This window comes from Mesorhizobium sp. M0060, from assembly GCF_040323155.1.
Taxonomy (GTDB): Bacteria; Pseudomonadota; Alphaproteobacteria; order Rhizobiales; family Rhizobiaceae; genus Mesorhizobium.
The window spans coordinates 169451-224568 of the sequence record NZ_JAMYUP010000004.1 but is presented as its reverse complement, the minus strand read 5'-3'; the positions used below and the strand labels follow the sequence as shown (position 1 = coordinate 224568).

57 protein-coding genes, 1 tRNA gene and 3 pseudogenes (2 of these 61 running past the window's edge) are annotated in these 55118 nt (G+C 62.0%); 37 read left to right on the top strand and 24 right to left on the bottom strand.

The genetic code is table 11. The annotated features are described in order from the left end of the window. From NKJ94_RS06620 to NKJ94_RS06600, 5 genes are all read right to left on the bottom strand, one after another. On the bottom strand, positions 1-868 hold the 5' portion of the coding sequence (locus tag NKJ94_RS06620) for an ABC transporter ATP-binding protein (protein ID WP_502904171.1). Its footprint begins 725 nt before the window's first position; only the first 868 of its 1593 coding nucleotides appear in the window; its start codon is at positions 866-868; its stop codon lies beyond the left edge, outside the window. Between the two features lie 154 nt (positions 869-1022). Continuing rightward, entirely contained in the window at positions 1023-2000 is a 978-nt protein-coding gene (locus tag NKJ94_RS06615) for a quinone oxidoreductase family protein (protein WP_352523750.1), read from the bottom strand. An 18-nt stretch (positions 2001-2018) separates the two neighbouring features. After that, positions 2019-2837 (bottom strand): phosphatidylcholine synthase, encoded by an 819-nt coding sequence (gene pcsA, locus NKJ94_RS06610; RefSeq protein ID WP_352523748.1) that lies wholly within the window; start codon positions 2835-2837, stop codon positions 2019-2021. Continuing rightward, a complete protein-coding gene (locus NKJ94_RS06605; protein WP_352523746.1) occupies positions 2834-3448 on the bottom strand; it encodes a DUF1326 domain-containing protein in 615 nt (204 codons plus the stop codon). Before NKJ94_RS06605 ends, pcsA begins: the two co-directional genes overlap by 4 nt. Before the next feature lie 15 nt (positions 3449-3463). Next, positions 3464-4402, bottom strand: coding sequence for a DUF2182 domain-containing protein (locus NKJ94_RS06600; protein ID WP_352523744.1), 939 nt, complete (start codon positions 4400-4402; stop codon positions 3464-3466). Between the two features lie 61 nt (positions 4403-4463). On the opposite strand from NKJ94_RS06600, the gene NKJ94_RS06595 reads away from it, so the two are divergent. Continuing rightward, complete coding sequence (locus NKJ94_RS06595; protein WP_352523743.1) at positions 4464-5675, top strand: UbiH/UbiF family hydroxylase; 1212 nt, start codon at positions 4464-4466, stop codon at positions 5673-5675. 220 nt (positions 5676-5895) lie between these two features. Then, positions 5896-6219 carry a heat shock protein HspQ gene (gene hspQ, locus NKJ94_RS06590; RefSeq protein ID WP_352523741.1) on the top strand — a complete coding sequence of 108 codons (324 nt, stop codon included), beginning with the start codon at positions 5896-5898 and terminating at the stop codon, positions 6217-6219. 122 nt (positions 6220-6341) lie between these two features. Here hspQ and NKJ94_RS06585 read toward each other — a convergent pair whose 3' ends face one another. Beyond that, entirely contained in the window at positions 6342-6971 is a 630-nt protein-coding gene (locus NKJ94_RS06585; protein WP_352523739.1) for an invasion associated locus B family protein, read from the bottom strand. A 229-nt stretch (positions 6972-7200) separates the two neighbouring features. On the opposite strand from NKJ94_RS06585, the gene NKJ94_RS06580 reads away from it, so the two are divergent. Both NKJ94_RS06580 and NKJ94_RS06575 read left to right on the top strand, forming a co-directional pair. Continuing rightward, positions 7201-9021, top strand: coding sequence for an extracellular solute-binding protein (locus NKJ94_RS06580; RefSeq protein ID WP_352523737.1), 1821 nt, complete (start codon positions 7201-7203; stop codon positions 9019-9021). Positions 9022-9044: 23 nt separating this feature from the next. Beyond that, positions 9045-9722 carry a DsbA family oxidoreductase gene (locus NKJ94_RS06575; protein WP_352523735.1) on the top strand — a complete coding sequence of 226 codons (678 nt, stop codon included), beginning with the start codon at positions 9045-9047 and terminating at the stop codon, positions 9720-9722. A gap of 6 nt (positions 9723-9728) precedes the next feature. Here the strand turns inward: NKJ94_RS06575 and NKJ94_RS06570 are convergent, their stop codons facing one another. Beyond that, the gene (locus NKJ94_RS06570) at positions 9729-10163 is read right to left on the bottom strand and encodes a hypothetical protein (protein WP_352523733.1); all 435 of its coding nucleotides are present in this window, start codon (positions 10161-10163) and stop codon (positions 9729-9731) included. A gap of 650 nt (positions 10164-10813) precedes the next feature. Between NKJ94_RS06570 and NKJ94_RS06565 the strand changes: the two genes are divergently transcribed. Continuing rightward, positions 10814-12703, top strand: coding sequence for an ABC transporter ATP-binding protein/permease (locus NKJ94_RS06565; RefSeq protein WP_352523731.1), 1890 nt, complete (start codon positions 10814-10816; stop codon positions 12701-12703). A 279-nt stretch (positions 12704-12982) separates the two neighbouring features. Next, entirely contained in the window at positions 12983-14347 is a 1365-nt protein-coding gene (mgtE, locus tag NKJ94_RS06560; RefSeq protein ID WP_352523729.1) for a magnesium transporter, read from the top strand. Between the two features lie 57 nt (positions 14348-14404). Here mgtE and gor read toward each other — a convergent pair whose 3' ends face one another. The 3 genes from gor to rpiA form a co-directional block, all read right to left on the bottom strand. After that, a complete protein-coding gene (gene gor / locus NKJ94_RS06555) occupies positions 14405-15793 on the bottom strand; it encodes a glutathione-disulfide reductase (RefSeq protein WP_352523728.1) in 1389 nt (462 codons plus the stop codon). 117 nt (positions 15794-15910) lie between these two features. Beyond that, positions 15911-16489 carry a DUF2059 domain-containing protein gene (locus NKJ94_RS06550; RefSeq protein WP_352523726.1) on the bottom strand — a complete coding sequence of 193 codons (579 nt, stop codon included), beginning with the start codon at positions 16487-16489 and terminating at the stop codon, positions 15911-15913. Further along, positions 16476-17207 (bottom strand): ribose-5-phosphate isomerase RpiA, encoded by a 732-nt coding sequence (gene rpiA / locus NKJ94_RS06545; protein ID WP_352523724.1) that lies wholly within the window; start codon positions 17205-17207, stop codon positions 16476-16478. Before rpiA ends, NKJ94_RS06550 begins: the two co-directional genes overlap by 14 nt. A 144-nt stretch (positions 17208-17351) precedes the next feature. Between rpiA and NKJ94_RS06540 the strand changes: the two genes are divergently transcribed. The 4 genes from NKJ94_RS06540 (at position 17352) to NKJ94_RS06525 (ending at position 19184) form a co-directional block, all read left to right on the top strand. Next, a complete protein-coding gene (locus NKJ94_RS06540) occupies positions 17352-18035 on the top strand; it encodes a phosphoglycolate phosphatase (RefSeq protein WP_352523722.1) in 684 nt (227 codons plus the stop codon). 102 nt (positions 18036-18137) lie between these two features. After that, positions 18138-18212, top strand: a tRNA-Val gene (locus NKJ94_RS06535). 128 nt (positions 18213-18340) lie between these two features. After that, a complete protein-coding gene (locus NKJ94_RS06530; protein WP_352523721.1) occupies positions 18341-18592 on the top strand; it encodes a PepSY domain-containing protein in 252 nt (83 codons plus the stop codon). A 115-nt stretch (positions 18593-18707) separates the two neighbouring features. Continuing rightward, the gene (locus NKJ94_RS06525; RefSeq protein WP_352523719.1) at positions 18708-19184 is read left to right on the top strand and encodes a hypothetical protein; all 477 of its coding nucleotides are present in this window, start codon (positions 18708-18710) and stop codon (positions 19182-19184) included. A gap of 9 nt (positions 19185-19193) precedes the next feature. On the opposite strand, the gene NKJ94_RS06520 is transcribed toward NKJ94_RS06525, so the two are convergent. Both NKJ94_RS06520 and NKJ94_RS06515 read right to left on the bottom strand, forming a co-directional pair. Further along, a complete protein-coding gene (locus NKJ94_RS06520; RefSeq protein ID WP_352523718.1) occupies positions 19194-21086 on the bottom strand; it encodes a L,D-transpeptidase family protein in 1893 nt (630 codons plus the stop codon). Between the two features lie 226 nt (positions 21087-21312). Next, positions 21313-22059, bottom strand: coding sequence for a 3-oxoacyl-ACP reductase family protein (locus NKJ94_RS06515; protein WP_352523716.1), 747 nt, complete (start codon positions 22057-22059; stop codon positions 21313-21315). A 98-nt stretch (positions 22060-22157) separates the two neighbouring features. On the opposite strand from NKJ94_RS06515, the gene NKJ94_RS06510 reads away from it, so the two are divergent. Continuing rightward, positions 22158-22772 carry a TetR/AcrR family transcriptional regulator gene (locus NKJ94_RS06510; RefSeq protein WP_352523714.1) on the top strand — a complete coding sequence of 205 codons (615 nt, stop codon included), beginning with the start codon at positions 22158-22160 and terminating at the stop codon, positions 22770-22772. A gap of 35 nt (positions 22773-22807) precedes the next feature. On the opposite strand, the gene NKJ94_RS06505 is transcribed toward NKJ94_RS06510, so the two are convergent. Further along, entirely contained in the window at positions 22808-23716 is a 909-nt protein-coding gene (locus NKJ94_RS06505; protein WP_352523712.1) for an alpha/beta hydrolase, read from the bottom strand. Positions 23717-23763: 47 nt separating this feature from the next. Between NKJ94_RS06505 and NKJ94_RS06500 the strand changes: the two genes are divergently transcribed. Next, complete coding sequence (locus tag NKJ94_RS06500; RefSeq protein WP_352523710.1) at positions 23764-24216, top strand: MarR family winged helix-turn-helix transcriptional regulator; 453 nt, start codon at positions 23764-23766, stop codon at positions 24214-24216. Between the two features lie 44 nt (positions 24217-24260). On the opposite strand, the gene NKJ94_RS06495 is transcribed toward NKJ94_RS06500, so the two are convergent. Beyond that, positions 24261-24872 carry a pyridoxamine 5'-phosphate oxidase family protein gene (locus tag NKJ94_RS06495; protein WP_352523708.1) on the bottom strand — a complete coding sequence of 204 codons (612 nt, stop codon included), beginning with the start codon at positions 24870-24872 and terminating at the stop codon, positions 24261-24263. 87 nt (positions 24873-24959) lie between these two features. Between NKJ94_RS06495 and NKJ94_RS06490 the strand changes: the two genes are divergently transcribed. After that, on the top strand, positions 24960-25460 hold the full coding sequence (locus NKJ94_RS06490; protein ID WP_352523706.1) for a nuclear transport factor 2 family protein: 501 nt from the start codon (positions 24960-24962) through the stop codon (positions 25458-25460). A 23-nt stretch (positions 25461-25483) separates the two neighbouring features. On the opposite strand, the gene NKJ94_RS06485 is transcribed toward NKJ94_RS06490, so the two are convergent. Further along, entirely contained in the window at positions 25484-25837 is a 354-nt protein-coding gene (locus NKJ94_RS06485; RefSeq protein WP_352523705.1) for a gamma-butyrobetaine hydroxylase family protein, read from the bottom strand. A gap of 199 nt (positions 25838-26036) precedes the next feature. Here NKJ94_RS06485 and moaA point away from each other — a divergent pair, with 199 nt between their 5' ends. After that, on the top strand, positions 26037-27032 hold the full coding sequence (gene moaA, locus NKJ94_RS06480; protein WP_352523704.1) for a GTP 3',8-cyclase MoaA: 996 nt from the start codon (positions 26037-26039) through the stop codon (positions 27030-27032). A 55-nt stretch (positions 27033-27087) separates the two neighbouring features. Continuing rightward, positions 27088-27564, top strand: a complete 477-nt coding sequence (locus NKJ94_RS06475; protein WP_352523702.1) for a hypothetical protein — start codon at positions 27088-27090, stop codon at positions 27562-27564. Between the two features lie 51 nt (positions 27565-27615). Here the strand turns inward: NKJ94_RS06475 and NKJ94_RS06470 are convergent, their stop codons facing one another. Next, positions 27616-28341, bottom strand: coding sequence for a hypothetical protein (locus NKJ94_RS06470; protein ID WP_352523700.1), 726 nt, complete (start codon positions 28339-28341; stop codon positions 27616-27618). Positions 28342-28538: 197 nt separating this feature from the next. On the opposite strand from NKJ94_RS06470, the gene NKJ94_RS06465 reads away from it, so the two are divergent. The 11 genes and pseudogenes from NKJ94_RS06465 to NKJ94_RS06415 all read left to right on the top strand — a co-directional run bounded on the left by NKJ94_RS06465 (position 28539) and on the right by NKJ94_RS06415 (position 36617). Further along, positions 28539-28895, top strand: coding sequence for a hypothetical protein (locus NKJ94_RS06465; protein ID WP_352523698.1), 357 nt, complete (start codon positions 28539-28541; stop codon positions 28893-28895). Positions 28896-29017: 122 nt separating this feature from the next. Further along, a complete protein-coding gene (locus NKJ94_RS06460) occupies positions 29018-29938 on the top strand; it encodes a DMT family transporter (RefSeq protein ID WP_352523697.1) in 921 nt (306 codons plus the stop codon). Positions 29939-30002: 64 nt separating this feature from the next. Further along, a complete protein-coding gene (mobA, locus tag NKJ94_RS06455) occupies positions 30003-30632 on the top strand; it encodes a molybdenum cofactor guanylyltransferase MobA (protein ID WP_352523695.1) in 630 nt (209 codons plus the stop codon). Continuing rightward, complete coding sequence (gene mobB, locus NKJ94_RS06450; protein WP_352523693.1) at positions 30629-31138, top strand: molybdopterin-guanine dinucleotide biosynthesis protein B; 510 nt, start codon at positions 30629-30631, stop codon at positions 31136-31138. Before mobA ends, mobB begins: the two co-directional genes overlap by 4 nt. A gap of 214 nt (positions 31139-31352) precedes the next feature. After that, the gene (locus tag NKJ94_RS06445; protein WP_352523691.1) at positions 31353-32135 is read left to right on the top strand and encodes an ABC transporter substrate-binding protein; all 783 of its coding nucleotides are present in this window, start codon (positions 31353-31355) and stop codon (positions 32133-32135) included. Between the two features lie 112 nt (positions 32136-32247). Further along, the gene (locus tag NKJ94_RS06440) at positions 32248-32961 is read left to right on the top strand and encodes an ABC transporter permease (protein ID WP_352523689.1); all 714 of its coding nucleotides are present in this window, start codon (positions 32248-32250) and stop codon (positions 32959-32961) included. Beyond that, positions 32958-33785, top strand: a complete 828-nt coding sequence (locus tag NKJ94_RS06435; protein ID WP_352523687.1) for an ABC transporter permease — start codon at positions 32958-32960, stop codon at positions 33783-33785. The genes NKJ94_RS06440 and NKJ94_RS06435 overlap by 4 nt, the downstream gene beginning before the upstream one ends. Positions 33786-33843: 58 nt before the next feature. Further along, a pseudogene (locus tag NKJ94_RS06430) lies at positions 33844-34719 on the top strand (NAD(P)-dependent oxidoreductase); the annotation flags it as partial. A 9-nt stretch (positions 34720-34728) separates the two neighbouring features. Then, positions 34729-35434, top strand: a pseudogene (locus NKJ94_RS06425) (DNA alkylation repair protein). Continuing rightward, positions 35394-35975, top strand: coding sequence for a GNAT family N-acetyltransferase (locus tag NKJ94_RS06420; RefSeq protein ID WP_352523685.1), 582 nt, complete (start codon positions 35394-35396; stop codon positions 35973-35975). The pseudogene NKJ94_RS06425 and the gene NKJ94_RS06420 overlap by 41 nt, the downstream one beginning before the upstream one ends. Before the next feature lie 69 nt (positions 35976-36044). Next, positions 36045-36617, top strand: a complete 573-nt coding sequence (locus NKJ94_RS06415) for a DUF3299 domain-containing protein (RefSeq protein ID WP_352523683.1) — start codon at positions 36045-36047, stop codon at positions 36615-36617. An 11-nt stretch (positions 36618-36628) separates the two neighbouring features. On the opposite strand, the gene NKJ94_RS06410 is transcribed toward NKJ94_RS06415, so the two are convergent. The 4 genes and pseudogenes from NKJ94_RS06410 to NKJ94_RS06395 form a co-directional block, all read right to left on the bottom strand. Then, positions 36629-37120 (bottom strand): Lrp/AsnC family transcriptional regulator, encoded by a 492-nt coding sequence (locus NKJ94_RS06410; protein ID WP_023675006.1) that lies wholly within the window; start codon positions 37118-37120, stop codon positions 36629-36631. Between the two features lie 202 nt (positions 37121-37322). Next, positions 37323-37940: pseudogene (locus tag NKJ94_RS06405) on the bottom strand (uracil-DNA glycosylase family protein); the annotation flags it as partial. 13 nt (positions 37941-37953) lie between these two features. Further along, positions 37954-38565 (bottom strand): glutathione S-transferase, encoded by a 612-nt coding sequence (locus tag NKJ94_RS06400; protein ID WP_352523681.1) that lies wholly within the window; start codon positions 38563-38565, stop codon positions 37954-37956. A 42-nt stretch (positions 38566-38607) separates the two neighbouring features. Then, positions 38608-39231, bottom strand: coding sequence for a thermonuclease family protein (locus tag NKJ94_RS06395; RefSeq protein WP_352523679.1), 624 nt, complete (start codon positions 39229-39231; stop codon positions 38608-38610). Positions 39232-39306: 75 nt separating this feature from the next. On the opposite strand from NKJ94_RS06395, the gene NKJ94_RS06390 reads away from it, so the two are divergent. After that, complete coding sequence (locus tag NKJ94_RS06390; RefSeq protein ID WP_352523677.1) at positions 39307-40821, top strand: sensor histidine kinase; 1515 nt, start codon at positions 39307-39309, stop codon at positions 40819-40821. A gap of 4 nt (positions 40822-40825) precedes the next feature. Here NKJ94_RS06390 and NKJ94_RS06385 read toward each other — a convergent pair whose 3' ends face one another. Next, positions 40826-41824 (bottom strand): nicotinate-nucleotide--dimethylbenzimidazole phosphoribosyltransferase, encoded by a 999-nt coding sequence (locus tag NKJ94_RS06385; protein WP_352523859.1) that lies wholly within the window; start codon positions 41822-41824, stop codon positions 40826-40828. A 197-nt stretch (positions 41825-42021) separates the two neighbouring features. Between NKJ94_RS06385 and NKJ94_RS06380 the strand changes: the two genes are divergently transcribed. Together NKJ94_RS06380 and NKJ94_RS06375 are read left to right on the top strand one after the other, a co-directional pair. Further along, positions 42022-42255: a DUF1289 domain-containing protein gene (locus NKJ94_RS06380; RefSeq protein WP_352523676.1), complete on the top strand. Its 234-nt coding sequence runs from the start codon at positions 42022-42024 to the stop codon at positions 42253-42255. A gap of 13 nt (positions 42256-42268) precedes the next feature. Continuing rightward, positions 42269-42973 carry a TIGR02281 family clan AA aspartic protease gene (locus NKJ94_RS06375; RefSeq protein ID WP_352523674.1) on the top strand — a complete coding sequence of 235 codons (705 nt, stop codon included), beginning with the start codon at positions 42269-42271 and terminating at the stop codon, positions 42971-42973. Positions 42974-42982: 9 nt separating this feature from the next. Here the strand turns inward: NKJ94_RS06375 and dusA are convergent, their stop codons facing one another. Continuing rightward, positions 42983-43975: a tRNA dihydrouridine(20/20a) synthase DusA gene (dusA, locus tag NKJ94_RS06370; protein WP_352523672.1), complete on the bottom strand. Its 993-nt coding sequence runs from the start codon at positions 43973-43975 to the stop codon at positions 42983-42985. 198 nt (positions 43976-44173) lie between these two features. Beyond that, positions 44174-44845 (bottom strand): GntR family transcriptional regulator, encoded by a 672-nt coding sequence (locus tag NKJ94_RS06365; protein WP_352523670.1) that lies wholly within the window; start codon positions 44843-44845, stop codon positions 44174-44176. A gap of 141 nt (positions 44846-44986) precedes the next feature. Between NKJ94_RS06365 and NKJ94_RS06360 the strand changes: the two genes are divergently transcribed. The 8 genes from NKJ94_RS06360 (at position 44987) to NKJ94_RS06325 (ending at position 53804) form a co-directional block, all read left to right on the top strand. Continuing rightward, a complete protein-coding gene (locus NKJ94_RS06360; protein WP_352523668.1) occupies positions 44987-45574 on the top strand; it encodes an amino acid synthesis family protein in 588 nt (195 codons plus the stop codon). Next, positions 45567-47366 carry an alpha/beta fold hydrolase gene (locus tag NKJ94_RS06355; protein WP_352523666.1) on the top strand — a complete coding sequence of 600 codons (1800 nt, stop codon included), beginning with the start codon at positions 45567-45569 and terminating at the stop codon, positions 47364-47366. Before NKJ94_RS06360 ends, NKJ94_RS06355 begins: the two co-directional genes overlap by 8 nt. 5 nt (positions 47367-47371) lie before the next feature. Next, complete coding sequence (locus NKJ94_RS06350; RefSeq protein WP_352523664.1) at positions 47372-48442, top strand: LLM class flavin-dependent oxidoreductase; 1071 nt, start codon at positions 47372-47374, stop codon at positions 48440-48442. Further along, positions 48439-49914, top strand: coding sequence for an aldehyde dehydrogenase (locus NKJ94_RS06345; protein ID WP_352523662.1), 1476 nt, complete (start codon positions 48439-48441; stop codon positions 49912-49914). Before NKJ94_RS06350 ends, NKJ94_RS06345 begins: the two co-directional genes overlap by 4 nt. A gap of 83 nt (positions 49915-49997) precedes the next feature. Then, positions 49998-51002, top strand: a complete 1005-nt coding sequence (locus NKJ94_RS06340; protein ID WP_352523660.1) for an ABC transporter substrate-binding protein — start codon at positions 49998-50000, stop codon at positions 51000-51002. A 66-nt stretch (positions 51003-51068) separates the two neighbouring features. Further along, positions 51069-51929 (top strand): ABC transporter permease, encoded by an 861-nt coding sequence (locus NKJ94_RS06335; protein WP_352523858.1) that lies wholly within the window; start codon positions 51069-51071, stop codon positions 51927-51929. A gap of 1 nt (position 51930) precedes the next feature. Next, complete coding sequence (locus tag NKJ94_RS06330) at positions 51931-52731, top strand: ABC transporter permease (protein ID WP_352523658.1); 801 nt, start codon at positions 51931-51933, stop codon at positions 52729-52731. Beyond that, the gene (locus NKJ94_RS06325) at positions 52728-53804 is read left to right on the top strand and encodes an ABC transporter ATP-binding protein (RefSeq protein WP_352523657.1); all 1077 of its coding nucleotides are present in this window, start codon (positions 52728-52730) and stop codon (positions 53802-53804) included. The genes NKJ94_RS06330 and NKJ94_RS06325 overlap by 4 nt, the downstream gene beginning before the upstream one ends. A 1048-nt stretch (positions 53805-54852) precedes the next feature. Here NKJ94_RS06325 and trpB read toward each other — a convergent pair. Continuing rightward, on the bottom strand, positions 54853-55118 hold the 3' end of the coding sequence (trpB, locus tag NKJ94_RS06320) for a tryptophan synthase subunit beta (RefSeq protein WP_352523655.1). 949 nt of this gene lie beyond the right edge of the window; 266 of the gene's 1215 nt are visible here — the last part of the coding sequence; its start codon lies beyond the right edge, outside the window — the gene reads right to left on this strand; its stop codon occupies positions 54853-54855.

Sequence of the window (55118 nt, the reverse complement as noted above, 5' to 3'; positions counted from 1 at the left end):
TGTTCCTGAGCGGGATCGAGAACGGGGTCGCCGGCTTGCGGGTGAGTGCGCGGATTTCAAGCAGCGCCGGCGCGGTCTCGATACCCTCGGCCGGCGTCCGCACCACGGCCTGCACCTCGTTGCCGACCATCATCCGCGCCAACGAAGACGCGGTTTCCTGGCGCGGATTGCAATGGCCGACCACCTTGCCGTGACGCAGCACGGTGGCGCGGTCGCAAATGCGTTTGACCTCTTCCAGCCGGTGCGAAATGTAGAGAATGGATTTTCCTTCCGAGCGCAATCGTTCGAGCGTCTCGAACAGCTTATCGGCTTCCTGCGGCGTCAGCACCGAAGTCGGCTCGTCGAGGATGATGAGCTGCGGCGTCTGCAACAGGCAGCGGATGATCTCGATACGCTGACGCTCGCCAACCGACAGATCGCCGACCAGCGATAGCGGGTCGAGCGGCAGTCCATAACTGTAAGAGAGCGCTCTCGCCTTGGCCGCGATCGTGCTTATCGGCGAGCCGTCATTCAACGACAGCGCGATGTTCTCCGCCGCCGTCAGCGCCTCGAATAGTGAAAAATGCTGGAAAACCATGCCGATGCCGAGCTTTTTTGCGGCGCCGGGGCTGGTGATCCTGACCGCCTGGCCATTCCAGAAAATCTCGCCGGAATTCGGTTCCAGCGATCCAAACAGCATTTTCACCAGTGTCGACTTGCCAGCACCGTTCTCACCAAGCAACGCGTGGATCTCGCCCCTGGCGATGTTGAGGTCGACATGGTCGCACGCCGTCAGCGTGCCGAATATCTTGGTAAGGCCACGAACCTCCAGCAGGTTTGCGCCGTCCTGATCTGCACTCACAGTGCCTCCATCTGGTTTGCCAGACATGTTCTGTGTTCCCGCTAACATGGTATGCGCGGCCCGCTGTCGCCGGTAAGCGCCTCGCGACTTGAAAGAGCTTCAAGAATTTCAGCGGAAACTCAAGCGGTAAAGAGCAGTTCGCAAGAACCGCGGCGTCGGCGGGCCGAAAAACTGCGGGCGTTCAAGGGATAAGTATCGTTGTCCCGGTCGTCCTGCGTCCTTCGAGATCGGAATGCGCCTTGCCGGCATCACTGAGCGCGTAACGCTGATTGATCCTGATCTTGACGGCACTGCTGAGCACCACATCGAATAATGCGGCGGCGGAAGCCTCGAGGTCTTCGCGCTTGGCATTATAGACGAACAGCGTCGGCCGCGTTGCGAACAACGAGCCCTTCTGCGCCAGCAATGAGATGCTGAAGGGCGGGATCGGCCCAGACGATTGACCGAAGCTGACGAACGTGCCGAGCGGCCGCAGGCAATCGAGCGAGGCTGGAAATGTGTCGTTGCCGACCGAATCATAGACGACGTCGCATTTCTTGCCACCGGTGATGGCGGCAACGCCGGCGACGAAATCCTGCTCGCGATAGTTGATGACGTGGTCGAAGCCATGCGCCTTGGCGAGCTCGATCTTGTCGGTCGAACTTGCGGTGCCGATCACCGTCGCACCGAGATGCTTGGCCCATTGGCCGAGGATCAGCCCAACACCGCCGGCCGCCGCATGAAACAGGATCGTGTCGCCGGCTTTCACTTTGAAGGTACGGCGCAACAGATACTCGGCGGTCATGCCCTTCAGCATCATCGCCGCGGCCTGATCGTCGCCGATGCCGTCAGGCACTTTCACCACGCGATCGGCGGCGATCACGCGCCGCTCCGCATAGGCGCCGGTGGTCACGGCATAGGCGACGCGATCTCCGGGCTTCAGCCAGTCGATTTCTGCGCCGACCTCCAAAACCACGCCGGCCGCCTCGCCGCCGGGAATCAGCGGGAACCCACTGGGTAGCGGATAAAGGCCCGAGCGATAATAGACGTCGATGAAATTGAGACCGATGGCGGTGTGCTTGACCAGGATCTGTCCCGAGGCCGGCTGCCCGGGATCGGCATCCTCATAGGTCAGGACCTCCGGACCGCCATGGGCATGGATGCGGATCGCTTTGGACATTTTTTGGCTCTCTTGGGATCAGGCTTTTTTGTCATCCGGCTTGGCGCCGAGATTTGGAAAGAACTGCATGATAGCGCCGATGCAAGCGAGGTAAAGCCCGGTGACCGTAATCCCAATTTTGATGAAAACGCTCACCTGCTCGCCCAGCACGCCGATCTGGTCGTAGAAGGAGGCAAGTGCGGCCTGCGCCAGCGCCAGCGCGCCAAAAGCGCACCAAAGCAGTGTCATGCCGAGATTGATGCGCCGCAGCCGCTTCACCCGCACCGGATGGATGAAATGGATCGGCACGAAGGTGAGGATGCCCGCCACCACGACCACGGCGAAGGAAACCCATTGTCCCGGTTCGATGACGAACAGCGTGAACACCACCATGTTCCAGACGACAGGAAAGCCCTTGAAGAAATTCTCCTTCGTTTTCATGCCGGTATCGGCATAGTAGATGGCGCTCGACACCACGATGATCGCCGCCGACAGGAAAGAGAGGCGCTCGCCCATGAAGCCGCGCTGATAGAGCGCGAAGGCCGGGATCAGCACGTAGGTCACGTAGTCGATGATGTTGTCGAGGAGTTCGCCCGACCATGTCGGCAGGATTTCCTTGACATCGAGCTTCCTGGCGATCGGCCCGTCGATGCCGTCGACGAACAGCGCCAGGCCCAGCCACCAGAACATCGCCGTCCAGCGCTGCTCGCTCGCTGCCACCAGCGACAGGAACGCCAGGAACGAGCCCGACGCGGTCAAAAGATGGACCGAGAACGCCCGCGCCTGCGGCCATGTGACTTTCTTCTTCGGCCGCGGAATCCGGTCGGCGATTTTCCTGGCCGTCGTCTTCTTGCTCACGGGCCCCGCCAGTCCAGCTTGCAGATTTCGGCCGAACGGCCGGCAAAGTTCCAGTTGCGGCCAAAGGCCCGCATTTTGCTCTTTTCGGATTTGGCGACGATGATTTCCGGTGCGATCCAGTATTCCGAATTGCTGACGACCGTATCCTTGTCACGGTCCTTGCCGACGATCGGCGTCACCGCACCATCGATGATCTTCGGTATCTGGAAGATGCGCGTTTTCTCACGCATCTCGTAGGTGATCGGCACCTGCTCGACGCCGAGGAACTTTCCGACCAGGATGGAGAGCAGCGATGTGGTTCCGCCGGCCTTGCCGGTGAAGATCTTCGTCAGTGCCTTCACAGCGTAAACCGAAGCGCGCTTGTCGATGAACAAGCCGGCAGTCCAGTTGCCACGGCTCATATAGCCGGGGATTTCCATGACCAGCCCAAGATTGAGACCGGACAGGTCGACCTCGCCGAAATGGCCGGCATCGATGCGGAATCCGGCCCAGGTCTGGCAATAGCCTTCTGTTGGCGGATGACTGCCGAGCGACAGCACGCAAGGGCAAAAAACCGTGCAATTGCAGGAGAGGACGAGCTCTCCCTTCATTGCCCAGCCTTCATCTGTCATCGAATTATCTCCCCCTCATGTCGAGACTACTAGCAGCGCGGCTGCCCAGACAAGCAGTATTGCACCGGCCAGCCGCGTGAGCAGATTGCCTGCCGTCTGTTTTTCGACCAGGGTGAACAGGCCGATCAGCGCCATCCAGAACACGTTCATCACACCGACGGCAAACATCACCAGCATCAGTGCCCAGCAGCATCCAAGGCACCATAGGCCCTGCTCCATGCCGAGCCGGAAAATGCGAATGGGCTTGGCGCTCCAGTTGGCGAACAGGACCGAGAACGGATTTCTGCACTTCTCCAGACAGGCTTCCTTCAACCAGCTGAACTGATAGAGACCGGCGATCGACAGCGCGGCTGCTCCGGCAATTCCAACCGCCGGATCGAGCATCTGCCCGGATGACGCGAATGCATGGACTGCCAGCGTCAGGGCTGCGAACGTTGCCGAGGCGGCAAGCCAGACGCTCAAATATCCAGCGACCAGGACCAGCGGATGGACGACCGGTTCCCTCTTGATCCGGGCGGTATCTGCGATCTCGCAATAGGTGCGGATCATCGGCGCCGCGGAGGGCAGCATGGTCGCGATGGCCATCAACAACCACATCGCGGTGAGTGCCCCGCCTTGCGCACCTATGCTTGCGCGAAGCGGCGCAGGCGCAAGGCAGAGGGCGGAGAAACGCGCAAGGAAATCCGGCAGCGGCAGTTGCGGCAGGTATTCCAGCATGGTGTCGCCGGGTGCATCGGCGCCCGGGAGCCGGCTTACGGCACCACGAATCGCCATCGCGCCGAGAAGGAGCCAGGCAAGGGCGATGCCCATGCCAGCAACAACGCTCACCATCAGTCGAGGGCTGCGCGCAACCCTCGCCATCGCGCGGCCGGTACGGTCGAGGTGGCTGAAATCGTCTTGTTGGCCGGTCATGGCAACCGAATGGGCCGAATCGCCGCGTTGATCAAGACGCATCACCTGACCTATATGGACCAACAGGTCGGATAGGCCTCACCTCGCAATCCGGAAGCCGAATTTGGACCATCGGGAAACAGCACGGATACTGGTTGCCGGCAGCGGCCCGGCGGGGCTGATCGCGGCGCTTGGCTTTGCCGACGCCGGCTTTCCCGTGACGCTGGTAGGGCCTGAGGCAGCCGGCCCCGATGGCCGGACGACAGCCTTGATGAACCCTGCCCTGAAGATGTTCGAGCGGCTTGGGGTCCTCGACGGCCTCAGGCCACACGCAGCGCCGCTCAAGGTGATGCGCATCGTCGATGCAACCAGCCGGCTGATCCGCAGCCCGACAGTGACCTTTCGCGCCAGCGAGATCGACGAAGAGCAATTCGGGCTGAACTCGCCCAACGGTGTCCTCAGCCGCATGCTAGCCGAGGCTGTCGGCGCGCATTCGGGCATCGAGTGGCGAAAGTCGATGGTGGAGGCATGGCGCCTCGATGCCGACCATGCCCATGCCTTTCTCGCCGACGGCAGCGAGGTTGAGGCGTCGTTGGCGGTTGCCGCCGATGGCCGCCAGTCGCCGGCCCGCGAGGCAGCCGGTATCCGGACATCGGTCCGATCCTATCCGCAAGCGGCGCTGGTGCTCAATTTCGGTCACCGCAGCGACCATGCCTTTACCTCGACCGAATTCCACACCGAGACCGGTCCGTTCACACAGGTTCCCCTGCCCGGCAACCGGTCCAGCCTTGTCTGGGTGCTCGAACCGGATATCGCCAAGGACCTTGCAGCACTCGACGACGCCGAGCTTTCGACGCGGGTCGAACAGCGGATGCAATCGATGCTGGGCCGTGTGTCGGTGGAACCCGGGCGGCAGGTCTATCCGCTTTCAGCGGTGAGCCCATGGCGATTTGCACAGCACCGCGTGGCCCTTGTCGGCGAAGCCGCCCATGTGTTTCCGCCGATCGGCGCGCAAGGCCTCAATCTCGGCATCAGGGATATCGAAGACCTGATTGGAATCGTTCGGGAAAATTCCTCCGATCCAGGCGCCGCGAAGGCACTTGCCGCCTATGATTTCAAGCGGCGGCCGGACATTCTGGCGCGCAGCAGCGCGGTCAAGCTGCTCAACATGTCGTTGCTTTCCGACATGCTGCCGGCCCAGCTGGCGCGTAGCGCCGGTCTTGGCGTGCTTGAGGGGTTTGCGCCGCTGCGCGCGTTTTTCATGCGCGAGGGTCTTCGACCTGGCAGCGGTTTTGCAGCATTTTTTGGTGGATTGCGAAACCCGGCTGGGCGATAGCGATCTTGGGCACCGCCCTTGATCCGCGTGCTGCAAGCTCAACCCGGCATCATGCGCTTCGGGATTGAATTGACGCGGCGTCTGCGCCAAATAACGAAGATGTCGACCGCAAGGTCTAGGCCAATCTTTGTCGGCCCGATGCGTAAGAGTCTAAAGTCTTGGAGCGTTCCTTGCGTGTTCCAGGATGCGTGGCGTTCAGGAAGTTAAAGTGGTGAGTGCGATGAAGACAGCCAAATTCTCGATCGGACAGGTGGTTCGCCACCGGCTGTTTCCGTTCCGCGGCGTCATTTTCGACGTCGATCCGCAATTCGCCAATACCGACGAATGGTACGAGGCGATCCCCGCTGACGTGCGGCCGCGCAAGGACCAGCCTTTCTATCATCTGCTCGCCGAGAATTCGGAAACGGAATACATCGCCTATGTGTCCGAGCAGAATTTGCTTGAGGACCGGTCGGGCGAACCGGTCCGGCATCCGCAGATCGGTGAGATGTTCGATAAGAAGTCGGACGGGCGCTACGAGCCGAAGCACCAATCGAGACATTGAGTTAGCTGGGACTGGGCTGGGACTTGGCCGGCTTGACACATGGCTGGACCCGACAATCGGCCGGTTCAAACGAAAAAAGCGGGGCATGAACCCCGCTTTTTGTTGGTTTGAAAACCCGTCGATCAGTTGGCGGCCTTCGCCTTGTCCTGCTCTTCCTTGAGCTTCTTGGCAAAATCCTGATTGTTCTTGGCGACGAACTCCTGGAGCTTCTTCTGCCGGTCCTCGATGTCCGACTGCTGCAGCGGCGGGCCGTCGAAGGCGCCGCTGAAGCCGGTCAGCGCAATCTTGATCGGGTTCGGCTGGTTCTGGAAATTGACCGAGGTGAGCGTCAGCGCCGATCCCTTCTTGAAGGATGCGACGAGTTGGTCGGTCAGCGGCACTTCCGCCACGCAGCGGTCCGGGAAGCAGATCACATAGTCGAGCTTCTGCGCCTTGCCGGCGTCGATCTGGAGGCCGATGCCGGGAGGAACCAGACGGCCGGTCGGAACCGTCACCTGGAACACTTTGCGGTTCACCTTGCCCTTCAATTCGATCAGGCTGACTCCGGTGATGAGCTGGCCGTTGCCGGCAGTAGTGATGTTCTGGACGTTGCAGATGTCGACGTCTTCCTGCTTGGTGCAGGCCTTGAACCAGCCTTGCGGAATCTGCTGTTGCTGCTGCGCGGAAGCAGCGGGGAGCCCGGCGCCGAGAAAGCCGACCACACCAGCGGCCATGACCGACAGGCGGTACGCGTTGCTGTTCAGGCTCGTCATGTCGTGCATTCCTCTCAAATGATCCCGGAACCGGCTTTTCGCGCCGTGTGGTCCAGCTACCTGTTGCCGAAATGAGGCAACAGAATGACTTCGGACGGCGTGTTACACTGCAAGCGATGCCGAATCCAGCCCGGGCCTTGCGAATCTTAGCCGAGGGATTGGGTCAAGGGGTTGGCCGGTGCACGACCGGCTCATGTATGCTGCGCGTCGAATCGGGAAGGAGACGGTCATGGGCCGCGTTGTCGTTTGGCTGATCGCCACAATGTTGTTTGTCGGCCTTTCCCTGCAGTCGGCCCTGTCGGAACCGAAGCACGCGCTTGCCATGCAGGACGGTCCGGCGCTGCCGGCCGACTATGATCATTTCAACTACGTCAATCCCGGCGCGCCGAAAGGCGGCAGCATTACCTATTGCGTCGGCGGCAGCTTCGACAATCTCAATCCGTTCATCCTGAGAAGTCTGCGCACCACCGCGCGCGGCATGATGGATCAAGCTTTTGGCAATCTTGTCTTCGAGCCGTTGATGCAGCGCAACTACGACGAGGCCTTCAGTCTCTACGGCCTGCTCGCCGATACCGCCGACATGGATCCCGAGCGCAAGAGCATCGAATTCCACCTCGATCCCAACGCCAAATGGTCGGACGGCGAGCCGGTGACGCCGGAAGACGTGTTGTTTACCTATGACGTCTTCACCGAGAAGGGCCGCCCACCTTACAGCCAGCGAATGAAAGCGATTGCCAAGCTCGAAAAGACCGGCGACCGCAGTGTGCGCTTCACCTTCAACGACAAGGCCGACCGCGAATTTCCTTTGATCATTGCGCTGACGCCGATCATCCCGAAACACGCCTTCAACAAGGACACCTTCGAAAGGACGACGCTAAAGCCGGTGATCGGCAGCGGGCCTTACACGGTGGCGCAAGTCGTGCCCGGTCAGCGCATCGTGTTCAAGCGCAATCCGGACTATTGGGGCAAGGACGTGCCGTCCAAGCGCGGCTTCGACAATTACGACCAGATCACCATCGAATATTTCCTCAACGCCAACGCCAAGCAGGAAGCGTTCAAGAAAGGCATCTGCGCCATCGACGACGACAGCGACCCGGTCAAACGCGAGCGCGATCTCGATTTTCCGGCCTTCCACAGGGGCGAGGTCATCGCCGAAACTTTCGATACCGGCATTCCGCCGGTGGTCAACGGTTTCCTGTTCAACACGCGGCTGCCGAAATTTTCCAATCCGGTCGTGCGGCGCGCGCTCGGCATGCTCTACGATTTCGAATGGGCCAACAAGAATCTGTTCGGCGGCAAATACACGCGCACGATGAGCTTTTGGCAGAATTCCGAGCTGTCCGCGCTCGGCCACCCGGCCAGCGAAAAGGAAAAGGCCCTGCTGGCCCCCTACCCCGGCCGCGTGCCCGCAGATGTCATGGACGGCACCTACAGGCCGCCCGTTACCGACGGCTCCGGCCAGGACCGCAAGGTGCTGAAGGCGGCATTCGAGCTGCTGAAGAGTGCGGGCTATACGGTGCAGGACGGCGCGATGCTCGATCCCGAGGGAAAGCCGTTCGGTTTCGAGATCCTGACCGCCTCGCAGGACGAAGAGCGACTTGCCGCTATCTATCAGCGCACCCTTGAGAAGCTCGGCATCGATGTCGGCATCCGCAGCCTCGATGGTGACCAGATCCAGTCGCGCAAGCAGCGTTTCGATTTCGAGGTGCTGGTCGGCTCGACCGGTTTCAACAACTCGCTGTCGCCCGGTATCGAGCAAACCGGGCGCTGGGGATCCGCTGCCGCCAAGGCCGAAGGATCGTTCAACCTCGCCGGCGTCGCCGATCCGGCGGTGGATGGGGCGATCGAGGCGATGCTGAGAGCTCGTTCGAAGGAGGACTATGTCGCCGCCGTCCGCGTTCTCGACCGGCTGCTGATCTCCGGCAACTACATGGTGCCGACGCAGCACAACAACCAGCAATGGCTCGCTTATTGGAACTATCTGGAACACCCGCAAAAGACGCCCATATACGGTTATCAGTTGCCGACCTGGTGGCGCAAACCGAAGTGACCTCTTCAGAACAGGAGATCAAGATGAACGACGAGAACTCGATTACCGTCGATGTGGTCTCCGACGTCGTGTGCCCCTGGTGCTTTATCGGCCAGAAACGGCTCGACAAGGCGATTGCCGCCGTCGATATCGACGTTCACATACGTTGGCGGCCCTTCCAGCTCGACCCGACGATTCCGCCCGAAGGCAAGAACCGCCGCGACTACATGGTGGCGAAATTCGGCAGCGAGCAACGCATCCGCGAAATCCATGCCCGGATCGAGCCGTTGGGCGAGGCTGAAGGGATTTCCTTTGCCTTTGACGCCATCAAGGTCGCGCCCAATACGCTGGATGCGCACCGGCTCATTCGCTGGGCCGGGACGGCCGGCGAGGCCATTCAGAACCGGGTGGTGCGCCGGCTGTTCCAGCTGAATTTCGAGGAAGGCGCCAATCTCGGCGATCATGCCGTGCTGATCGAAGCCGCCCGCGAGGCCGGCATGGATGCGTCCGTGGTCGAAACGCTTCTGCCGACCGACGCCGATGTCGAGGCGGTGCGCACCGAAATCGCCACCGCTTCGCGCATGGGCATATCGGGTGTGCCGTGCTTTCTGCTTGAAGGCAAATATGCGGTGATGGGAGCCCAGGACGCCGATACGCTTGCCGATGCGCTCCGCCAGGTCGCCGCGGCCAAGGCACGCGGCGAACTGGAAACGGCGAACTGAGCCGGACTATTTCACCGTCACCTTGGCCTTGCTGACGAAAAAGCCATGGCCATGCTTGCCGGTGCAGGTCAATCCCTTGGTGGATGACTGGCAGAAAAACGGCCCCTTGCTCCAGCTATTGCCATAAGCCAGTTTGGCGACGTCGCCGCAGCAGCCTTGCTCGCCAGGATTCTTGATCAGCGTCGCCGGACCTTTCGGGCCGAGGATGATGGTGACGTAGCTGGGCTCGACGCGCGAACAGCTCAGTTCCGGTCCGCCATCCTGCGGCTCGTAGGTGCTGGTGCCGCCCTTCGGCGTGTAGATGCAGCCGATATTGCCGGACGGCGTGTTGAACTCGACCTGCCCTTCAGCACTTGCCGGGATGGCCTGGCTGCCGGCATGTGTTTGCGGCAGCCAGGTAAATGTTGCGAGCGTCGCGGCTAGTAGTATTCGTGCAAGCATAAAGGACTCCCCCCAGTTCAAACCCGAACGCACCCGGCAGGTTCGATCCGCAGCACATCATTGTCAAACTCAGTTTGTGCGCGCTCTAAATAAGCACGATCTAATAGTTCTGGTTCGCGTCATGGACTGTGCCGGCAAGGCTTGGCCGCGGCAAGGTATCGACAAGACGGTTCAACCCACGAATCACAGTCACTTTCTGGCCGCCGACGAGGTTGGACATGGTCGTAAAATGCACGCTGAAGGCAGAACAGTTCGCGTACCCAGGCCGGTTCAAGGTGTGAAGATCGGCCGCTGGCCACGCCCTTGTGTTCACAAAGCTGTGCGAACGGCTTCCCTGAGGGAAGGTGTTTAATTCACCCGCGCAGGCTGGCAATCCTTTGAAATTGCGGACGTAATCCGCCTCTCGACATGTGATGGCATGGCGCCGTGATCATTCATTCTGTTGCTCGACGGCAACGGCCGGCGAGCCAATCCACCTGCGGCTGGAGAAAAGCTAATGGAAAATGATCAATTGGTGTTACTGTGCGTAACAAAAGAAAAATCGTTTGGGCGGGATAGTGATTCGGGTCGATAGACCAACGCGACATTCAATATCGGAAAAATGGCTCCGCGGTGCCGCAAGGCCGTCGCCCCTGACGCCCGTATCGTCGATGCGCAGCTTCTGGGGACTGATGCGAGCCTACTGGTTCTCGGACCGGTGGATGGAAGCGTGGACGCTGACCCTGGTGATCGCGCTGCTCACCGCGCTCTCCAGCAAGTCAGGCGTTTGGTTTGCCGTAGCGTCCGGAGAGCTGGTCAACTCGATCGCCTTTTTCCACGATGCCGCAAACACCACCCCGCTTCAGACACTGCTGACCAATGCCGGGATACTTGTCCTTCTGGTCGTGCTCAAGGATGCGGGTTTTACCGGTATCCGCAGCCTGGTATCCGCAACGTTGCATCGCAAATGGCGCGGCTGGCTGGACAGCCAGTTCAACGAAGCCCTGCTTGACGCCAATCACACGCATTTCCACGCTCAGCATGGCTCGTCAGGCGCCGCCGCTCCCGACAATATCGACCAGCGCATCCAAGAATCGATCAAGGATATGACGGGCGGAGCCATCGGCCTCGCCATGGGGGTTCTGGCCGTTGCCACTTCATTGTATTTCGTCGGCCAGCAACTGCTTGCACACTCCGCAGAGGTCAAAGGGCTGGAATTCCTTGGCAGCTATGGCAGCGCCGTCCTCGCCTTTCTGGCGGTCGCCACCTACGTGCCGTTGAACACCTGGATCGCGGTCAAGCTGGGCAGGCTGCTGGAACGGCTCAACGTTAGAATGCAGCAGGCCGAAGGCAGCTATCGCGGCGAGCTGATCACGTTCCTGCGCCGCAGTTTTCACGTCGCCGCATCGCAGGGCGAGGATGTGCAGAAGACAGTGCACAGCCAGCGCTATGTCGACATTGACCGCACATGGGCGCGGCTGAACATCGTCAACACCGGCTACAATTCGTTCGAGCTGATCTACAATTTCATCGGTGCCCGCATCGTGGCCTACGGGCCAGGCCTTGTTCCCTTCATCCACAACGGTTTCGATCTCAAGGGCTACATAACCGGCTCCGAGATGGTCAACTCGCTGATCAGCCAATGTTCATGGTTCATACATGTTATGCCTGCCATAGCCGCGGTGCGAGCCAACAGCCAGCGCGTCACAGAACTCGCAAACGCCATCGAAAACGTCCAGCACCCGCAGGAATTCTACAGCCTGACCGGCCGCTCCGAGTTTCGCTACGACCGCCAGAACCCGGTGTTCGGCCTGACCATCCAGAAGCTCGAGCTGGCGCATCAGGGCGAGGACGCATCACCGTTCCTGAGCGCCGCGAATTTGCGCTTCCGGCGCGGCGAGTGGACGTTCCTGAAGGGCGAATCAGGTTGCGGCAAGACCTCGCTGATCAAGGCGATCAACGGCCTGTGGCCCTATGGCCGCGGCACCATTGTCTTCCCGGAAGGGGTCAAGAGTTTCTACGCCGCCCAGGAAGTCAAGCTGCAGCAGGTCTCGCTGAAGCAACTGGTCTGCCTGCCCGGTTCCGAGCATGATTACGCCGACCTGCAGGTCGCATCCGCCCTGCACAAGGCCGGCCTCGGCGATTTCATCGAGCATTTGGCCGATGAGAGCCGTGAAGGAAAGATCTGGGATCAGGTTCTCTCGGGTGGGCAGAAACAGAAGCTGGTTGTCGCCCGCATCGTGCTGCAGCAGCCGGGATTGCTGTTCCTCGATGAAGCCACCGGCGCGCTCGATCCCGATGGAAAGATCGCCTTCCATCAGGCGATCAAGGACAATTGCCCCGACGCAACCGTGATCTCGATCATGCACGAGGCGGCGCCGCCGAGATCGCTCGCGGGCACCGAATTCTACCACAGCGTGGTTGCCATCGCCGACGGCGTCGCCACCAAGAAGCCGCTGGTTCCGAGCTTGCCGGTCGAGCTCACCACCATCCTCACGCAGCCAACGCGGCCGGCCGAGGACAAATGGCTGCGCTTTCCCCGCCGGCTGAAGCAGAGATAGCCGCGGCGCCACTGTCGTTGCCGGCATCCCCAGGCCAGCCTGCCACGTAGCCCGATCACAGTCTCGCGATCCAGCCGGTCTGCTGCTGTTTTCAGCTGCTCTTGCGATTGACTCGGCAAGGCGCGCTCCTATGTTCCGCCGGCTTGCAGAATCTCACCCGAACCCGCGAGCAGAAAGGTCACCGCGCCATGCTTGGCGACAGTCACAGTCGAACGCAACCGCCGTCCGCTTGACGTGACCTGACCGGCTCACGTCCTGCCGGACGGCAAGGAGTGAGCCATGAACGAATTTTCCCCTGTCGCGGGCGGCGATGCCATCGCCATCGCCCGCGTGCTTGCCAACGAACACGTCGCCGACATCGTCGAGGCCCTGAACCGGGAGCCCCGCGAGACGGCATCGGAGCTGCTCTGCGAAGTGCCGTTCGAGCGGCTGGTCGAGATCTTCGACCAGCCTGAACTCGACGGCGCATCCGAACTCGTCGAGGCGCTACCCCGCATCAAGGCAGGCAGACTGCTTGCCGCCATGTCGGTCGACCGCGCCGCCGACATACTGCGCGATCTGAACGAACCGGCTCGTTCCGAATTACTCGGCGGCCTCGCGCCGCCGTTGCGCGCGACGCTGCTTGCCATTCTCGGCTACCCCGAGGGCAGCGCCGCCTCGCTCATGACGACCGAATATGTCAGCGTGCCCTCGGACTGGAGCGTGGCCCGCACGCTGGATTACATCCGCAAGGTGGAGCGGACGCGCGAAACCGTCTACGCGATCTACATCGTCGATCCGCAAACGCATGTCCTGTTGCGCTCGACCAGCCTGCGCCGTCTGATCGCAGGTGAGCCCGACGAGTTGATCATGGCAATCGCGCCGGATCGCGCACCTGTCACCGTTTCGCCGCTGACCGACAGCGGGAAGGTCGCCCAACTGATCTCCAAATATGATTTGCTCGCCGTTCCGGTCGTGGACAACGGCAAACTCCTCGGCATCGTCACCATCGACGATATCATCGACACGATGATCGAAGAAACGACGGAGGACGTGCATCGTTTCGGCGGCATGGAAGCTCTGGACGAGCCCTACATGAAGATGAGCTTTCCGGCGATGATCCAGAAGCGCGCCGGTTGGCTATGCGCGCTGTTCGTCAGTGAGATGCTGACCGCCAATGCGATGCAGAGCTACGAGGGCGAGCTGGAAAAGGCGATCGTGCTGACCCTGTTCATTCCATTGATCATGAGCTCCGGCGGCAATTCCGGTTCGCAGGCGACCTCGCTCGTCATCCGGGCGCTGGCGCTGCGCGAGATCGGCCTTGGCGACTGGTGGCGGGTGGCCCTGCGCGAGCTGCCCACCGGCCTGGTGCTTGGCTCGATCCTTGGCGTAGTCGGCGTCTGCCGCATCGCGCTCTGGCAGTATCTCGGCTTCTACGACTACGGCCCGCACTGGCCGCTGATCGCCATGACGATCGGCGCCACGCTAGTCGGCATCGTCACCTTCGGCTCGCTGTCGGGATCGATGCTGCCGTTCGCCCTGAAGCGCATCGGCTTCGACCCGGCCAGCGCGTCGGCTCCGTTCGTCGCCACGCTGGTCGATGTCGCCGGGCTGGTGATTTATTTTTCGGTGGCGTTGGTGATCCTGCGCGGAACGCTGCTGTAAAAAAACTCACGCGCTTCCATCGCGGCAATCTCGTTGCCGCGATGGGTTCTTGTCGCGTCAGACGCGCTCACCATCTCTCACCCGGTAAGTCGGCTTGTACATGGTGACGAGTTCTTCCGCCGCGGTCGGATGCACCGCCATGGTACGATCGAAATCATCCTTGGTCAGCCCGGCCTTCAGCGGTATGCCGAGAAGCTGCGCCATTTCGCCGGCATCCGGCCCGAGGATATGGGCGCCGAGGACTCTTTTCGAGGCGCTGTCGACGACCAGCTTCATCAGCATCTTTTCGTCGCGGCCGGAAAGCGTATGCCGCATCGGCCGGAAGGTGGCGCGGTAGATTTCGAGATCCGAAAAGCGTTTTGCCGCCTCATCCTCCGACAGGCCGACCGTGCCGATCTCGGGCTGCGAAAAGACCGCGGTAGCGATCGTGTCGTGGTCGGGCGCCGTCGGATTGTCCTTGAAGGCGGTCTCGACGAAGCACATCGCCTCGTGGATTGCCACCGGCGTCAATTGCACGCGGTGGGTGACGTCACCGATCGCCCAGATGTTGTCGATATTGGTGCGGGAGTATTCGTTGACGTGGATTGCCCCGGTCTTGGTCATCTCGATGCCGACGCCCTCCAGGCCCATGTTCTCGGTGTTGGGAATGCGGCCGATGGCGAGCATGACCTGGTCGACCGTCAGCACGGTGCCGCCGGTGACAAGCGCGTCGAGCCGGCCGTCGGGCCGCTTCCTAACCCACTCAGACACCGCGTGGCAGAGGATTTTTATCCCCTTCTTTTCCATCGTTTCGTGCAGCATGCGTCTGAGGTCCATGTCGAAGCGGCTGAGGATCTCCTTGCCGCGGTAGACCAGCGTGGTGTCGACGCCAAGGCCATGAAAGATGTTGGCGAATTCGACCGCGATATAGCCGCCGCCCTCGATCATGATCGCCTTCGGCAGTTCCTTGAGGTCGAAGGCTTCGTTGGAGAAGATGCAGTGCTCATGGCCGGGCAATGCGGGATGCGGTGCCGGGCGCCCGCCGGTAGCGATCAGGATCTGGTCGGCGGTAACGGTGCGATCCTCACCGAGAAGATGCACCACATGCGGATCGACCAGCACGGCGCGCGAGTGAAAGACTTCGCCGCCGGCGCCCTGCACATTGTTCTGGTAGATGGCCTCCAGCCGGCTGATTTCGCGGTCCTTGTTGGCGACCAGCGTCGGCCAGTCGAAACGCGCCTCAGGCACCGTCCAGCCATAGCCGGCGGCGTCGGCGAAATGCTCGGGGAATTGCGAGGCGTAGACATAGAGCTTTTTCGGCACGCAGCCGCGGATCACGCAGGTGCCGCCATAGCGGTATTCCTCGGCGATGCCGACCCGCTTGCCGAGTGCTGCCGCGACGCGCGCCGCCCTCACCCCGCCGGAGCCGCCGCCGATGACGAAAAGATCGTAGTCGTAACCGGCCATGGCTGAGCTCCTGCCCCTCAAACAACGAGACAGGTAGGCTGCCAGCCACCAAAAGAAAAGCCCGGACTCACCGGGCTTTCTGGTCTAGTGGCGGTCAGGCCGCTCGGAAGTCCGCGATCAATTCGGTGTGGCGTCCGCGGGAGCTGCGCCATCGGCCGGAGCGGTACCGTCGGCAGGTGCAGCCGGCGCCTTGGCATTCGCCGCTGCACCCAGGGTCTCGCCGACCTGCTGGGCGAGATCGCGAGCCAGGCCGTTCTGCCAGATTTCGGCAGCCTTCACCAGCTCGCGCGTCACGATCGGGCCGTTGTCGAGCAGCTTCTTGCCGGCATCGGAATTGTAGAAGGCGGCGATTTCAGTGAGTTCCTTTTCCGAGAAGACTTTTGCATAGGCGAGCGCTGCTTCCTTTTCCAGGTCGGCGCGGCGCGATGCCAAGCCCATTGCCTTCTCGTTGATGGTCTTGGCGATCAGTTCCTGCATGTCCGGGTTCTTCTGGATCAGCTGCTGCTCGAGCGCCGCCGCCGCTTGCGGCAGGATGTTGTCGAACGTATCCGTCGCATGGATCGCCGCGACCGCGGCGCGCGCCGCCTTCAGATGGGCGTCGGTGACGTCCTGCGAGAATGCCGGCGACGAAAACGCGAAAACGGCCGAGGCCGCCAGAATGGCAAAAAAGCGGCCAACCCGGTTATGCAACATCATGATCGGTAAAACTCCCTGATTTTCGGGCGACATGGACGGTTTGGATGCCGTCGCCGCCGGCTATGATGGCCGTTGATGCCAGCCCGATGAAAAGACCATGCTCAACCACGCCCGGAATGGCGTGGAGAGCATTCGAAAGCGCTCTTGTATCCGGAATGCGGCCAAAAGATGCATCGAGGATAAAATGGCCGCCGTCTGTAACAAATGGCTGGCTCCCCGTCATCCTCAATGTAACAGGGCCGGAAAGGCCAAGGTTTGCAGCCGTCGCGCCAACCGCAATTTCGGTGGCGCGCAGGCCAAACCGGTTGACTTCGATGGGCAGCGGAAAACGGCCGATCATCTCGACCATCTTGGAGCTGTCGGCGATGACGATCATGCGGGCGGAGGCCGCCGCGACGATCTTTTCGCGCAGCAGCGCGCCGCCGCCGCCCTTGACCAACGTCAGAGCCGGATCGATCTCGTCGGCGCCGTCGATGGTGAGGTCGAGCTCCGGCGTTTCCTCGAGCGTCGACAGCGGCACACCAAGCTCGGTGCAAAGGACGGCGGTGCGCTCCGAGGTCGGCACGCCGATGACAGTCAGGCCGGTGGCGACCTTGTCGGCGAGCAGCCGCACGAACTCATCCGCTGTCGTGCCGGTGCCGATGCCGAGCCGCATGCCATCCGTGACATGGGCAAGCGCTGCCCGCGCGGCCTCAACCTTCAATTGCCTCGCATCCATGCCGGGTCCCGCGATTTGTTCCGGCGCTCGTAGCATTTTTGCCGGGCTGGTCAAAGGACCTTGCCCGCGGTGGATAAGCCGGCTTGCCTGAACGGGCCGCAGCAGTTATCGCCTGCCGGCAATCAAATCGTCACAGGACAGGCCATGACCCGACCGATCATCGTGTTCGACCTCGACGGGACGCTGATCGACACGGCGCCGGACCTGCTCGACAGTCTCAACCACAGCCTTGCCGCCAGTCAGCTCGCGGCCGTCGACGAAGCTGGCTTCAAGCGCTTCGTCGGCCATGGCGGCCGGGTGATGATCGAGCGCGCCCACGCAGCGCAGCACAGGTCGCTGGCAGTGGAGGAGCACGACCGCCTGCTAAAGCTGTTTCTGGACCATTACACCGTTAACATCCCCGGCAAATCGCGCCCCTACCCCGGCGTCCCCGAGGCGATCGCACGGTTCGAGGCGGCCGGTTACCTGCTGGCCATCTGCACCAATAAATACGAGGCCAATTCGGTGGCGCTGATCGAGGCACTCGGCATGACCAGGCATTTCGCGGCGATCTGCGGCCAGGACAGTTTTCCGTTCCGCAAGCCAGACCCGCGCCATCTCACTCTGACCATCGCGCGCGCCGGCGGCGACCCGCATCGCGCACTGATGGTCGGTGATTCGCAGACCGACATCGACACGGCAAAGGCCGCCGGGATTCCGGTGGTGGCAGTCGATTTCGGCTACACCGACCGTCATGTGCGAGAGTTCGAACCGTCGGCGGTGATCTCGCATTTCGATTCGCTGACGCTCGATCTGGTACAAAGGCTGATGGCCGCGGCAGAAGACTGAAGCCGGCCATGGTCCAGACCGCCAGATGCCGACCGACAAGTGGTTGACTTCGCAGGCCGGCCTCCCTTATATCGCGGCGCGCTTGGCCTTCGGGCAACGAGCGGGCGATTAGCTCAGCGGGAGAGCACACCCTTCACACGGGTGGGGTCGCAGGTTCAATCCCTGCATCGCCCACCATTCTCACTCCCCGCTATTTCTCTGTCTGACCGCAATACAGCGCATCGCCGCGATAGGGCGCCATTCCAGACCCTGGAACAAACCTGCCTGGAAACGAGTTTCTGCTCATCGAAATGTGAGGGAAAGCCATGTCCAGACTTGTTTTGGCGGCCGCCGTGCTGCTTGTCGGCGGATCGGCCTTTGCCGCGGACGAAAATCCGGTGCCGCCACAGAATGCCAAGAAGCTGTCGGAAATCATCGCCAAGGTCGAGCAGCGCGACGATTTCCGCTACATCAAGGAGGTCGATTGGGACAGCGGCGCCTACACCGTCATCTATTACACGAACGACAAGGCGAAGGTCGAAATCACCTACGATCCGGTGACAGCCCAGCCGGAATAGTGCTGTCCGCCAACGGTCCGCACCGAAGCACGGCGCCTTGAGCGCCGGCTTTCCACATCCTCTTGCGCCAAGGCATCTTTGATGGCTGACTGCGCTTCTGTCATGGGGGATAGGCATGGCGACAGTAAAGCACGTATCGAAACGCGTTCTGATGATGCTCGCGGGTTATTTCATTGCGGTATTGGTCGGGCTGATCGCGGTGGCGGCGATCTATGGCGGGCTGATCTCGCTGCCGAATGCGCCGAATTATTTCGACGTCATGGGCGTCACACCCGTCGCGGTGCTGCTGTTGCCGCCGCTCGGCATGTTTATCTATTTTCTGACGATCGTGCTGACCGCCCTGCAGACGCTGATCTTCGCGCTAATTGCCGAGTTTTTCTCGCTGCGCAGTTTTTGGCTGCATATGATCTTCGGCGCCGCGGCTGCGGTGGCCGGTTTCGCCCTGATCTGGCCCAGTGTACCTGATGACACGAACCCGGAGCGCTGGGCCGATATCTGCATCATTGCCGCGGCAGGCGTTGTCGCCGGCCTAGTGTATTGGCTGATCGCCGGACGCGAAGCCGGCTTCCGTCGCCCGCTCTTTCAGCGCTAGAACCTTCTCTCAGCTAGCCGGCGAACGCACTGCTTCCGTGCTGTCGAGCGCCTGCTGCAGCCGTGTGTCACGGCCGTAGACGTCGTTGAAATATTCGACGTTGCCGGACAGGTCCGGCCATGCGGTGAAATAGGCGACATAGACCGGGATCTTGCGTGTCACGTCCTCGGTCGAATGTCCGTGCTTCAGTCGGTCCTCGATGTAGTCGACCGAGGTGCCGAGCACGGCAGCCGCCATGCCGCGCGGATCCTGCAAGCGCACGCACCCATGGCTGAGCGCGCGCATGTCGCGCTGGAAAAACGACTTCTGCGGCGTGTCGTGCATATAGATTGCGTGCTTGTTGGGGAACAATATCTTCAGCTCCCCCAGCGCATTGGCCTCGCTCGGCAGCTGGCGCACGCCGTAGGGTATCTTTGCGCCGTAGGCACCCCAATTGACCGAGGAGGAGGGAATGCGCTTGCCGCGCGCATTCACCACCTCATAGCCGGCGCGGTCGAGATAGCCCGGATCCCGGCGCAGCCGCGGCAGCATCTCGTTGACCAGGATCGACTGCGGCACGCCCCAATAGGGATGGAAGTCGACCTGCTCGATCTGATCATAGAAGAAAGCAGTCTGGTTGGTGGGCCTGCCTACGACGGCACGGGTCTTCAGCTTCTCCTCGCCATCGTCGATATAACTCGCGGTGAAAGCCGGCTGGTTGATGAAGACGCGCGGGCTGCCGAGGTCGGAAGGCAGCCAGCGCAACTCTTCGAGCGCAACCCGAACCTTCTGAATCTTGTCGGCTTTGGACGTTCCAGCCAACGATGCAACCGTACGCGGCCCGATGACACCGTCGCCTTTCATGCCGGCCCGTTTCTGCACCGCCTTGATCACCGGCACCAGCTCCGGATCGTAGACCTCGCTGGTGGCGAGCCTTGCCAGCACCTCGCCATAGGCGCCGCCCATCTCGTCATCGAGATTGCGCGCGATCTTTGTCAAAAGCTTCGGCAGCTCGGGGCTGGTCTGCCCCGGCTTCAACAGCAGATTGGGATCGACGACAACTTCATTTTCGGCGCTGGCCTGGAGCGCTTCCAGTTCGACCCGCAGCGCCTGATACTCGGCATTCTGTGGATGCCGCGATTCGAGGTAGGTGCGCACTTGCTGGGTATGGGCCAGCGTCTTCAACACCCCTTCCATGTCGAGCGGCTTCGGCGGAAAATCATAGTAGCCGGTCATGCGGTTGGGATCGACGCGGCCGCTTTGTGCGTCACGGGCGTAGCGCAGAACGCGCGCCGACAGCGCCATCTCGAAGCGGACCAGCTCTTTCAGGCGTTCATCGGCAGTGCCCGATGTGCCTGCTGCCGGAACTTCGACGGTGTAGTCGGCAGGCGTCAGGCCGTAGCTCGCGGCCTCGCCCAGCACCCGCACGGCATCCTGGGCGCGGCTGTTGGGACTGGTTCCCGTCACCCATATGAAATCCGGATTGGCTGAGTAATAGGCGATCAGCGCCTTGGCGATGTCCTTCTCGGCGTAGAGGTCATAGCCGTCGAGCCCGGCAATGGCTTCGCAGAATGCAGCCCCGGTGGCCGCCGGCTCAAACGCGGCATCCTGCGGCGTTGCCGGTTCAGGCGCTGCCGCCAGTGCCGAAAAATCGACGCGCACCAGCGGATCGCTCTTGTAGGTGTAATAGGACGGGCTGCTGATTTGCGCCGCACCACCACCGCTACCGGCCGGCACCTTTGGCTTCGGTTTGTACTTTGACGGTGGCGGCGGAAAATCACCTTTCGGCCGCCCGTGCTTGACGCTGCCGCCGAAAAGCATGTCGAAGAACCCTTGCGCTTCAGCCTGCGGCGCACCGAAGGCCAGCATTGCCGCGGCCATCGCAAATGGCAGCACGGTTGCTTTGTTTCCAAGGAGTTTCATGGATCACCCGCTCCGGTTGAACCGGATCCCGTTCCGCACCACTTCGACGGTCTCGCCCACCGCATGGCGGATGTAAGGCGTGACTATACTGATTCATACCGATTTCGTTAAGCTTCCATGAATTTCGGAACGTCTGTTGCAGAACAGTTTCACAACGTCGTAGGGCCGAAGCGGTTGCATTTCCGCTTCGGCCCCATGAAACGACGAAGAACGCGCGGCGCAGGCGTCAGGCGTTGGCGCCACCATCGATGGTGAGTGCCGCGCCGGTCACGAAGCGCCCTTCGGGGCCGGCAAGCCACGCGACCATGCCGGCGATCTCATCGGCCGTGCCGAAGCGAGGCATCGCCATCTTCTGGCGCTGATGCTCGGCGTGCGGGCCGACTGCCGGATTCATGTCGGTATCGGTCGACCCCGGATGGACGACATTGGCGGTGATGCCGCGCGGACCGAGATCGCGTGCAAAGGCCTTGGTCAGGCCAACCAAGGCAGCCTTGCTGGCCGAATAGGCGCTCAGGCCGGCATCGGTGGCACGCTCGGCCAGATTGCTGCCGATCGAGATGATCCGGCCACCCTCGCCCATATGCGCTGCTGCCGCCTTGGTGGCGACGAACGGGGCTCTGAGGTTGACCTCCATCGTCTCATCGAAGTCGGCTAGCGACAGGGCATCGACCGGAGCAGCGCGCCAGATGCCGGCGCTGTTGACGAGGATGTCGAGCCGTCCGAAGGCTTTTACTGCCTCATTGACTGCTGCCTCGATCGCGGCAGCATCGCGATTGTCGGCCTTGATGGCAAAGGCCCGACCGCCGGCCGCCTCGATTTCCCCGACCACCGCGAGCGCCCTTTTCTCGCCATTCACATAGGTGATCGCCACGCCTGCGCCGTCGGCCGCGAGCCTTCGTGCGATCGCCGCGCCGATACCGCGGCTGCCGCCGGTGACCAGGGCGGCCTTGCCGTTCAAACTCCTGGATGACATTTGCTTCTCCATTTTGTAGTGATTGATACATAAATATCTGCCAGCCTTGCTGAACCACGTCAACTGAATTATGTATCGATCAACACAGAAAGAATGCCATGCCGGAACGAGGCCGTCCCCGCACCTTCGATCGAACCGCCGCCTTGCGGCGTGCAATGGAAGTGTTTTGGGCCAAGGGTTATGAGGGCGCGTCGATAAGCGACCTGACCGCTGCAATGGGCATCAACTCACCCAGCCTCTATGCCGCCTTCGGCAGCAAGGAAGCGCTGTTCCTCGAGGCAACCGAGTTTTACACGCGGGTCGAGGGAACCGAGATCTGGTCCGCGCTGGAAAAGGCGCCGACGGCGCGCCAGGCGGTCGAGCGATTCCTGCGCCAGACGGCCAAGGCCTATTCGCAGACCGGTCGTCCGCAAGGCTGCCTGATCGCGCTCGGCGCTTTGCACCAGGATTCAAGCCGCGGCGCCATCTGCGATGATCTGCGCCGTCGCCGCGCCGAAAACCGCGAAGCCTTGCTGAGACGGCTCGAGCGTGGCGTGCTCGAGGGAGAATTGCCGGTCGATTTCGACTTCCGCACGGCCGCGACCTTCTACGCGACTGTGCAGCACGGCATGTCGATCCAGGCGCGCGACGGTGCGTCGCGTGCAGCTCTTCTGGCGACCGTGGCCGGGGCAATGGCGGCTTGGAAGGCGATGGCCGGAACCGGGGCGGCGTGACGGTCGAACCCGGCAGACAAGAACAGATATTCAGGTCACTGCAGAGACGGCTCCCGCCGCCCTGCAACGAAGCCAACGGCGCGCTCCACCACACCCTTGTCGGCGAGAATGCGGCGGTGGCCGAGCCCGTCGGCCCAGTGAAGCCGCACATGCTCACCGGCGTGCGCGTAGAGCATTGCATGATCGGCGGACACTTCGCGGTCGTCCGGCGCGTGGATCACCAGCGTCGGCAGCGGCGTGCTTGCGAGCTGGCGGTCACCGGTGAATTCGTGCAGCGGCCGGCCGGCGATGCGCTCGACCCGGTCGGCCATGGCGACCTGCGAGCGCGAGCCGACATTCAGCATGCGGCTGAAATCAGCAAAGATCGCAGGCAGGGAGCTCGGCGCGGCGATAAGCACCAGCCGCCCGGCCGCCAGTGGCGGGATGTTTCTGATCGAACCGGCGACGGCATTGGCGGCGACGGCACCACCAAAGGAATGGCCGACGATGGCGGTAAACGGGCCGAACCATTCGCCGGCAACCCGTGCCGCATCGACCGCACTGACCAGGGTAAGCCGGCGGCCCTGCGACTGGCCGTGGCCCGGCAGATCGAGCGAGACCACCTTGTAGCCGGCATCGCGATAGGCTTCGATCAGCGTGCGCATGTATTCGGTGCGCGAACGCCAGCCGTGGATGACGAGCACGGTGCCGGCAGCCGCCCTGCCCGGCTCGGGCCGGAATTCATGCACCATGACGCAGCCGGTTCTGGTCTTCAGCCGATGATGGCGCGCTTCGGTCATGAAATCGGCGGCGCGATCGATTGCGCGGCGCTCGCCTTCGCTCAGGCTCTTCTCGTGCGGCGTGCGGCAGAACAGCTCGAATGCGGCGCGCCCGGTGAGTCGCGGCGCCACATGCTCGGCCACGCCGAACGTGCCGCGGATGACCTTCAGTCCAAATGATGCCATAGTGGCGATCCATCCATTGGTTCAAGCATGAACATAATAGTTCAAACATGAACATTAAGCAAGACCTGCCCTGGGATAACCCGCGTTTTCGCAACTGGGTCGCGGTGGCGCGCGCCTGCCACGTGCTGGAACGCACCCTGGCGGTGAAGCTCGCGCCGCTCGACTTGAAGCCGGCGCAGCTCGATGTGCTGATGAACCTTTACCGCCATCCCGGCATGTCGCAGCACGATCTCGCCCGCCGCCTGCTGGTCGGCCGCTCCAATGTCACCATGCTTTTGCCGCAACTGGAGACCCGCGGCCTGCTGCGCCGCGAAGGCGACGAGAAGGACAAGCGCGTGCTGCGACTGACGCTGACCGGGGCCGGCGAGGCATTGCTGATGCAAGCGCTGAAGGTCCATATGGCGCTGATCGAGAAGGCGATGAGCCAGTCGACGCTGGAACAATGCGACATGATCGGCGAACAGATGCGTAGAGTTGCCGAGGTGTTGAAGACGGCCTGACGGCCCAGTGCTTCACCACCAAATTCCCTTACCACCAAATTCCTTCACCACATCGATTTTTTCGCGCGCTCCGGCCATTCCTTGTCGTAGACCTCGCCGTCGATGTTCTTGCGGCTGGTGATCTCGAGGATCTGTCCGGGGGTCGGCAGCGATCTCGGGTCGACATGCCTTGCCGGATTCCACAGTTCCGACCGGTGGATGGCGCGGGCGCATTGGAAATAAACCGCATCGATCTCGACGACCGCCACCGAGCGCGCCGGCTTGCCCTCGACTGCGAACGAGGCGCAGAGTTCGGGATCTATGGTGATGCGGGCGCGGCCATTGACGCGCAGCGTCGTGCCGGAACCCGGTACCAGGAACAGAAGCGCGACGCGCGGATCGCGAAGGATGTTCCTCAGCGAATCGGCACGGTTGTTGCCGCGCCGGTCCGGCATCATCAGCGTTTTCGGATCGTGGATGCGGACGAAGCCGGCGAGATCGCCGCGCGGCGAGCAGTCCAGCCCTTCCGGCCCGCAGGTTGCGAGCGCAGCAAACGGCGAAGCTTCGATGAAGGCGGCGTATTCGGGAATCAGCTGGTCGAGTTCCTTGACCACCGACGCCTCGCCGGGCAGGCCATAGAGCGCTTCGAGCTGTTCGACGCTGGTGATCATAGACATGTTTTCGTCTCCAAACCTTTGCCGGCGCTACTCCAGATGCATGACGTTTTCACGACACGATGCCCGTTTGTCGTCATCAGGAAACGGGTGTCGAGGGAACGCGAACAAGAGCAAACCGCTTACCTGCACGATCGTGCTGACGGATACGGAGAACCGAAAATGGATAAACCGCTCGACCGGCGACGCACCGCCATGGGACTTATTGAAAACATGTTCAATGTTGAAATGCGTTTCCTGCAATCAGGGTCGGAGAGCCTCGATATGCTTGCCAGCGCATTCCATGCCGAGATTGTCGTGCATGAGCCGCAGTCCCTGCCCTATGCCGGTGACTGGAACGGCCTCGACGGCATTGGCGCCCTTTTCCGCAAGATGCGGGAAATCTGGAGCGACGTGGCGGTGGAGGACCTTCAGACCGCCCAAAACGATGACATGGTGTTCATGAGTTGCACGCTTTCGCTGACATCGCGGGCCAATGGTGCAACCATCAAACAGCCGTTTGCCGAAGTCTTGCGCTTCAAGGATGACCGGCTGATCGAAGGCACGCCGTTTTATCACGACACCGGCGAGATACTGGCGATCCTGCGTTGACCGGAAGCGTCCGCGGGAACCATTCAACGATCGCGGCTCAGCCCCTTCTCTTCCAGCTCGGCGAGATAGGCGGCCCAGCGTGCGTCCTTCTCATGACCCAGCGTATGCAGGTAATTCCAGGTGAAGATGCCGGTGTCGTGGAAATCGTCGAAGGTGATGCGCACGGCATAATTGCCGACCGGCTCGATCTTCAGGATCGTGACGTTGCGCTTGCCGGGAACGGTGACGCGCTGTTCGGGCGAATGGCCCTGCACCTCGGCCGATGGCGAAGCGACGCGCAGAAGCTCGGCCGGCAATTCGAACGGCTGATGGCCCGGAAAGGTCACAGAAAGCAGCTTGCGGTCCTTCGAGACCCTGAGTTCCTTTGGCGCTGTCATGGTGGTGGATCCTGCGGAGAACCGTCCTTCCCTACGCCGCTTCGCGTCGAGGGAAAAGGCCGCATGGAAACTTCCGACATGATCTGTCGGCTGGGGAATGTTGCCGAAGATTGCGAGCTTCTATCTTGAATGGCAAGTTGGCTCGTATCACATAGCCATATATAACGAAGCCGTTCACGGCCACGGGAAGCGCATAAGCATGGATATGATCGATCCTTTCGGTCGCACGATCACCTACCTGCGCGTGTCGGTCACCGACCGCTGCGATTTTCGCTGCACCTATTGCATGGCAGAGGACATGACCTTCCTGCCAAAGAAGGACCTGCTGTCGCTGGAAGAGCTCGACCGGCTTTGCACGGTCTTCATCGAAAAGGGCGTGCGCAAGCTCCGCCTCACCGGTGGTGAGCCGCTGGTGCGCAAGAACATCATGCATCTGTTGCGCCAGCTTTCCCGGCATCTCGAGAGCGGTGCGCTGGAAGAGCTGACGCTGACCACCAACGGATCGCAGCTTTCGCGCTTTGCCGCCGAGCTCGCCGACTGCGGCGTCAAGCGCATTAACGTTTCGCTCGATATCCTCGATGCCGACAAATTCCGCCAGATCACCCGATGGGGCAATCTGGACAAGGTCATGGACGGCATCGACGCCGCGCAGGCGGCGGGGCTGAAGGTAAAACTCAACGCGGTGGCCTTGAAGGACTTCAATGACGCCGAATTGCCGGAAATGCTGCGCTGGGCGCATGGCCGTGGCATGGATCTGACGGTCATCGAAACCATGCCGATGGGCGAGATTGATGCCGATCGCACCGACCAGTATTTGCCGCTGTCGCTACTGCGTGCAGCACTCGAGCGCCAGTTCACGCTGAGCGATATTCCCTACAAGACCGGTGGCCCGGCCCGCTACGTCCATGTCGCCGAAACCGGCGGGCGGCTGGGCTTCATCACACCGATGACACATAATTTCTGCGAAAGCTGCAATCGGGTCCGGCTGACCTGTACCGGCACGCTTTATATGTGCCTCGGCCAGGAAGATGCCGCAGACCTGCGCGCACCGCTGCGTGCGTCCGAAGGCAACGAGCTGGTCGCCGACGCCATCGACGAGGCAATCGGCCGCAAGCCGAAAGGCCATGATTTCATCATCGATCGCCGCACCAACCGCCCGTCGGTGTCGCGGCACATGAGCGTCACCGGCGGCTGATTTTTCGCCGATTTCGTGCAAGATCGCCCTCGGTCATCGACTAACGTGGCATCGCATGAAGCTTTTTTCTTCTCTATCCTTGGCGTCTTTGATGGCTGTTGCGGTGACGGAAGTAGTTGCCGCGCCATTCACCTATACGAACGAGCGCTTCGGTACTGTCTGCACCTTTCCGGATGAAATCTTCACTCTTCGCCAGCCTGAGCCGGACAATGGCGATGGACAACAGTGGCTCACCGCCGATGGCGCCAGCCTGATCTGTTCGGGCATGTTCAATATCGATGATGACACCCCGAAAGCTTTCGTCTCCGCCGAGCAAGCCAGCAGGGAACCTGGCTACAAGATCACCTACAGCAAGACCAGCAAGGACTGGGCGGTGCTGTCGGGCATCAAAGGCGAGAACATCTTCTACGAACGCCGCCTGTTCGGAAAAGATGGTGTCATCCGCACGGTCTGGATCGAATACCCGCCAGCCCTGAAATCGAAATACGACCCGCTCGTCGGTGCTATCGCCGGCAGCCTCAGGGGACCGTGAGCATCCGGCCCCGTCTCGACGTGTTCGCAGCCTATTGTTTTTGCTGATGAATTACGGCTGACGTGTGTAATTGTACTGCACGGCGAGCCATTTCTTGCCGCTACCATTGGCCTGGAGGAAGTGCTGCTCGGCCACCTCGTGGTTGTCGCCATCCCTGGAAATGATGAAATCGGAGGCCGTGAACCGCCCTTCGACCTCGGGCCCGAACCCGACGAAACCAAGCGGCTCGAACAGCAGTGAAATCTTGCCGTCCTGCTCACCACCAAAACTCCAGGCGGGCATGATCCCCGCCGGGAAACGCGTGTCCATGGAAACATATTTCCAGCGGCCCTCCACCCGGTCATAGCTCAAATAAGCTATCCGCTGGAAGTCTGGGATTTTCGAGCCAGGCCCCGGACGCATCACCTCTTGCATGAAGGGGCCGATCATCGTGCGCTCGGCCACCAGCCCGGTCATCACGATCGGCTGGGCGCCGGGCGTTGGCCAGATCGTGTTGACGACGTTCCATTTGCCGACGCGGCGAGAGAGCTCATCCGCTTCGGGACCCGGCGTGGACATCCGTTCGACTGCCGACGCCGAAGCGCCGTTCTCGGCGAACGCAGGTGCAGTCGCCATGAGGATAACCGCCAGCGCAGAAGAGCATCGGAATAGCGACGAAACATGCCGCCTGCTGCCCGCGCCAAGCCTGCCTGCATTGCCTCGTGCATTCATCATGGACCACCTCCCAGATAAGATCAGAAGCCTACAATGACTAATTTGGTGAATCTTGCCGAGCAAATTTGATCTCGTCGAAAAATTTCCTGGAGCCGCAGCGTGATCGATTTGCCCTCCAAAGCCGCCCTTTTAAAACGGCACCTTTCGGCGGCACACCCAGAAAAAGTCTTGTCCGCAAACGGTTGCCGGATTTACCGCGCGCCTGTTCAGGCCTAGCCTCTGTTCTGGAGCGGTTCTTCGCTCAAGTGGGGGAATACGACATGCGCAAACTCATTCTTTCTCTCGCATTGCTCAGCCTCGCGGCTCTGCCCGCGGCGGCCCAGTCGATCGGCGGCACCTATGCCGTTGCCGGCACCAACTTCGATGGATCGTCCTATGGCGGCGACGCAACCATCACGCTGACCAGCGAGACGACCTGCACAATCCATTGGGAGACAGGCGGCTCTTCCTCGGACGGCATCTGCATGCGCAACGACGATGCGTTCTCCGCCGGCTATGTCATGGGCAAGGCGGTTGGCCTTGTCGTCTACAAGGTGCAGGAAGACGGCTCGCTGCAGGGCCTGTGGACGATTGCCGGCAAGGAAGGCAACGGCACCGAGGTACTGACGCCCAAATAAGCCCTGCCGCTCTTGCGAGGGGGATGTCACGGGCCACAGAAAGGCTGTGGCCCAGCCCTTTGACGTTGCTGTTTTGCGGGTGCCTGCTAGACGCTTGCTGCAGGACTCACCCGGTAATCGCCTTGCCTCTTTCGCCAAACCTGCGCGGCGCGTTGTTCATGATGGTGGCCATGATTGGTTTCACCCTCAACGACGCGATCACCAAATTCTCGTCGGAATCGATGAACATGGCGCAGGTCATGCTGATCCGCGGCGCCTTCGCTTCGCTTTTCGTTGGCCTGCTTGCGTGGCAACGAGGCGCGCTTGCCCGGCCAAGCTCGATGCTGCAGCCGACAGTTGCGCTGCGCGTCGTCAGCGAGGCCGGCGCCACGGTGTCGTTCCTGGTTGCTCTGGCACATCTTCCGATCGCCAATGTCTCCGCCGTGCTGCAGGCCCTGCCGCTGGCGGTGACGATGGGTGCCGCACTTGTGTTCAACGAGGGCGTCGGCTGGCGGCGCTGGCTGGCCATTGCCGTCGGTTTTGCCGGCGTGCTGATCATCGTGCGGCCGGGCTTCGAAGGGTTCAGCGTGTTTTCTCTGCTGGCGCTGGCCAGCGTCGCATGCTGCGCGGTGCGCGACCTCGCCACCAAGCGGATCCCGCAGGCAATTCCGACGTTGCTGGTGTCGACCGCCACCGCTCTTGCCATGACGGTTCTGGGCGCGGCACTGCTTTCGCCGATGGGCGGTTGGACGCCCATGACGGGGAAAAGCACGGCGTTCCTGGCGCTGGCGGCGGTGCTCGTGCTCATCGGCTACCAGTTCATCATCATGGCCATGCGGGTGGGCGATATCTCCTTCATCGCGCCGTTCCGCTACACTGCCCTGCTCTGGTCAATCCTGCTTGGCTTCACAATCTTCGGCGATATCCCCGATCTGCCGATGATCCTCGGTGCCACGATCATCATCGCCTCAGGCCTCTATGCACTCTACCGCGAACGGATCGTCGGCCGGCGAAAGACAGCCGCCGAAAGCGCTGGACCGGACATGGCGCCGGACGGCATATAGGCGACCGTGGACGACCGTCTGATTTGAAAACTTGATTTTGGTCATTGGATCTAGGCAGCAAACGATGGGCCGACCTATCGCAGGGATCATTCTGGCCGGCGGCCGGTCGAGCCGGATGGGCGGCGGCGACAAGACGCTGCTTGCGCTTGGCGACGGCACCCTGCTCGATCGTGTCGTTTCGCGCCTTGGCCCGCAGGTCGGACCGCTGGCGCTCAGCGCCAATGGCGATCCGGCACGGTTTGCCGCCACGGGGCTTCCCGTGCTTGCTGACACCGTCACGGGTTTTGCCGGGCCGCTTGCCGGGATCCTGACCGGCCTCGAATGGGCTTCCGACACGACTTGTCAGGCGCTGGTCACGGCTGCCGGCGACACGCCTTTCCTGCCCACGGATATGGTCGAGCGGCTGCTCGCGGCAGCCGATGAACGCCCCGATTCGATCGCGGTCGCCTGTTCCGGCGGCAAACGGCATCCGACGTTTGCGCTCTGGCCGCTGGGGCTCGACCAGGCCTTGCGACAATTTCTCGTAGAGGAAGACAACCGGCGCGTTTCGGCGTTCATCGACCGGCACGGTTTTGTCGAGGTGGAATTTCCCATCCTGAAATCCGGCGGGTCCGAAATCGATCCGTTCTTCAACATCAACACTCTCGACGACCTTGCCCAGGCCGCCCATCTGTTGCAGAGCATCGAGCCATGAACAGACGTATCTTCGGCATCACCGGCTGGAAGAACTCCGGCAAGACGACATTGACCGAAAAGCTGGTAGCCGAACTCGTTCGGCGCGGCTGGAAAGTGTCGACGGTAAAACACGCCCATCATGATTTCGACATCGACAAACCTGGAGCGGACAGCTTTCGCCACCGGCAGGCGGGAGCGATGGAGGTCGCGATCGTGTCGGGCAGGCGCTGGGCACTGATGCACGAATTGCGCGGCGAGGACGAGCCGACGCTGGACGCGATTCTGTCACGGCTGGCACCCTCCGACATCGTGCTGGTAGAGGGTTACAAGCGCGAGGCGCACAAGAAAATCGAGACGCGACGGCTTGAGGCCAAGGACCGGACACCGCTCTCGGCAACCGATCCACACATCGTCGCCATCGCCTCCGACTTCGCCGTTGTGGGCGAAGACCTGCCGGTCTTCGATCTCGACGACACGAATTCGATAGCCGACTTCATCGAACGCGCCACCGACCTGACGCGCTGAGAATACGGCCGAAGACAGCTTCCGGTCACTTTTTTCCCCATTCAGGCGTCTGACCCTGCGTCACTGTTTTCTGAACGCGACCTTCCCTCAAGCGACGGTTTTTGCAGTTGCTTTTTCTTGGGAAAGAATGGGAGTATCGCATCAGCGGGCGGTCAAAAGCACCGCCCACAGAGCTGTTCGGGAACGACGGCCGGGACCAACAGAGAGGACCATCATGCGTATTACACTGCGTATCGCGCTCGCCGCATCGGCTGCGCTACTGACGCTTGGCGTTGCCCAGGCCCAGGAAAAGACCTTGCGGATCGGAACGGAGGGAGCCTATCCGCCATTCAACAATCTCACCGCCGACGGCCAGCTCGTGGGCTTCGACATCGACATCGCCAAGGCGCTTTGCGACGAGATGAAGGTGAAGTGCACCTTCGTCGCGCAGGACTGGGACGGCATCATCCCGGCGCTCCAGGCTGGCAAGTTCGACGCCATCGTCGCGTCGATGTCGATCACGCCCGAGCGTGCCGAGAAGGTCGATTTCACCCACAAATATTACAATACGCCGCCGGCGATCGCCGCGCCCAAGGACACTGACATCAAGGGTGTCAGCAAGGAAGATTTGGCCGGCAAGACGATCGGTGTGCAGGCGTCCACCACGCATTTCAACTATTCGACCAAGACTTATACAGACAGCACCGTCAAGCCGTACCCGACCGCGCAGGAATACCAGCTCGATCTGGCCAATGGCCGACTCGATGCCGCCAATGACGACATTGTCGTGCTGCAGCAATGGCTGGATTCGCCGGACGGAGCCTGCTGCAAGCTGGTCGGCACAATCAAGCCGGTCATCGAAATCCACGGTCCGGGCGCCGGCATTGCCGTGCGCAAGGGCGAGACCGACCTGGTCAACCAGTTCAATGCGGCGATCGACGCCATTCGCGCAAACGGAAAGTACAAGGAAATCAACGACAAATACTTTAAATATGACGTCTATGGCGGCGAGTCCTGATTTGAAATGACAATATGAACGGCGGGAATTTCCCGCCGTTCCCATAAAGAACGCCGTATGAGGGGTGCGGCGCGGCTCTCAAAAGAGCCCCTGAAGGAGAACAGGCAGCCGGATGCAGAGCGCATTGACGCTTCTCAGTTGGGGGCCTGAAGGATGGCTCGACGATATCGCCTCCGGTGTGCTTGTCACCGTATGTCTTGCTCTGGCCACGCTGCCCTTCGGGCTGACGCTCGGCTTTTTCGTGGCGTTGGCCAAACAGTCGGAAGAGCCGTCGCTGAGACTGGCCGGGAACATCTACACCACAATTTTTCGCGGAATACCCGAGCTGCTCACCCTGTTTCTGATCTTCTTTGGCATCCCATTGATCCTGCAGTACATTGTCCGGCTGGTGAGCCCCGGCACGTCCGCCGACGTCAACAGCTTCGTCGCCGGCATGATCGCGCTGTGCTTCATTTTTTCCTCTTATTCCAGCGAGGTGTTTTTATCCGCCTTCCGCGCGATTCCAAATGGGCAATATGAGGGAGGCTATTCGGTTGGCCTGTCCAGCGGCCAGACGATGCGGCTGATCGTGCTGCCGCAGTTGATCCGCATCGCGTTGCCCGGACTTGCCAATCTCTGGCTTATCCTGCTCAAGGACACCGCCCTCGTCTCGGCGGTAGGCCTCAACGAGATCCTCCGGCAGAGCGGGGTTGCCGCTCGCGTCACCAAGCATGCCTTCCTGTTTTATGGTTTTGCCGGCCTGATTTATCTCCTGCTGGCGATCGTCTCCTCCTTCGGCATCAATGCGATCGAACGCGCCGTTGGCCGCAGCGAGGTCAAGAGATGAGCCTGGCAAGCGAAACCCTGAAGGTTGACCGGCCACCGCCGCCAGCACGCGGCTGGCCACGTCAACGCATCCTCGGCCATGTCCTGGTCGGCCTGTGGGTCGCTCTCGGCATTGGCATGATCGTCTACCTAGTCAGTGCGTGGAACCCGGAGTTCTTCCAGAAATATGCACCCGGCTACATATCCGGTCTTGGCATAACTCTGTTGCTGGTTGCCATTTCGATTGTGCTTGGTGCGATCCTGTCGGTGCCCATCGCCTATGCACGCATGTCGAAGAACCGGATTCTGTCTGGGCTCGCCTATGCCTATGTCTATTTTTTTCGCGGCACGCCGCTGTTGGCGCAGACCTTCCTGGTCTACTACGGGGTCGGCTCCTTCAGGCCGGAGCTCGAGTTGGTCGGCCTGTGGGGCTTCTTCCGCGAAGCGTTTAATTGCGCGATCTTCGCCTTTTCGCTGAATACGGCCGCCTACCAGGCCGAGATTTTGCGTGGCGCGATCCAGAGCGTACCCAGGGGCCAATGGGAAGGTGCCGCCTCGCTCGGCCTGCACAAATTGCAAATCTTGTGGAAAATTATCCTGCCGCAGGCCCTGATCGTGGCGCTTCGGCCATATGGCAACGAGATCATCCTGATGATCAAGGGCTCTGCAATCGTCGCCATCATCACGGTCTACGATTTGATGGGCATCACCCGGCTCACTTATGCGCGCACCTTCGATTTTCAGTCGTATATCTGGGCGGCGATCATCTATCTGATCATCGTCGAAACACTGCGCCACGGGGTCGAGTGGATCGAACGGCGCATCACAATCCATCTGCATCGCTGACTCCCATCGCCTTGCCTGATCCGGTAAGAAGGCCGCAAAGCAGGCTTCCAAGGGATTCGAAAACATGGCTTCGGTGGCATTTCTCGGTCTTGGCGTCATGGGTTATCCGATGGCCGGGCATCTCAAGAACAAGGGCGGTCATGATGTCACCGTCTACAATCGCACCAGGGCGAAGGCCGAGCAGTGGGTTGCCCAACATGGCGGCAGCCTTGCTGCGACGCCAGCAGAGGCGGCCGAGGGCAAGGATTTTGTCTTTTCCTGCGTCGGCAATGATGACGACCTTCGCTCGGTGACGACCGGCGCCGGAGGCGCCTTCAATTCCATGAAGAAAGGCGCCATCTTCATCGACAACACCACCGCATCGGCCGAAGTCGCGCGTGAACTGGCGCAGCAGGCGCAAGCGCTCGGGTTTTCGTTCCTCGACGCCCCGGTCTCCGGCGGTCAGGCAGGCGCCGAGAATGGCGTGCTGACCGTGATGGTCGGCGGCGAGCCAGACGCCTTCGACAGGGCGAAGCCGGTCATAGATGCTTATGCCCGCATGGTCGGGTTGATGGGACCAGCAGGGGCTGGCCAGCTCACCAAGATAATCAACCAGATCTGCATCGCCGGCCTCGTTCAGGGACTGGCCGAAGGCATCCATTTCGGCAAGCAGGCCGGGCTCGACATCGAAAAGGTCATCGAGGTGATTTCCAAGGGCGCGGCCGGTTCCTGGCAGATGGAGAACCGACACAAGACGATGAATGCCGGCAAATATGATTTCGGCTTCGCCGTCGACTGGATGCGCAAGGATCTTGGCATCTGCCTCGCCGAGGCCGACCGCAACGGCGCCAAACTCCCGGTGACGGCACTTGTCGACCAGTTCTACAAGGACGTGCAGGCCATGGGCGGCAAGCGCTGGGACACATCCTCGCTGCTGGCAAGGCTGGAGAAATAGGGTTTCGCCGTGGTCGAGCTCTCGCCGCAATCCAGCGCCGACGAAATTGTCGCTCATCTGCGCTCGATCGCCTCGGAGGAGAATCGCCTTGGCATGCTGCGCTACGGCATCAAGATCGAACGTGCGCTCGGTATCTCGCATGGCGTGCAGCGGCAGATTGCCAAGAAAAATCAAGCGCAACCATGAGCGTGCCTTCGAGCTTTGGCAGACGGGCATCATGGAGGCGCAGTTCATCGCTTCCGTCACGGCCGATCCGGAGCGGTTCTCCGCCGCGAATGCAAGACGATGGGCGGCGACTTTCGACTCATGGGATATCGTCGACGGGGTCTCCGATCTCTTTGTCGATACGGATTGCTGGAGGGAACTGATCGCCGAATTCGCGGTCGACGAACGGGAATTCGTTCGACGCACGGCTTTTGCGATGATGGCTTGGTCGGTAGTCCACCGGAAGAAGGAACCCGAGGCGACCTTCCTCGAATTCCTGTCGATCATCGAAGCGCATGCGACCGACGGCCGCAATTTTGTGAAGAAGGCCGTGAACTGGGCGCTTCGTTCGATCGGCAAGCGATCGATGAATTTGCACGGCCCTGCCCTTGCCCTGGCGCAAAAACTGGCGGCCTCGACGGACAAGACTGCGCGCTGGATCGGCAAGGACGCCGTGAAGGAACTTTCCGATGCCAAGACGCTCGAACGGCTCGCTGCCAGAAAAGCTTGAGTTCACTGAAATCCGCTTTGCCGAGGTGACGCAATCGACGCGCGCCGATTTCGAAAACCTGTTCGAGGAACCCGGTGCGCCGAAATATTGCTGGTGTATGGCTTGGCGCCATCTCGACCGCCGCGAGCATGTCGAGAACGACGAGAAGAAACGCGCGGTGATGGCGCTGATCGACGCCGGCACGCCGGTCGGCATTGTCGCCCAGATCGATGGCAGAACCGTCGGCTGGTGCTCGGTCGCGCCGCGCGAGACCTACCGCAAGCTGTCGCGGCAGCAGGACGACCACGAGACGGGGATCTGGTCGATCGTCTGCTTCTTTGTGCCGGGAGCGCTGCGCGGTGGCGGTCTGGCAAGCGCATTGCTCGACGCGGCCATCGATCACGCTTTCACCAAAGGCGCCAGGACGATCGAAGCCTATCCGGTCGACCAGGCTTCGCCGAGCTACAGCTTCATGGGTTTTCGCGACATGTTCGTCGCCCGCGGCTTTCGCGAGATCGGCATGACCGGCTCGCGCCGGCATGTGATGCGGCTTGAGCGTTGACCTGTGGGCAGCGGCAGCTTTACTTGATGTCACAAGCCGCAAGGTCAAGGCTCAAACAGTGGAGCAGCGATGAACAACCGTTTTAAATCAGGCGCGATCGTGGCAGCCGCCTTGTTGGCGTCCGCCATCGCGGCAAGCGCTTCCGGCGGGACCACGCACATTTTCTGGAAGGATCTGCGTCCGGCGACCCAGGCAGCCGCCGAAAGCGTCGGACTGCCGATGATCGCGGCCAAAATGCCCGACCATGGCGAGACGCTGTCTCTCAACTTGCAGGACAAGACCGTGCAGCTCGCAGGCTACGCACTGCCGGTCGATCGCGACGGCGATCTCATCTATCAATTCCTGCTGGTGCCGTGGACGGGGGCCTGCAGCCACATGCCGACGCCGCCGCCCAACCAGATCGTCCTCGTTACGCCGGCCCGCCCTTACAGGATGTCTGAGGCCTACCAGTCGGTTTCGGTGACCGGCGCATTGCAACCGGGCATGGAGAAGAGCCAGCTTTTCATCCTCGACGGGGTCAGTGTCATCCAGTCGGGCTACGCCGTGCGCAAGGCCGAGGTGGTCAACGTCGACACCGTGCCGGACACGATCACGCTGCCGGTCAACTCGCCCTGGACTTTCCTGAACAAAAAGAAGAACTAAGCAGAAGAACCTCAGGCGGCGTTGGCGCCGGACTCCTTGTCGAGCATCATGTAATCCAGCGGCATCTCGGTCGTGTATTTGATCTGCTCCATGGCGAAGGAAGACGACACGTCGCGGATCTCGATCTTGGCGATCAGCCGCTTGTAGAAGGCATCGTAGGCGGCGATATCGGGCACCACGACGCGCAACAGATAGTCCACATCGCCGCTCATGCGGTAGAATTCGACCACTTCGGGAAATTCCTGGATGACCTCCGAAAAGCGCCGCAGCCATTCATGGCTGTGCGAATTGGTGCGGATTGACACGAATACGGTGACCCGCACATTGACCTTTTCATGGTCGAGGATGGCAACACGCCGCTTGATGACGCCCTCTTCCTCGAGCTTCTGGATACGCCGCCAGCACGGCGTCGTCGACAGGCCGACCTTCTTGGCGACGTCGGCGACCGCAAGCGTTGCATCCTCCTGCAGGAGGCGGAGAATTTTTCTATCGAGGCGGTCCATTGGGTGCTCCCCTGATGCAAGTCGCCCAAAGTGCGCAGCGGCTTTGGCACAACGACATGCATAAAAACAAGAATTTAACGCGCGTCCCCTCATGCGCGACGCGCTTCAAGGAATAGATTACCATATTCCCTCTTGTTCAAGTCTATTACAAGAAAGAAATTCTGTCGGATAGCGCGAAAGCGAGTGATTTCTTGCTGAAAGCCTAGCCCAGGCGATAGCGGATTTCCGATCTCAGAAATGGCAGCAAATCCATTTCAAACCATGGATTGCGCTTCAGCCAGCCGGTGTTGCGCCACGACGGGTGCGGCAATGGCAGCACTTTCGGGCTGGCCGGCGCTGCCCAGATGGCACGCCAGTCCATAACTGTTTCCGTCAGTGAGGGACGGCGCGCCGTGCCCATATGCCAGCTTTGCGCGTAGATGCCGATCGTCAGCACCAGATCGATTTGCGGCATCAGCGCCATCAGCGATGCTCGCCAGGCCGGCGCACATTCGCGGCGCGGCGGCAGGTCGGCGCCCTTGGCGTCCTGGCCGGGAAAGCAAAAGCCCATCGGCACGATGGCGAATTTGTCCGTGTCGTAAAATTCTTCGCTGCCGACACCCAGCCAGCTTCGCAGCCGGTCGCCGGAGGTGTCGGTGAACGGCATGCCTGACACGTGGACCTTGGTGCCCGGCGCCTGGCTGGCGATCAGGATGCGGGCGCTCGACGATGGCCTGAGTACCGGACGCGGCTGGTGCGGCAGCGGCCTGCCTGCCGGCTTGTCGACGCAGATGCGGCAGGCGCGTACCCTCGCCGTCACGGCTTCCAATTCTTCGCTCATTCAGGGCTCATTGTCAGGCGGCGGCGCTCGGCCGGCCGGAGATTGCCCGATGCCAGCGCAGCACGTTGGTGCACTCTTCCGGCACCTTGATGCGTGCAGGCTTCATGAAATCGATGGCGACCAGCCCGGTGATGTCGGCGATCGAATAGACATCGCCGGCGACGAATTCCCTGCCGGCGAGTTCTGTGTCGAGGAACTTCAGGAACTCGACGGCTTTCGGTTTGTTGGCCTCTCCCCATTCGGGGATTTGCGGGATCTCCCATTCCCTCATCGCGGGGTGGATATGCCGGAACGCCGCGGCGACACAGCCGAACAGATTGAACTCCACACGCCTTTGCCACATCTCGACAATTGCCTTGCCGAGCGCGCCACGCCCGAACAAAGCCGGCTCGGGATGCAATTCCTCGAAGTAACGGCAGATGGCAACGGACTCGGTAATGATGGTGCCATCGTCGAGCTCGAGCACCGGCAGACGCTTCAGCGGATTGCGCGAGCTGACCGGCTGTTCTCTGTGCTCCAATGCTCCCATGTCTATGGGCACCAGCGGAACCCGGAGTCCCTTCTCGGCCAGGAAAACCCGAACCCGCCGTGGATTGGGCGCGCGCCCGCCATCGAACAGCTTCATCTCTATCCTTCCTCGTCCATCCCGACCAATTATAGGCACAGCTCACCAGAAGCGAAAAATTTCCCGCAAGGCGTCGCCGATCGACGCCAAGGTGCTGTGCTTTCTTTCGACCAGCTCGTGGCCGTGGCTCTCGCGCCAGTTCTTCGGCTCGTCGAAAGTTCCGGCCCAGATGCCGGCTCTGCCCGCACGCGCGGCGGCTTCCTCGGTCTCGAAATCGCCAAAGGCGACCGCCCAGCCGGCCTCGACCTGGGCGCGGTTGAGATCCTTGCCGTCGGCCTTGCAGTCGCCGAGCAGCCTGCCGTAGCGGTCGCGCTGCCAGCCGCTGCAGGAGACGGCTTTGCCGGCGATCAACCGCACCAGCGACTGGCGCGCGAGCTTGCCGCAGGGATAGTCGGCACCGTACTTGCGGCAGATCTGCGAATATTCCGGCGCATCGATGCCGCGCATGCGAATACGCTCGCTGCCGAGCGTGATCGTATCGCCATCATTGACGACAGCGGCGCCCTCCGTCTTGCGCGTCTCCACCCGGTCGAGGCGCGCCGCCAGGAGGATCAACAGGCCGAGCACGACGAACGTCAATCCATAGTCCACCAGCCTGCGCCACAGGCTTCGCGGACGCGGCGGATAGTATCGCTGGCGCGGCCATCGCGACCACGAACGGCTCATATGGCAAACCGTTGGTTAATCATTCGAACGTAGCTTAACAATTTGAAATTGCTGCCCGCGTAAATTGAAGACTTCATGCCCTTGCAACGCTCGACCACAGCGGACAAGTTTATTGTGGACCGCAGGAAACGCCATCGCAACAGCGATGTCGCGCGCGCGGTGCGCAAGACGCGCGACCGTCTTTCGCAGCAAGCCGGAAATCCCGACTTCGACCGCGAGCTTTTGAAGCTCCACGCTCGTTCGATGACCGGCGGCGCGATCATCATCCCGCTGCTCGTTCTGGCAATTGCCGCGGCAGGCTTGCTCGCGGGCATCGGCACGGAGATCGGCGTCTGGGCGCTGTTCACATTCACCTGCTATACCATCGTTGCATTCATGGCGAGACGCATCACTCAAGCGTCCGAGCTCAACCCGCTGGAAACGCACAGGGATTTCCTGATCGCCCATTTTCTCTGCGGCCTTGGCTGGGCCTGGTTTGCATGGCTCGGCTGCGGCACCTGCCAAGTCGATCAGTTCCAGATCGCCAAGGCGGTGGTGCTGCTACTCGCCATGGCGGCAACCGCGATACTGGCGTCGTCTCTGCGCGGTGCGCTGTTGGCGACGTTCGCCCTCCCGGTCGCCATCTATGCCTATGCCAGTGCGAAATTATGGATGCCGGTCGAGGCGATCATGGCAGGCTTGCTGATCGCCTCGTTGCCTTTCTTCACCTATGTGGCGCGCCAGCTCAACCGTTCCTCGCTGATGCTGCTGTCGTTCCGCTCCGAAAAAGATGCGCTGATCGCCGAACTGGAGACGGCGAAATCGATGTCGGACGAGGCACGGCGGCGAGCGGAAGACGCCAATCTGGCGAAATCGCGTTTCCTGGCTTCGATGAGCCACGAACTGCGCACACCGCTCAACGCCATTCTCGGCTTCTCCGAAGTGATGGCCAACGAGGTGCTCGGCCCGATGAGCAACCCGACCTATCGCGACTATGCCCGGGACGTGCATGACTCCGGACAGCATCTGCTCGACCTGATCAACGAAATCCTCGACCTGTCGCGCATCGAAGCGGGCCGCTATCAGCTCAATGAGGAGCCGATGATGCTGCTTTCCGTCGTCGAGGATTGCTGCCACATGATGGAGCTGAAGGCGCGCAACAAGGACATCCGCATCGTCCAGGATTTCGAAAACGCCTTGCCGCGCCTGTTTGCCGACGAACGCGCGGTGCGGCAGATTGTGCTCAACCTCTTGTCCAACGCTATCAAGTTCACCGCGACCGGCGGCGAAATCCGCGTGCGCGTCGGCTGGACGGCGGGCGGCGGGCAATATCTCTCCGTCAAGGACAACGGGCCGGGCATACCGGAAGACGAGATCCCGATCGTGCTCTCGGCCTTCGGCCAGGGCTCGATCGCCATCAAGAGCGCCGAACAGGGTACCGGGCTTGGCCTGCCGATCGTGCAAGGCCTGCTGGCCATGCATGGCGGCGAATTCCAGCTCCATTCCAGGCTGCGCGAAGGCACCGAGGCGATCGCCATCTTCCCGCTGAGCCGGGTGATGGAGGAATTGCCGGCGCTGCCGACCAAGGCGGTTGCTTCGCGCCGGCGCTGAATGCCTAACCGCGGACCGCCGCCGCCATGCCGGAGCTGGTCAGCGCGGCGGCCTTGACCAGGCCAGCGGCAAGAGCCGCCCCTACCCCCTCGCCTTGACTGACACCCAGATCGAGCAGCGGGCGAAGGCCGAGGCGCTCGGCGGCCTTGGCATGCCCCGGCTCCGGCGACAGGCTGGCGAGGAGACAATGGTCGAGCGCGGCGGGGTTGGCGGCATGTAGGACAGCAGCGGCCGCCATTGCTGCAAATCCATCGAGAAGCACCGGAATCTTTTGCATCCGCGCCGCCAGAATGGCGCCGCAGATCGCTGCGAATTCCCGTCCACCGACCCGGCGCAGCGCTTCCAGCGGGTCCTTGAGGCTCGCGCCGTGAAACGCGATCGCAGCATCGACCACCTCCGCTTTGCGCCTCTGCATCGCCGCGTCGGCACCCGATCCAGGGCCGACCCAGTCGGCGCCCTTGCCGCCGAACAGTGCTACGCAAAGGGCCGCGGCGACCGTCGAATTGCCGACGCCGAGGTCGCCAAGGCAAAGCAGGTCGGTGCCACCGGCAATCGCTTCCATGCCGAAGGCCATGGTGGCGGCGCAACCGCGCTCGTCCAGTGCCGCGTCCTCCGTGATGTCGGCTGTCGGAATGTGCAGAGCCAGATCGAACACCTTCAAGCCGAGATCGTTGGCGATGCAGATCTGGTTGATCGCTGCACCGCCGGCGGCGCAAAGCTCGACCGCGTTTGCCGTGGCAGCGACGGGGCGCGGCGAAATGCCGTGACGGGTGACGCCATGATTGCCGGCAAAGATCGCCACCAATGGCCACATCACCGCCGGTGGCGCGCGACCGCTCCAGCCGGCGAGCCAAGCGGCGATGTCCTCGATGCGGCCGAGCGAGCCGTTGGGCTTGTCTGCCTTGGCAAACAGCTGGCGCACGCGGGCCCCGGCCGCCATATCTGCCGGCGGCAGGCTCACCAGGAGGTCGCGAAAATCGTCGAAAGGCAGCGCGCTGGTCATGTCGATGGCGGTCGTCCCTGTGAATTGGTGAGCGGCATAGCCGCCTTGGCCAGCCGGCACAACCTCAAGCCGGCACAACCTCCAGGCCCGGCACAACTTGGAGGTATTGACGCGAAAGCACCTGTTGGCGGCGCATCCCCGAGGGCTTGCATTGACTTTGTCGTTGCACCATGTGGAGGCTAGCCAAGGAAATCCTTATGACGGCCATTGAATCCCCGTGCATCCTGGTCTGCTCGATCGACATGAAAACCGGCTTCTGTTTCGGTTGCGGCCGCACGCGCGGGGAAATCGCCGCTTGGATCGACATGACCCCGCAAACCCGCCGCAGCGTCATGGCCGAGCTACCGGCAAGGCTGGAAACAGTCGAGCGACGCCCCCGCCGGGAAACCCGTCGCAGCCGCATGGCACGCGAACGCGACGCCCTCTCGTGAACCGGCCGCAGAGATGAACCGACTGTTGTGGATTCTAATCATCGCGATCGGGGCGGGTGTGCTCCTGCTCATGCTCAACGATTCCGCCGGTAGTACGTTCGGCATCGAGAATTACGATTTCGGCCAGCTGATCTGGCTTGGCGCTTTAGCGGCACTCGTCGGCGCCGGCCTGCTGAGATCGGGCAGGCCGTTGGGCACCATGGCCCGCAGCCTCGGCGCCTGGGGCGCCATCGTGCTGGCGCTGATCGCCGGCTATCAGTACCGCTATGAGTTGCAGGATTTCGCCAGCCGGATCACCGCCGGCCTTGTTCCCGGCAGTCCGCTGGCGCTTGGCGTGGAAGAAGGCCATGCCACCGTCACTCTGGACAAGACCGGCAACGGCCATTTCGAAGCGCGCGTCACGATCAACGGCACGCCGATCCTGACGGTTGTCGATACCGGCGCCACCAGCACCGTTCTGACCGCCGAGGACGCACTGGCGGTCGGGTTCAATTCGGCGGCTCTCCGCTTCACCATACCGATCTCTACCGCCAACGGCATGACACGCGCCGCCGCCGTAAAAACGGACGAACTGTCGATCGGCGGCATCGTGCGCAAGGACATGCCCATCATGATCGCAGCACCCGGCACGCTCGGCCAGAGCCTGCTCGGTATGAATTTCATCGGCTCGCTATCGGGTTTCGACGTCCGGGGCGATCGCATGATTTTGCGGGATTAAGTTTTTTCCTCAGGCCGCCTCTGCGGACCTGCCGAAATCGACCTCTGCGAAAGCCGCCTTGAGCACCTGCGGTCCGGCACCCGGCTTTGTCGCATCGGTGGACAGGATCTGCCGATAGCGGCGTGCACCGGGCAGACCGTGAAACAGCCCGACCATGTGCCGGGTGACATGCCCGAGCCGTCCACCCTGTTCGATATGGCGTGCCGCGTAATCCGCCATGGCGTCGATCAGCGCGGCAAAATCGAACGCCCTGCCCTTGCCGCCATAAAACGCGGCGTCGACGCCGGTCAGTATCCCTGGCGTGTGATAGGCGGCGCGGCCGAGCATGGCGCCATCGACATGGTCGAGATGCCTCAGCGCCTCTGCGAGAGATTGAATGCCGCCATTGATGCCGATGAATTTGTTTTGTTTTCTGGCTTTCAGCCGATAGACGCGGCCATAGTCGAGCGGCGGGATGTCGCGATTTTCCTTTGGGCTCAGACCTTCCAGCCAAGCCTTGCGGGCGTGCACCCACAGCGCGTCGGCGCCGGCCGCGAAAACACCGTCCGCCAGCGCATCGAGTGCCGGCTCCGGATCCTGCTCGTCGACGCCGATGCGGCACTTGACGGTAACCGGTATTTTCACCGCCGCCTTCATTGCCGCGACGCAATCTGCGACGAGCACAGGCGCCTTCATCAGGCAGGCGCCGAAGGTGCCCGACTGGACGCGGTCGGACGGGCAGCCGACATTGAGGTTGATTTCGTCATAGCCGAAGGCTTCGCCGATGCGCGCCGCCTCGGCCAGTTTTCCCGGATCGGCGCCGCCGAGCTGCAGTGCCACTGGATGCTCAGTATCGTCGAAGCCGAGCAGCCGCTCTCGTGCGCCGTGGATGACCGCATCGGCCACCACCATCTCGGTGTAGAGCAGCGCCTCGCGCGTCAACTGGCGATGGAAGAACCGGCAATGCCGGTCCGTCCAGTCCATCATAGGTGCCACGGCAAGTTTGTGGCGTAACATATTCATTTTACTACTTTTCTCTGTCTCAATCCGTCCGATACTCCGTTGGAATGACAGAGCAATTTGGCAAGAGATGTACACCCAACTAACCCGATATACGAATTTGCCGCCGCAACTGAAAGCAATTTGGTCATGTCACACATCCCACCGCACACATCAATTAGATGCCTGCCGTGGAACGATCAACCGCTGACAGCATACCATTCAGCCAAGGCGAAGCGTGTTGCGGGCGATCTGCCACGCGGATTCGACATGCCGCCGCGCCGCCGCCTCCGCCTCGTCTGGCTTGCGCGACCGGATCGCATCCATGATTTCGGTCATTTCCGCGATCGCCGGCTCGCGGCGGTTCTCCGACGCGATCGTCATCGAGCGGAGCTGGTTGATACGGACATTCAGCCCCGTCACGATTTCCCAGGCAATGCGCTTGTCGGCCGCCTCGAACAGCGTTTCGTAGAACTTGGTCGTCGCCCGCATCACCTCGACAGGCGCGCGTGACGCCCACGCGTCAAGCAGGTTCGTCAAGGCAGCATCGAGCGAAGCGATCTGCGCGTCGGTGGCCGTTAGGGCGCAAGCCCGCGCCGCGATGCCCTCGAGCAACGCCCGCAATTCATAGATTTCGTCAGTGCGGCCGAGATCCGGCTTGGCCACGGCGGGCCCATGGCCCGGTATCATCTGCACCAGGCCTTCCGCCTCCAGCTGCCGCAGCACCTCGCGCACGACGGAACGGCTCACCCCGAGCTGATCGCAAAGCGGCCGCTCGACCAGCCTTTCACCAGGCTGGAAATGAAAGCCCATGATCGCCTCACGCATGCGCTCCAGCGCTAGCGTCCTCAACGTCTTGGCAGAGCGGTCGATCCGCAGCGTATCGCCTGGCATTTTCTCTCCGTACCCTGACCGGATCACAAAACAGATTCCATAGCCGATTGACAAGGCTCCCGGCGCTCCATAGTATGGTATACCATAAGACGGTGTAAAGGTATTGGTGTTTGTCTAGCGCCGTGGCGACCGAGGACTTTCATGAAACCAGCCATTCGAAAGATCGTCACCTACATCGAGAACACGTTAATCGAGGGCGGCAAGGAAGCCCCGAGGCCGTTGCGCCTGATCGGCGTCGCCGCCGTGTTGACAAACCCTTGGGCCGGCCGCGGTTTCACCGACGACCTGTCGCCGGAGATCCGCGCCATTGCTCCCGTCCTCGGCGAACTGCTGACCCGCGAAATCATTGCCGTCGCCGGTTCCGGTGAGGCGATAGAGGGCTACGGCAAGGCCGCGATCTGCGGCACGGCGGGCGAGATCGAGCATGCATCGGCACTGATCCATACGCTGCATTTCGGCAACCACTACCGTCGCGCGGTCGGCGCCAAGACCTATCTCGCCTTCACCAATCTGCGCGGCGGGCCGAACACGCCGATCATGGTCCCGCTGATGGACAAGAACGACGAAGGCCGCCGCTCCCACTATCTGACCATACATTTTCAGATCGGCGACGCGCCCGCGCCCGAAGAGCTGGTGGTGGCGCTTGGCGCCTCGATTGGCGGCCGCCCGCACCACCGTATCGGCGACCGCTATCAGGACCTCAAGGAGGTCGGAGATCTGCATGGCTGACGTCGCTGTCACCGTATGGGTCCGGGACACGGCTCCGGACGGCACCGGCTTCATCCGCGCCGGCTCCGGCGCGCCGGTTCTGCTCATTCACGGCGTCGGCATGAACGCCGCGATCTGGCACGATCAGATCGCGTCGATGAAAGACCATCACGACCTGATCGCCATCGACATGCTCGGCCACGGCGTTACACCGCTGCCGCCGGAAGAAGCCAGCCTGTCGGATTTCGCCGATCAGGCGGTTCGCCTGCTCGACCATCTTGGCCTGGCGTCGGTGTCGATCGTCGGCCATTCGATGGGCGCGCTGGTCGCTCTGGAAATCGCCCTTCGCGCCCCTTCCCGCGTTCGCTCCATCGTCTGCCTCAATGCGGTGTTCCGCCGCCCCGCGACCTTGGCGCAGGCCGTACGCGAGCGTGCGGCCGCGCTTGGCACCCATGGCAATCCTTCCGCCATTGCGGCAACGCTTGCCCGCTGGTTCGGCGACCCGCTGCCGGCGAACCTTATCGGCGCGGCCGCCACCGCGCGCGTCGCCCTCGAAAGGGTCGACCCTGAAGGCTACGCGCGCACCTATCGCCTTTTTGCCCATGCCGATGCCGAGCATGCCGATGCTCTCCCCGGTCTTGCCGCACCGGCCCTGTTCATGACCGGGTCGCAAGACAGCAATTCGACCCCGGCCATGTCGGCGGCGATGGCCAGGCTTGCGCCGCACGGCCAATGCCTCGTGCTCAATGGAGAAAGGCACATGATGGCAATAGCTTCCCCCGAAAAAGTGACCCAACACATCATGGATTTTCTCGACACGGCAGGAGACGCTGGCGCGAAGCCGGAGACGGATGCAGTCTTTGACAGCGGCGAATTCCGGCGGGCGCTCGGCTCTTTCCTGACCGGCGTCACCGTCGTCACCACGATCGGAGCGGAAGGCGAACCGCGCGGCTTCACCGCCAACTCTTTCACCTCGGTCTCACTCGAGCCGCCGCTGGTGCTTGTCTGCATCGCCAAGAGGGCGCTGGGGCACAATGCTTTCTCGACATCGAGAGGTTTCGCCATCAACATCCTGTCGGAGAGCCAGAGGGCCCATTCCGGCATCTTCGCTTCCAAAGCCGCGGACAAGTTCGCGGCCGTGGCCTGGCAATCGGGCCGGACTGGCAATCCGCTGATCGACGGCTCCGTCGCGGTGTTCGATTGCGGCATGGAGCAGCTGGTCGATGCCGGCGATCACTCGATCCTCATCGGCCGCGTCCGCGATTTCAGCCACAACGGAGCCCAGCCCCTCGGTTATTGCAGAGGCACCTACGTCACGCCCGGCCTCAGCCAGGAGGCGCTGGCGGCAGTGCCCCCCGATACGGAGGTCGGCGCTATCCTCGAGAACGAGGGCCGTGTGCTGTTCTTCGAAACGGCCGACGGGTTTCAAGAGTTGCCTGCCGGGCGCGGACTGGGCACGCCGAACGATACACGCAGCCTCAAGGGCCGCCTTGCCGCCAGGGCCATAGATACCCATCTCGGCTTCCTGTTCGCGGTGTGGGACGATGCCGCCGACCCCTCGCGCACGCATGTTTATTATCGCGGAACGGTCGATGGCCCCTATTCCGACGATCGCCAGATGCGGCTTGTCGACATTGAGCAGATCGCCGATCTGAAGATCGCCGATCCCGCGGTGCGTTCGATGCTTGCCCGCTATGCGCGCGAACGTACGGAAGATGCGTTCGGCGTCTATGTCGGCAACGAGGTCGAAGGCGAAGTCCGGCCGCTCGCCAAGCCCTCGCCTTCTCAAATTTCTCTTTCCGGTCGCGGGTGAAACCGATGAAATTTTCGCTTTTCGTCCACATGGAGCGATCGGATCTGGCAAGGCCGCATTCCGAGCTTGTCGGCGAGCTGGAGGACTTGGTTCTGCAGGCGGAAGAGGCGGGGTTCGAGACTGCCTGGATCGGCGAGCATCACGGGATGGAATTCACCATCTCGCCGAATCCGTTCATCAACATCGCCTGGCTCGCCGCCAAAACCAGGCGCATCCGGCTCGGCACCGGAACCATCGTCGCGCCGTTCTGGCACCCGATCAAACTTGCCGGCGAAGCGGCGATGGCCGACGTCATCACCGGCGGCCGTCTCGACATCGGCATTGCGCGCGGCGCCTACGCTTACGAATACCAGCGGCTTTTCCCAGGCCTCGAGGCCTGGGGTGCCGGCCAGCATATGCGCGAGATGGTGCCGGCGATCCGCGGCCTGTGGGATGGCGATTTCGAACTCGCCGGCGAGTTCTGGTCGTTTCCGTCGACCACCTCGTCGCCCAAGCCGCTGCAAAAACCTTACCCGCCGATCTGGGTGGCGGCGCGCGACCCCAATTCGCACGACTTTGCGGTCGCCAGCAAATGCAATGTGCAGGTGACGCCGCTCGCCTCGGGCGATGGCGAAGTGGCCAGCCTGATGGAGCGTTTCAACGCGGCGTGCAATGCCCACCCCGACGTGCCAAGGCCGGAGATCATGCTGCTGATGCATACTTTCGTCGCCGAGGACGCCGCGGATACTGACCGGCTCGCGCAGGATCTGTCGCAGTTCTACTGCCAGTTCGGCGCCTGGTTCCAGAACAAGAAGCCGGTGCGCCAGGGCATAATGGAAGCGCTGACCGAGGACGAGATCGCGGCCATGCCGCAATATGCGCCAGACAAGATCAGGCAGAACCTGGTCATTGGCGAAGCCGACGAGGTGATCGCCAGGCTGAAGGCCTACGAAGCGCTCGGCTACGATCAGTATTCGATCTGGATCGACAGCGGCCTTTCCCATCAACGCAAGAAGAAATCGCTGCAGCTCTTCATCGACAGGGTGATGCCGGCCTTTTCCGAGCCGAAAGCTGGGCCGAAAGCTGGATTGCGATGAGCACCACTCAATTCAGGAACTATATAGACGGCAGCTTCGTCGAGGTGGCGGCGACCTTCGACAGCATCGATCCCTCGACGGGCGCGCCATGGGCGACGATGCCTGCTGCATCGTCGGCCGACGTCGACCACGCCGTGGAAGCCGCCCACCGGGCGCTGCGCTTCGGTCCGTGGGCAGCGATGACGGCAACGGCACGCGGCAAGCTTCTGGTGCGGCTCGGCGATCTGGTGGTCGCCAATGCCGACCGGCTGGCGGAACTCGAGACGCGCGACACCGGCAAGATCATCCGCGAGACCCGCGCCCAGATCGCCTATGTCGGCGACTACTACCGCTATTATGGCGGGCTGGCCGACAAGCACGAGGGCTCGTTTGTCCCCATCGACAAGGCCGACATGGAAGTGACCATCCGGCCCGAGCCGATCGGCGTCGTCGCCGCCATCGTGCCGTGGAATTCGCAGCTCTTCCTGTCCGCCGTCAAGCTCGGACCGGCACTGGCGGCCGGCTGCACCATCGTTCTGAAAGCATCGGAAGACGGCCCTGCCCCGTTGCTGGCCTTCGCCGAACTCGTCCATGAGGCGGGATTTCCCGCCGGGGCCGTCAACATCCTGACCGGCTTTGGCCATGATTGCGGTCACCGCCTGACCAGTCATCCGCTCGTCGCCCGCGTCGCCTTCACCGGCAGTCCCTCGACCGCTCGGCAGATCGTCAGGAATACGGCGGAAAACCTCGCCTTCACGACGCTCGAGCTCGGCGGCAAAAGCCCGGTCGTGGTGTTCGCCGATGCCGATCTGGACAGCGCCGCCAACGCGGTCGTCGCAGGTATCTTCGCCGCCACCGGCCAGAGCTGCGTCGCCGGCTCGCGGCTGCTGGTCGAGCGCTCCGTGAAGGACGAATTCCTCGCCCGGCTCAAGCGCAAGGCCGAGGCGATCAGGACCGGCGATCCGCAGGATCCCGTAACCGAAATGGGACCGCTCGCCACCTCGCGCCAGCGCGAATGGATAGAGAAGATCGTTGCTGAAAGCCTGGCCGCGGGCGGGCGGCTGGTCACCGGCGGCATCCGCCCCACGGGCATGGCGGATGGCTTCTACTACGCGCCGACGATCGTCGACGCGCCTGATCAGACCCTTGCCTGCGTGCGCGAAGAGCTCTTCGGCCCGGTGCTCTGTGTGCTCGCCTTCGACAGCGAGGCTGAAGCGCTTTCGCTCGCCAACGACACGAAGTTCGGCCTGGCGTCCGGCGTGTTCACCACCAATCTGGCAAAAGCCCACCGCATGGCGCGCGGCATCCATGCCGGCGTGGTCTGGATCAACACCTATCGAGCGGTCTCGCCGCTGGTTCCGTTCGGCGGCTATGGCCAATCCGGGCTCGGCCGCGAAGGCGGCCTCGATGCGATCCGCGACTACACGCGTTCGAAGTCGGTGTGGATACGCACCTCGGACGACCCGATTCCCGATCCTTTTGTCATGCGGTAGCCGCCGCTGGCCGGGGATGCGCGATCAAGGCGAAATCGACCGATCGCGAACAGACAACAACGAAAACAACAGAGGAGAACGACATGAAACTGATCATTACCGGCATCCTTGCCGGACTTCTGGCAACGACGGCCGCAAAGGCCGAGGACATGGTGTTCACCAGCTGGGGCGGGACGACCCAGGAAGCGCAGACCAAATCCTGGGCAGAACCGTTCACCGCCGCATCCGGCATCAAGGTGATGCAGGACGGTCCAACCGACTACGGCAAGCTGAAGGCGATGGTCGACAGCGGCAGCGTCAACTGGGACGTCGTTGACGTCGAGATGGATTTCGCCATCAAGGCGGCCAAGGACGGCTTGCTCGAGCCGATCGACTTCACCTCCGTGCCGAAGGCCGACCTCGATCCGCGCTTCACCACCGATCATGCCGTCGGCAGTTTCTACTATTCCTTCGTGCTCGCCTGGAACAAGGGCGCCGTTTCGGGCGAACCGGCCGGCTGGGCCGACATGTTCGACCTGAAGAAGTTCCCGGGCAAGCGGACCTTCTACAAATGGTCGGCGCCCGGTGTCATCGAGATCGCTTTGCTGGCCGATGGCGTTCCGGCCGACAAGCTCTATCCGCTGGATCTCGATCGCGCTTTCAAGAAGCTCGACACCATCAAGTCGGACATCATCTGGTGGGGCGGCGGCGCGGAGTCGCAGCAATTGATCGCATCCGGCGAAGCAGCGTTCGGCCAGCTGTGGAACGGCCGCGTCTTCGCACTGGAGAAGGATGGTGCCGATGTCGGCGTCTCCTGGAACCAGAACCTAACCGCAGCTGACGTTCTGGTAGTACCGAAGGGTGCCAAGAACAAGGATACGGCGATGAAATTCCTCGCCGCGGCGAGCAGCCCCGCCGGCCAGGCGAAATTTGCCGAAGCCAGCGGTTATGCGCCGATCAACACCAAGGCCAAGGCAGAGATGCCGGCCGATGCCGTGAAATCGCTGCCGGACGCTCATGTCGACGGACAGATCAATCTCGACATGAACTACTGGGCCGCCAACCGCGACACCATAGCCGCGCGCTGGTATGCCTGGCAGGCGAAGTAAGCCTCCCCTTGAACAGCAATGGACGAGACGGTTCGCGCCGTCTCGTCCTGTAGCCGGGTCGCTGCCATGTCGGTCGAAATACGCCGGAACTTTGGAACGGTGCGGGTGCCGGCAGGCCTCAATGGCCTGCTGCCGGCCCTGATCCTGATTGTGCTGTTCTTCGTCGTCCCCGTCCTGGTCCTGCTTTTGCGCAGCGTCACGGAACCCGAGCCCGGCTTGCAGAACTACGCGGCCCTGCTTGGTGACGGCACCTATGCGCGGGTGTTCTTCAACACATTCCTGGTCGCGGCGCTGGTCACCATCGTCACGGTCCTTGTCGCCTTTCCGGTCGCCTGGATGCTGGCGATCGTGCCTTCGGGACTGGCCTCGATCGTCTTCGGCATCATCATCCTGTCGATGTGGACCAATCTCTTGACCCGCACCTATGCCTGGATGGTGCTGCTGCAGCGCACCGGCGTCATCAACCGGACGCTGATGGCCATCGGCGTCATCGACCAGCCGCTGCCGCTCATCAACAATCTCACCGGCGTCACCATCGGCATGGTCTATATCATGCTGCCCTTCATGATCCTGCCGCTGGTCGGCACGTTACGGGCGATCGATCCGATGACGCTGCGTGCGGCGTCGCTGTGCGGCGCAAGCCCTTTCCAGGCGTTCCGCCGCATCCTCGTGCCGCTGTCGCTGCCCGGCGTCGCCGCCGGTGGCCTGATGGTCTTCGTCATGTCGCTCGGCTACTTCGTAACGCCGGCACTGCTCGGCGGTACGTCGAACATGATGCTTGCCGAAATGATCGCGCAGATGGTCCAGTCGCTGCTCAACTGGGGGCTCGGCAGCGCCGCAGCCTTCATCCTGCTTGTCGTCACCATGGCTCTCTACGCGCTGCAGCTGCGCCTTGCCGGTGCCAGGCGCATGAGCGGAGGCATCTGAGATGCTGCTCGACTATGACCGCATGGGTGGACTGCGGGTTGCCCTGTTCGGCTTCACCGCGCTGGTCGCCGGCTTTCTTCTGTTGCCGGTGGTCTTCATCGTCCTGCTCTCCTTCGGCTCGTCGCGCTGGCTGGCCTTTCCGCCGCCCGGCTGGACGCTCAAATGGTACCAGGAGCTTTTTGCCGATCCGGCCTGGCTCGACGCCGCGCTGACCAGTGCCCGGATCGCCACCATGACGGCGATCCTCGCCGTGCTTATAGGCCTGATCGCCTCCTTTGCTCTGGTTCGTGGCCAATTTGCCGGGCGTGAGATCCTGCGCGGCCTGCTGCTGACGCCGATGGTCCTGCCCGTCGTCGTCTTCGCCATCGCCATCTACGCCTTCTTCCTTCGCCTTGGCCTCGGCGGTACCACCATCGGCTTCGTCATCGCCCACACCGTGCTGGCGCTGCCCTTCGCCATCATCCCGATCGCCACGGCGCTCGAAGGGTTCGACAAGTCGATCGAGGATGCGGCCATCGTCTGCGGTGCAAGCCCGCTCGAGGCCAGGCTCAGGATCACCTTGCCGTCGATCCGGATCGGCATCTTCTCCGCCGCGATCTTTTCCTTCCTCGCCTCGTGGGACGAAGTCGTGGTGGCGATCTTCATGGCCAGCCCCAGCTTGCAGACCTTGCCCGTCAAGATCTGGGGCAGTCTGCGGTCGGACCTCAGTCCGGTGATCGCCGCCGCCTCCAGCCTGCTTGTCGGGCTGACGCTTGCCCTGATGGTGGTGACGGCGCTGCTGCAGCGAAAGTTCCGTACATGACCCAGCCCTTCCTCTCCATCCGCAATCTGCGCAAGGCGTTCGGGGCGGTCGTCGCCGTGCACGACGTCACCCTCGATATACCAAGGGGCGAGTTCCTTACCTTCCTCGGGCCCTCGGGCTCGGGAAAATCGACGACGCTCTACGCGATCGCCGGCTTTCAGGATCCGAGTTCAGGCGATGTCCTGCTGGAAGGAAAATCACTGCTTGCAGTGCCCTCGCACAAGCGCAACATCGGCATGGTCTTTCAGCGCTACACGCTGTTTCCGCATCTGACGGTGGCCGAAAACGTCGAATTTCCGCTGCGGGTTCGCCGCCGGCCGGACGCCGAGGTGAAGAAGAAGGTCGCCGACATGCTGGCCCTGGTGCGGCTCGAAAGTTTTGCCGGGCGTTTGCCCGGCGCGCTGTCGGGCGGCCAGCAGCAGCGCGTCGCGCTGGCCCGGGCTCTGGCCTACGATCCGCCGATCCTTTTGATGGACGAGCCATTGTCGGCGCTCGACAAGAAGCTGCGCGAGGAAATCCAGGGCGAAATCCGCCGCATCCATCGCGAGACGGGCGTCACCATCCTCTACGTCACCCACGATCAGGAAGAGGCGCTGCATCTGTCGGACCGGATCGCCCTGTTCCGGGATGGCCGCATTGAGCAGACCGGCAGCGGCGAGGACCTCTATCTCAGGCCGGCGACCGTTTTCGTCGCCGGCTTCATCGGCAATTCGAATTTCCTCGCCGCCGAGCATCTCGACACCGCCGATGGCACGGCGACGATCCGGCTGGCGGACGGTTCGGTGGTATCCGGGGTCAGGGCCAATGGCACATTCGGCAAAGGCCAGAAGACCAGGCTGATGATCCGCCCTGAAGCCTTTCGCATGGAGCGGAGCCCGGCGAGCGCGGAACTGAACGTCGAGATCGTCGACATCGCCTTCTACGGAGAGCGTCGGCGGATCGTCGCGCGCACCGCCGCAGGACAGGAGGTTGACATCAGGCCGACCTCCGCCGCCCTGCAATCGCAGGATGTGTCGCCCTGCGGCCGGCAGGTCTTTTTCGATCCCGCCGCCGCATTCCTGTTTCCCGCTTGACTAGCATGCGTGGATCGCCGCCATCCAATCCTTCGTAGCAATGGAAGCGCGTTTAGGAACAAGTTGTCGTTAGGTCCATCATCAGCTTCGGTCGGCAAACGCATAACGGGTTCGAAGCTGCCGGCGGCTGATCGCGGGTACCTCGGCGAACATCCTCGCGGGATAGGCCAATGCAGTCCGCAAAAGGCGCCTCAAACGAACGGTCGGCCGCCCATCGCACGAACGAAAATAGAAGAGAAGCAGAACTTTCGTGTGCAGTTTTTTGCACATAATCCTCGTCACCAAGTTATCTAGGTGGGACGCTCGACTGTCGACCTTCTCCACCCGCTGCGCGAGCTGGAAAGCTGGAGGTCTCGGTGATCGCCATGACGGGACGGCATTCGACCTGTCGTCGCCGCACGGTCGCATGCTGCTACGTTTCTCTCCGGCATTGCAGAATTTGAGCGCGACCTGATCAGCGAGCGCGTCAATCCGGACTCGCCGCTGCAAAAGCACGCGGTAGAAAGCTTGGACGCCAAACTGGCGAGCGCCCCGAATCAGATCGGCTTGCGCCGAAAGTCTAGGCGCTAGTAGCCGAAGGACGTAGCCATCGCTGGATCGCTCGTGATCTCGGCGTCAGCAAGAACACCCAACGCCCGCGACGGATGGCGGGTGCAGCTCCTGCGCCCATTGACAGCCGTCATGCTCGGCTGGAGGATGAAGAGCGTCAACGACGATAGCCGTGTGGGAAGGCAATGGTCCAACCGCCAAATACCGGATACCGTCCTGGCAGCGTCGTAACGGTCATCGTCATTTGTTTGATCATCGTTGCTTTGTTCTTCATAGGCTTCAGATACTCAAGGCCAGGCCAGGGTACTCTCGTTATTCCTGGCGGTACGCAGCAGCAACCGTGAATCCGAACCCCTTGGCGCTGATGCGGAGCTGTTCTCAGGCTGCCAAAAGTGCCCCGGCGGGACTGGGGGACGACCGCAAGAATGGTCCGGCGCGGCAATCGCCTTCAGGTCGGGATCTTTCGCTGTTTTCGAGCCAAGCGAGCCTAGGCAACAGATCAATCGCTGTAGTTTTCCATTACGAAGTCCACATCCTTATCACCCCGGCCAGAAAGAGTGACCAGGATTCGCTCCGACGGGTGACAACGCGCCGCCAATTGCATCGCAAAGGCAACAGCGTGTGCGCTCTCTAGAGCAGGAACAACGCCTTCTGTCCTCGACAACCGATAGAACGCCGCGACGGTCTGCTCGTCATCCACTGCGGTGAACGACACTGCGTCATGGAGCATACAAATCTCCGGGCCGACGCCCGGATAGACAAGCC

Bases quoted from the DNA above. Each gene is read 5' to 3' on its own strand.
- NKJ94_RS06615 (WP_352523750.1), bottom strand. From the start codon at position 2,000: ATGTCCAAAGCGATCCGCATCCATGCCCATGGCGGTCCGGAGGTCCTG.
- NKJ94_RS06605 (WP_352523746.1), bottom strand. From the start codon at position 3,448: ATGACAGATGAAGGCTGGGCAATGAAGGGAGAGCTCGTCCTCTCCTGC.
- NKJ94_RS06600 (WP_352523744.1), bottom strand. From the start codon at position 4,402: ATGCGTCTTGATCAACGCGGCGATTCGGCCCATTCGGTTGCCATGACC.
- hspQ (WP_352523741.1), top strand. From the start codon at position 5,896: ATGAAGACAGCCAAATTCTCGATCGGACAGGTGGTTCGCCACCGGCTG.
- NKJ94_RS06585 (WP_352523739.1), bottom strand. From the start codon at position 6,971: ATGACGAGCCTGAACAGCAACGCGTACCGCCTGTCGGTCATGGCCGCT.
- NKJ94_RS06580 (WP_352523737.1), top strand. From the start codon at position 7,201: ATGGGCCGCGTTGTCGTTTGGCTGATCGCCACAATGTTGTTTGTCGGC.
- NKJ94_RS06575 (WP_352523735.1), top strand. From the start codon at position 9,045: ATGAACGACGAGAACTCGATTACCGTCGATGTGGTCTCCGACGTCGTG.
- NKJ94_RS06570 (WP_352523733.1), bottom strand. From the start codon at position 10,163: ATGCTTGCACGAATACTACTAGCCGCGACGCTCGCAACATTTACCTGG.
- NKJ94_RS06565 (WP_352523731.1), top strand. From the start codon at position 10,814: ATGCGCAGCTTCTGGGGACTGATGCGAGCCTACTGGTTCTCGGACCGG.
- mgtE (WP_352523729.1), top strand. From the start codon at position 12,983: ATGAACGAATTTTCCCCTGTCGCGGGCGGCGATGCCATCGCCATCGCC.
- gor (WP_352523728.1), bottom strand. From the start codon at position 15,793: ATGGCCGGTTACGACTACGATCTTTTCGTCATCGGCGGCGGCTCCGGC.
- NKJ94_RS06550 (WP_352523726.1), bottom strand. From the start codon at position 16,489: ATGATGTTGCATAACCGGGTTGGCCGCTTTTTTGCCATTCTGGCGGCC.
- rpiA (WP_352523724.1), bottom strand. From the start codon at position 17,207: ATGGATGCGAGGCAATTGAAGGTTGAGGCCGCGCGGGCAGCGCTTGCC.
- NKJ94_RS06540 (WP_352523722.1), top strand. From the start codon at position 17,352: ATGACCCGACCGATCATCGTGTTCGACCTCGACGGGACGCTGATCGAC.
- NKJ94_RS06530 (WP_352523721.1), top strand. From the start codon at position 18,341: ATGTCCAGACTTGTTTTGGCGGCCGCCGTGCTGCTTGTCGGCGGATCG.
- NKJ94_RS06525 (WP_352523719.1), top strand. From the start codon at position 18,708: ATGGCGACAGTAAAGCACGTATCGAAACGCGTTCTGATGATGCTCGCG.
- NKJ94_RS06520 (WP_352523718.1), bottom strand. From the start codon at position 21,086: ATGAAACTCCTTGGAAACAAAGCAACCGTGCTGCCATTTGCGATGGCC.
- NKJ94_RS06515 (WP_352523716.1), bottom strand. From the start codon at position 22,059: ATGTCATCCAGGAGTTTGAACGGCAAGGCCGCCCTGGTCACCGGCGGC.
- NKJ94_RS06510 (WP_352523714.1), top strand. From the start codon at position 22,158: ATGCCGGAACGAGGCCGTCCCCGCACCTTCGATCGAACCGCCGCCTTG.
- NKJ94_RS06505 (WP_352523712.1), bottom strand. From the start codon at position 23,716: ATGGCATCATTTGGACTGAAGGTCATCCGCGGCACGTTCGGCGTGGCC.
- NKJ94_RS06500 (WP_352523710.1), top strand. From the start codon at position 23,764: ATGAACATTAAGCAAGACCTGCCCTGGGATAACCCGCGTTTTCGCAAC.
- NKJ94_RS06495 (WP_352523708.1), bottom strand. From the start codon at position 24,872: ATGTCTATGATCACCAGCGTCGAACAGCTCGAAGCGCTCTATGGCCTG.
- NKJ94_RS06485 (WP_352523705.1), bottom strand. From the start codon at position 25,837: ATGACAGCGCCAAAGGAACTCAGGGTCTCGAAGGACCGCAAGCTGCTT.
- moaA (WP_352523704.1), top strand. From the start codon at position 26,037: ATGGATATGATCGATCCTTTCGGTCGCACGATCACCTACCTGCGCGTG.
- NKJ94_RS06475 (WP_352523702.1), top strand. From the start codon at position 27,088: ATGAAGCTTTTTTCTTCTCTATCCTTGGCGTCTTTGATGGCTGTTGCG.
- NKJ94_RS06465 (WP_352523698.1), top strand. From the start codon at position 28,539: ATGCGCAAACTCATTCTTTCTCTCGCATTGCTCAGCCTCGCGGCTCTG.
- mobA (WP_352523695.1), top strand. From the start codon at position 30,003: ATGGGCCGACCTATCGCAGGGATCATTCTGGCCGGCGGCCGGTCGAGC.
- mobB (WP_352523693.1), top strand. From the start codon at position 30,629: ATGAACAGACGTATCTTCGGCATCACCGGCTGGAAGAACTCCGGCAAG.
- NKJ94_RS06445 (WP_352523691.1), top strand. From the start codon at position 31,353: ATGCGTATTACACTGCGTATCGCGCTCGCCGCATCGGCTGCGCTACTG.
- NKJ94_RS06440 (WP_352523689.1), top strand. From the start codon at position 32,248: ATGCAGAGCGCATTGACGCTTCTCAGTTGGGGGCCTGAAGGATGGCTC.
- NKJ94_RS06435 (WP_352523687.1), top strand. From the start codon at position 32,958: ATGAGCCTGGCAAGCGAAACCCTGAAGGTTGACCGGCCACCGCCGCCA.
- NKJ94_RS06420 (WP_352523685.1), top strand. From the start codon at position 35,394: ATGCCAAGACGCTCGAACGGCTCGCTGCCAGAAAAGCTTGAGTTCACT.
- NKJ94_RS06415 (WP_352523683.1), top strand. From the start codon at position 36,045: ATGAACAACCGTTTTAAATCAGGCGCGATCGTGGCAGCCGCCTTGTTG.
- NKJ94_RS06410 (WP_023675006.1), bottom strand. From the start codon at position 37,120: ATGGACCGCCTCGATAGAAAAATTCTCCGCCTCCTGCAGGAGGATGCA.
- NKJ94_RS06400 (WP_352523681.1), bottom strand. From the start codon at position 38,565: ATGAAGCTGTTCGATGGCGGGCGCGCGCCCAATCCACGGCGGGTTCGG.
- NKJ94_RS06395 (WP_352523679.1), bottom strand. From the start codon at position 39,231: ATGAGCCGTTCGTGGTCGCGATGGCCGCGCCAGCGATACTATCCGCCG.
- NKJ94_RS06390 (WP_352523677.1), top strand. From the start codon at position 39,307: ATGCCCTTGCAACGCTCGACCACAGCGGACAAGTTTATTGTGGACCGC.
- NKJ94_RS06385 (WP_352523859.1), bottom strand. From the start codon at position 41,824: ATGACCAGCGCGCTGCCTTTCGACGATTTTCGCGACCTCCTGGTGAGC.
- NKJ94_RS06380 (WP_352523676.1), top strand. From the start codon at position 42,022: ATGACGGCCATTGAATCCCCGTGCATCCTGGTCTGCTCGATCGACATG.
- NKJ94_RS06375 (WP_352523674.1), top strand. From the start codon at position 42,269: ATGAACCGACTGTTGTGGATTCTAATCATCGCGATCGGGGCGGGTGTG.
- dusA (WP_352523672.1), bottom strand. From the start codon at position 43,975: ATGAATATGTTACGCCACAAACTTGCCGTGGCACCTATGATGGACTGG.
- NKJ94_RS06365 (WP_352523670.1), bottom strand. From the start codon at position 44,845: ATGCCAGGCGATACGCTGCGGATCGACCGCTCTGCCAAGACGTTGAGG.
- NKJ94_RS06360 (WP_352523668.1), top strand. From the start codon at position 44,987: ATGAAACCAGCCATTCGAAAGATCGTCACCTACATCGAGAACACGTTA.
- NKJ94_RS06355 (WP_352523666.1), top strand. From the start codon at position 45,567: ATGGCTGACGTCGCTGTCACCGTATGGGTCCGGGACACGGCTCCGGAC.
- NKJ94_RS06350 (WP_352523664.1), top strand. From the start codon at position 47,372: ATGAAATTTTCGCTTTTCGTCCACATGGAGCGATCGGATCTGGCAAGG.
- NKJ94_RS06345 (WP_352523662.1), top strand. From the start codon at position 48,439: ATGAGCACCACTCAATTCAGGAACTATATAGACGGCAGCTTCGTCGAG.
- NKJ94_RS06340 (WP_352523660.1), top strand. From the start codon at position 49,998: ATGAAACTGATCATTACCGGCATCCTTGCCGGACTTCTGGCAACGACG.
- NKJ94_RS06335 (WP_352523858.1), top strand. From the start codon at position 51,069: ATGTCGGTCGAAATACGCCGGAACTTTGGAACGGTGCGGGTGCCGGCA.
- NKJ94_RS06330 (WP_352523658.1), top strand. From the start codon at position 51,931: ATGCTGCTCGACTATGACCGCATGGGTGGACTGCGGGTTGCCCTGTTC.
- NKJ94_RS06325 (WP_352523657.1), top strand. From the start codon at position 52,728: ATGACCCAGCCCTTCCTCTCCATCCGCAATCTGCGCAAGGCGTTCGGG.